The 57,050-nt window shown below is 56.6% G+C and carries 55 protein-coding genes (1 of these 55 only partly in view); 22 read left to right on the top strand and 33 right to left on the bottom strand.

All coding sequences use genetic code 11. The annotated features are described in order from the left end of the window. Positions 1-837 carry the 3' portion of an NtaA/DmoA family FMN-dependent monooxygenase gene (locus FCN45_RS09395; protein WP_137385754.1) on the top strand. Its footprint begins 507 nt before the window's first position, so 837 of the gene's 1,344 nt are visible here — the last part of the coding sequence; its start codon lies beyond the left edge, outside the window; its stop codon occupies positions 835-837. A 236-nt stretch (positions 838-1,073) separates the two neighbouring features. Then, complete coding sequence (locus FCN45_RS09390) at positions 1,074-2,039, top strand: GT-D fold domain-containing glycosyltransferase (protein ID WP_137386873.1); 966 nt, start codon at positions 1,074-1,076, stop codon at positions 2,037-2,039. A gap of 58 nt (positions 2,040-2,097) precedes the next feature. Here the strand turns inward: FCN45_RS09390 and FCN45_RS09385 are convergent, their stop codons facing one another. Next, entirely contained in the window at positions 2,098-3,396 is a 1,299-nt protein-coding gene (locus FCN45_RS09385) for a Fic family protein (RefSeq protein ID WP_137385753.1), read from the bottom strand. A 77-nt stretch (positions 3,397-3,473) separates the two neighbouring features. Continuing rightward, entirely contained in the window at positions 3,474-4,106 is a 633-nt protein-coding gene (locus tag FCN45_RS09380) for a DapH/DapD/GlmU-related protein (protein ID WP_137385752.1), read from the bottom strand. A gap of 132 nt (positions 4,107-4,238) precedes the next feature. On the opposite strand from FCN45_RS09380, the gene FCN45_RS09375 reads away from it, so the two are divergent. Beyond that, positions 4,239-5,141 (top strand): ParB/Srx family N-terminal domain-containing protein, encoded by a 903-nt coding sequence (locus FCN45_RS09375; RefSeq protein WP_137385751.1) that lies wholly within the window; start codon positions 4,239-4,241, stop codon positions 5,139-5,141. Between the two features lie 49 nt (positions 5,142-5,190). On the opposite strand, the gene FCN45_RS09370 is transcribed toward FCN45_RS09375, so the two are convergent. Beyond that, positions 5,191-6,554 (bottom strand): IS3 family transposase gene (locus tag FCN45_RS09370; protein WP_137385294.1). Its coding sequence is split into 2 segments (ribosomal slippage): positions 5,191-6,059 and positions 6,059-6,554, totalling 1,365 coding nucleotides; the frame shifts between segments, so codons are not numbered across the junction. 91 nt (positions 6,555-6,645) lie between these two features. Next, the gene (locus FCN45_RS09365; RefSeq protein ID WP_137385750.1) at positions 6,646-7,740 is read right to left on the bottom strand and encodes a tRNA-dihydrouridine synthase; all 1,095 of its coding nucleotides are present in this window, start codon (positions 7,738-7,740) and stop codon (positions 6,646-6,648) included. 103 nt (positions 7,741-7,843) lie between these two features. Between FCN45_RS09365 and FCN45_RS09360 the strand changes: the two genes are divergently transcribed. Continuing rightward, positions 7,844-8,719, top strand: a complete 876-nt coding sequence (locus FCN45_RS09360) for a LysR family transcriptional regulator (protein WP_137385749.1) — start codon at positions 7,844-7,846, stop codon at positions 8,717-8,719. Between the two features lie 14 nt (positions 8,720-8,733). Beyond that, positions 8,734-8,895: a hypothetical protein gene (locus FCN45_RS09355; protein ID WP_225608150.1), complete on the top strand. Its 162-nt coding sequence runs from the start codon at positions 8,734-8,736 to the stop codon at positions 8,893-8,895. A gap of 83 nt (positions 8,896-8,978) precedes the next feature. Here FCN45_RS09355 and FCN45_RS09350 read toward each other — a convergent pair whose 3' ends face one another. Together FCN45_RS09350 and FCN45_RS09345 are read right to left on the bottom strand one after the other, a co-directional pair. Further along, positions 8,979-11,372 (bottom strand): TIM-barrel domain-containing protein, encoded by a 2,394-nt coding sequence (locus tag FCN45_RS09350; protein WP_137385748.1) that lies wholly within the window; start codon positions 11,370-11,372, stop codon positions 8,979-8,981. Positions 11,373-11,386: 14 nt separating this feature from the next. Next, a complete protein-coding gene (locus FCN45_RS09345; RefSeq protein WP_110866104.1) occupies positions 11,387-12,688 on the bottom strand; it encodes an MFS transporter in 1,302 nt (433 codons plus the stop codon). 230 nt (positions 12,689-12,918) lie between these two features. Between FCN45_RS09345 and uxuA the strand changes: the two genes are divergently transcribed. From uxuA to uxuR, 3 genes are all read left to right on the top strand, one after another. Then, complete coding sequence (gene uxuA, locus FCN45_RS09340; protein ID WP_137385747.1) at positions 12,919-14,112, top strand: mannonate dehydratase; 1,194 nt, start codon at positions 12,919-12,921, stop codon at positions 14,110-14,112. Next, a complete protein-coding gene (uxaC, locus tag FCN45_RS09335; protein ID WP_137385746.1) occupies positions 14,112-15,527 on the top strand; it encodes a glucuronate isomerase in 1,416 nt (471 codons plus the stop codon). Before uxuA ends, uxaC begins: the two co-directional genes overlap by 1 nt. A gap of 121 nt (positions 15,528-15,648) precedes the next feature. Then, entirely contained in the window at positions 15,649-16,425 is a 777-nt protein-coding gene (uxuR, locus tag FCN45_RS09330) for a Uxu operon transcriptional regulator (RefSeq protein WP_137385745.1), read from the top strand. A gap of 158 nt (positions 16,426-16,583) precedes the next feature. On the opposite strand, the gene FCN45_RS09325 is transcribed toward uxuR, so the two are convergent. From FCN45_RS09325 to FCN45_RS09305, 4 genes are all read right to left on the bottom strand, one after another. Continuing rightward, positions 16,584-17,966, bottom strand: coding sequence for a Xaa-Pro peptidase family protein (locus FCN45_RS09325; RefSeq protein ID WP_137385744.1), 1,383 nt, complete (start codon positions 17,964-17,966; stop codon positions 16,584-16,586). A 590-nt stretch (positions 17,967-18,556) separates the two neighbouring features. Next, a complete protein-coding gene (locus FCN45_RS09315) occupies positions 18,557-19,849 on the bottom strand; it encodes a sorbosone dehydrogenase family protein (RefSeq protein ID WP_137385743.1) in 1,293 nt (430 codons plus the stop codon). Further along, a complete protein-coding gene (locus FCN45_RS09310) occupies positions 19,846-20,268 on the bottom strand; it encodes a DUF2231 domain-containing protein (protein WP_101764462.1) in 423 nt (140 codons plus the stop codon). The genes FCN45_RS09315 and FCN45_RS09310 overlap by 4 nt, the downstream gene beginning before the upstream one ends. Positions 20,269-20,398: 130 nt before the next feature. Then, positions 20,399-21,514 carry an ABC transporter substrate-binding protein gene (locus FCN45_RS09305; RefSeq protein ID WP_137385742.1) on the bottom strand — a complete coding sequence of 372 codons (1,116 nt, stop codon included), beginning with the start codon at positions 21,512-21,514 and terminating at the stop codon, positions 20,399-20,401. A gap of 324 nt (positions 21,515-21,838) precedes the next feature. Here FCN45_RS09305 and FCN45_RS09300 point away from each other — a divergent pair, with 324 nt between their 5' ends. The 6 genes from FCN45_RS09300 to FCN45_RS09275 all read left to right on the top strand — a co-directional run bounded on the left by FCN45_RS09300 (position 21,839) and on the right by FCN45_RS09275 (position 28,222). Then, positions 21,839-22,993 carry a mandelate racemase family protein gene (locus FCN45_RS09300; protein WP_137385741.1) on the top strand — a complete coding sequence of 385 codons (1,155 nt, stop codon included), beginning with the start codon at positions 21,839-21,841 and terminating at the stop codon, positions 22,991-22,993. A gap of 61 nt (positions 22,994-23,054) precedes the next feature. Next, positions 23,055-24,686, top strand: a complete 1,632-nt coding sequence (locus FCN45_RS09295; protein WP_137385740.1) for an ABC transporter substrate-binding protein — start codon at positions 23,055-23,057, stop codon at positions 24,684-24,686. After that, positions 24,683-25,708: an ABC transporter permease gene (locus FCN45_RS09290; protein WP_137385739.1), complete on the top strand. Its 1,026-nt coding sequence runs from the start codon at positions 24,683-24,685 to the stop codon at positions 25,706-25,708. The genes FCN45_RS09295 and FCN45_RS09290 overlap by 4 nt, the downstream gene beginning before the upstream one ends. Next, on the top strand, positions 25,705-26,610 hold the full coding sequence (locus tag FCN45_RS09285; protein WP_137385738.1) for an ABC transporter permease: 906 nt from the start codon (positions 25,705-25,707) through the stop codon (positions 26,608-26,610). The genes FCN45_RS09290 and FCN45_RS09285 overlap by 4 nt, the downstream gene beginning before the upstream one ends. Then, on the top strand, positions 26,582-27,448 hold the full coding sequence (locus FCN45_RS09280; RefSeq protein WP_008110055.1) for an ABC transporter ATP-binding protein: 867 nt from the start codon (positions 26,582-26,584) through the stop codon (positions 27,446-27,448). Before FCN45_RS09285 ends, FCN45_RS09280 begins: the two co-directional genes overlap by 29 nt. Positions 27,449-27,466: 18 nt before the next feature. Then, a complete protein-coding gene (locus tag FCN45_RS09275; protein WP_168197477.1) occupies positions 27,467-28,222 on the top strand; it encodes an ABC transporter ATP-binding protein in 756 nt (251 codons plus the stop codon). Positions 28,223-28,846: 624 nt separating this feature from the next. Here FCN45_RS09275 and FCN45_RS09265 read toward each other — a convergent pair. Beyond that, the gene (locus FCN45_RS09265) at positions 28,847-29,485 is read right to left on the bottom strand and encodes an RpiB/LacA/LacB family sugar-phosphate isomerase (RefSeq protein ID WP_008110061.1); all 639 of its coding nucleotides are present in this window, start codon (positions 29,483-29,485) and stop codon (positions 28,847-28,849) included. Between the two features lie 128 nt (positions 29,486-29,613). On the opposite strand from FCN45_RS09265, the gene FCN45_RS09260 reads away from it, so the two are divergent. Further along, entirely contained in the window at positions 29,614-29,943 is a 330-nt protein-coding gene (locus FCN45_RS09260) for a cupin domain-containing protein (RefSeq protein WP_137385737.1), read from the top strand. Between the two features lie 16 nt (positions 29,944-29,959). Here the strand turns inward: FCN45_RS09260 and FCN45_RS09255 are convergent, their stop codons facing one another. The 12 genes from FCN45_RS09255 to FCN45_RS09200 form a co-directional block, all read right to left on the bottom strand. Further along, entirely contained in the window at positions 29,960-30,457 is a 498-nt protein-coding gene (locus FCN45_RS09255; protein WP_137385736.1) for a protein disulfide oxidoreductase, read from the bottom strand. Beyond that, positions 30,454-31,176: a DsbA family protein gene (locus FCN45_RS09250; protein ID WP_137385735.1), complete on the bottom strand. Its 723-nt coding sequence runs from the start codon at positions 31,174-31,176 to the stop codon at positions 30,454-30,456. The genes FCN45_RS09255 and FCN45_RS09250 overlap by 4 nt, the downstream gene beginning before the upstream one ends. Next, a complete protein-coding gene (locus tag FCN45_RS09245; protein WP_137385734.1) occupies positions 31,176-33,176 on the bottom strand; it encodes a protein-disulfide reductase DsbD in 2,001 nt (666 codons plus the stop codon). The genes FCN45_RS09250 and FCN45_RS09245 overlap by 1 nt, the downstream gene beginning before the upstream one ends. A 49-nt stretch (positions 33,177-33,225) precedes the next feature. After that, the gene (locus FCN45_RS09240; RefSeq protein WP_137385733.1) at positions 33,226-33,582 is read right to left on the bottom strand and encodes a hypothetical protein; all 357 of its coding nucleotides are present in this window, start codon (positions 33,580-33,582) and stop codon (positions 33,226-33,228) included. A gap of 224 nt (positions 33,583-33,806) precedes the next feature. Continuing rightward, positions 33,807-34,601 carry an SDR family NAD(P)-dependent oxidoreductase gene (locus tag FCN45_RS09235; RefSeq protein WP_137385732.1) on the bottom strand — a complete coding sequence of 265 codons (795 nt, stop codon included), beginning with the start codon at positions 34,599-34,601 and terminating at the stop codon, positions 33,807-33,809. Between the two features lie 124 nt (positions 34,602-34,725). After that, on the bottom strand, positions 34,726-35,310 hold the full coding sequence (locus FCN45_RS09230; protein ID WP_110866091.1) for a glucokinase: 585 nt from the start codon (positions 35,308-35,310) through the stop codon (positions 34,726-34,728). Next, positions 35,307-35,744 (bottom strand): PTS sugar transporter subunit IIA, encoded by a 438-nt coding sequence (locus FCN45_RS09225; RefSeq protein ID WP_101764476.1) that lies wholly within the window; start codon positions 35,742-35,744, stop codon positions 35,307-35,309. The genes FCN45_RS09230 and FCN45_RS09225 overlap by 4 nt, the downstream gene beginning before the upstream one ends. 9 nt (positions 35,745-35,753) lie before the next feature. Next, positions 35,754-36,023, bottom strand: coding sequence for a hypothetical protein (locus FCN45_RS09220; RefSeq protein WP_137385731.1), 270 nt, complete (start codon positions 36,021-36,023; stop codon positions 35,754-35,756). A gap of 62 nt (positions 36,024-36,085) precedes the next feature. Beyond that, positions 36,086-36,928, bottom strand: coding sequence for a class II fructose-bisphosphate aldolase (locus FCN45_RS09215; RefSeq protein WP_101764478.1), 843 nt, complete (start codon positions 36,926-36,928; stop codon positions 36,086-36,088). Continuing rightward, positions 36,915-38,288 (bottom strand): PTS sugar transporter subunit IIC, encoded by a 1,374-nt coding sequence (locus tag FCN45_RS09210; RefSeq protein WP_008110085.1) that lies wholly within the window; start codon positions 38,286-38,288, stop codon positions 36,915-36,917. The genes FCN45_RS09215 and FCN45_RS09210 overlap by 14 nt, the downstream gene beginning before the upstream one ends. Beyond that, on the bottom strand, positions 38,281-38,595 hold the full coding sequence (locus FCN45_RS09205; protein WP_008110086.1) for a PTS sugar transporter subunit IIB: 315 nt from the start codon (positions 38,593-38,595) through the stop codon (positions 38,281-38,283). The genes FCN45_RS09210 and FCN45_RS09205 overlap by 8 nt, the downstream gene beginning before the upstream one ends. Positions 38,596-38,605: 10 nt before the next feature. Next, the gene (locus tag FCN45_RS09200) at positions 38,606-39,586 is read right to left on the bottom strand and encodes a 6-phosphofructokinase (RefSeq protein WP_101764479.1); all 981 of its coding nucleotides are present in this window, start codon (positions 39,584-39,586) and stop codon (positions 38,606-38,608) included. A gap of 433 nt (positions 39,587-40,019) precedes the next feature. On the opposite strand from FCN45_RS09200, the gene dld reads away from it, so the two are divergent. The 3 genes from dld to FCN45_RS09185 all read left to right on the top strand — a co-directional run bounded on the left by dld (position 40,020) and on the right by FCN45_RS09185 (position 42,560). Beyond that, positions 40,020-41,726, top strand: a complete 1,707-nt coding sequence (gene dld / locus FCN45_RS09195; RefSeq protein ID WP_137385730.1) for a D-lactate dehydrogenase — start codon at positions 40,020-40,022, stop codon at positions 41,724-41,726. A 182-nt stretch (positions 41,727-41,908) separates the two neighbouring features. Next, positions 41,909-42,259 (top strand): type II toxin-antitoxin system RelE/ParE family toxin, encoded by a 351-nt coding sequence (locus FCN45_RS09190; RefSeq protein ID WP_137385729.1) that lies wholly within the window; start codon positions 41,909-41,911, stop codon positions 42,257-42,259. Between the two features lies 1 nt (position 42,260). Then, positions 42,261-42,560 carry a helix-turn-helix domain-containing protein gene (locus FCN45_RS09185; RefSeq protein ID WP_137385728.1) on the top strand — a complete coding sequence of 100 codons (300 nt, stop codon included), beginning with the start codon at positions 42,261-42,263 and terminating at the stop codon, positions 42,558-42,560. Here FCN45_RS09185 and pqqF read toward each other — a convergent pair. The 8 genes from pqqF to FCN45_RS09145 all read right to left on the bottom strand — a co-directional run bounded on the left by pqqF (position 42,551) and on the right by FCN45_RS09145 (position 50,269). Further along, positions 42,551-44,869: a pyrroloquinoline quinone biosynthesis protein PqqF gene (gene pqqF / locus FCN45_RS09180; protein ID WP_137385727.1), complete on the bottom strand. Its 2,319-nt coding sequence runs from the start codon at positions 44,867-44,869 to the stop codon at positions 42,551-42,553. The two genes, FCN45_RS09185 and pqqF, sit on opposite strands and share 10 nt — an antisense overlap. Beyond that, a complete protein-coding gene (gene pqqE, locus FCN45_RS09175) occupies positions 44,869-46,008 on the bottom strand; it encodes a pyrroloquinoline quinone biosynthesis protein PqqE (RefSeq protein ID WP_137385726.1) in 1,140 nt (379 codons plus the stop codon). Before pqqE ends, pqqF begins: the two co-directional genes overlap by 1 nt. Continuing rightward, positions 45,995-46,273, bottom strand: a complete 279-nt coding sequence (gene pqqD, locus FCN45_RS09170) for a pyrroloquinoline quinone biosynthesis peptide chaperone PqqD (protein WP_061720121.1) — start codon at positions 46,271-46,273, stop codon at positions 45,995-45,997. Before pqqD ends, pqqE begins: the two co-directional genes overlap by 14 nt. Positions 46,274-46,277: 4 nt before the next feature. Further along, a complete protein-coding gene (gene pqqC, locus FCN45_RS09165) occupies positions 46,278-47,033 on the bottom strand; it encodes a pyrroloquinoline-quinone synthase PqqC (protein ID WP_137385725.1) in 756 nt (251 codons plus the stop codon). Beyond that, entirely contained in the window at positions 47,030-47,956 is a 927-nt protein-coding gene (gene pqqB / locus FCN45_RS09160; protein WP_137385724.1) for a pyrroloquinoline quinone biosynthesis protein PqqB, read from the bottom strand. The genes pqqC and pqqB overlap by 4 nt, the downstream gene beginning before the upstream one ends. A 55-nt stretch (positions 47,957-48,011) precedes the next feature. Continuing rightward, positions 48,012-48,083, bottom strand: coding sequence for a pyrroloquinoline quinone precursor peptide PqqA (pqqA, locus tag FCN45_RS09155; protein ID WP_002905689.1), 72 nt, complete (start codon positions 48,081-48,083; stop codon positions 48,012-48,014). 148 nt (positions 48,084-48,231) lie between these two features. Then, a complete protein-coding gene (locus FCN45_RS09150) occupies positions 48,232-49,257 on the bottom strand; it encodes a dipeptidase (protein WP_137385723.1) in 1,026 nt (341 codons plus the stop codon). 79 nt (positions 49,258-49,336) lie between these two features. Next, positions 49,337-50,269, bottom strand: coding sequence for an ABC transporter substrate-binding protein (locus tag FCN45_RS09145; protein ID WP_137385722.1), 933 nt, complete (start codon positions 50,267-50,269; stop codon positions 49,337-49,339). 322 nt (positions 50,270-50,591) lie between these two features. On the opposite strand from FCN45_RS09145, the gene leuA reads away from it, so the two are divergent. Then, positions 50,592-52,277 (top strand): 2-isopropylmalate synthase, encoded by a 1,686-nt coding sequence (gene leuA / locus FCN45_RS09140; protein WP_137385721.1) that lies wholly within the window; start codon positions 50,592-50,594, stop codon positions 52,275-52,277. Here leuA and FCN45_RS09135 read toward each other — a convergent pair. Then, positions 52,228-53,010, bottom strand: coding sequence for a helix-turn-helix transcriptional regulator (locus FCN45_RS09135; RefSeq protein WP_101764486.1), 783 nt, complete (start codon positions 53,008-53,010; stop codon positions 52,228-52,230). The genes leuA and FCN45_RS09135 overlap by 50 nt on opposite strands. Before the next feature lies 1 nt (position 53,011). Then, on the bottom strand, positions 53,012-53,965 hold the full coding sequence (locus tag FCN45_RS09130; protein WP_168197456.1) for an NAD(P)-dependent oxidoreductase: 954 nt from the start codon (positions 53,963-53,965) through the stop codon (positions 53,012-53,014). Positions 53,966-54,094: 129 nt separating this feature from the next. On the opposite strand from FCN45_RS09130, the gene pqqU reads away from it, so the two are divergent. The 3 genes from pqqU to FCN45_RS09115 all read left to right on the top strand — a co-directional run bounded on the left by pqqU (position 54,095) and on the right by FCN45_RS09115 (position 57,016). Beyond that, a complete protein-coding gene (gene pqqU, locus FCN45_RS09125; RefSeq protein ID WP_210421277.1) occupies positions 54,095-56,206 on the top strand; it encodes a TonB-dependent receptor PqqU in 2,112 nt (703 codons plus the stop codon). Positions 56,207-56,339: 133 nt separating this feature from the next. Then, on the top strand, positions 56,340-56,591 hold the full coding sequence (locus FCN45_RS09120) for a type II toxin-antitoxin system prevent-host-death family antitoxin (RefSeq protein WP_101764487.1): 252 nt from the start codon (positions 56,340-56,342) through the stop codon (positions 56,589-56,591). After that, complete coding sequence (locus FCN45_RS09115; protein ID WP_101764488.1) at positions 56,591-57,016, top strand: type II toxin-antitoxin system VapC family toxin; 426 nt, start codon at positions 56,591-56,593, stop codon at positions 57,014-57,016. The genes FCN45_RS09120 and FCN45_RS09115 overlap by 1 nt, the downstream gene beginning before the upstream one ends. Positions 57,017-57,050: the final 34 nt, after the last annotated feature.

Here is a 57,050-nt window from a genome sequence, read left to right as displayed (position 1 = left end):
GAGGACGCGCTGATTCTGGATAAAGCGCAGGCGCACTTTGCCGACCCGGCACGCTTCCATAGGCTTGATCATCAGGGTGAATCTTTCAACGTGCAGGGACCGCTTAATCTGCCGCGTCCGCCGCAAGGTCATCCGGTGGTGATCCAGGCTGGCGTATCGGAAGCCTTTATCGATCTGGCCGCGCAACAGGCGGAAGTGCTGTTTGTGGTGCAACCTAATCAGGAACGCGCGCAGCAGTTTTATCAAACCCTGAAACAGCGTGCGCTGCAGTATCAGCGTCAGCCCGATCAACTGCGCATTCTGCCCGGCATGGTGCCGATTGTCGGCAATACGCAGCGCGATGCCGAGGAGCGTGCGGCGTACCTGAAATCATTGATTACCGTGGAATCGGGCCTCAGCTTTGTTTCGGCCAGCATGAATATCGATCTGTCGCAGTACCCCATTGACGGGCCGGTGCCTGACCTGCGTGAAAAGATCACCGGCAGCAAAGGCCGTTTTCAATATGTGATCGCCAGCGCCATTGAGCAGAACCTGCCGCTGGGCGAGATGGCGAAACGCTACGCCGAGAGCTTGTCGTTCCCGGCACCGACCGGCACAGCGGATAGCATTGCGCAGCAGATGATTGACTGGTATCAGCATCAGGCCTGCGACGGTTTTGTCATTCTGCCCACCTACATTGACGAGAACGAAGATCGCTTCCTCGAACAGGTTGTCCCGCGCCTGCAGGCTGCGGGCGTCTTCCGCAGCGACTATCAACCGGGCACGCTGCGCGATCGTTTAGGCTTAGTAAAGCCGGAAAATCGCTTTAACCGTTCGTCATCAATTGAAATAACTTAATTAATCATTAATGCGCTGCTGCGATTATTCCTGGCAACAATTATCATAGCAGCGCGAATAAGTGCGGTTTTATTACAGTTTTATTTATTCCCTCTTCATTTAATCTTTTTTAAATTGATTAGCCATTGCGCCGCAATGACTTTTTGAGAGTTTCCTCAGCCTGTTATCCCGGATTAAGCGTGATATAAATCACGTAACTGCTCTGCGGCAAGGCCGCTAATAAAAAGAAGGTTATGATGATTAGCGCAGATTTCTTTTATCGTAAATTACGTTTTCCTTTTAAACTCACACACGCTGCTTTTAAGTTTCCGGTTGCCAATGCGCGAGCCCGGCAATATCGGGTGATGTCGCCTGAACAGACCATTGACCTGCTGCTTAGCAACCACAAGCTCTCCGTAAGCCGCTATGGCGACGGCGAACTGGAAATGACTTTGTTCAAGAATATCGGCTTTCAATCTTTTGATGAACGACTCTCTATTCGCCTTAAAGAGATATTACGGCGCGGAAGTCAGCCGAAGAATCCATGTTTATTATGTATGCCCGATGCCTTTCGCGGCACCGCGAATATGCGTTTTGGTTCGGCCCTATTCTGGTTTTTTCATAAAGCATTTTATTTTCGCCATTATGAAAGCTTATTAAAGAAAGATTACCGCTACGGCAACACCTCCGTTACGCGTCCCTATCACGATTATAAGGACAAGCAGCAGGCGGTTCGCGTGTTTAATAAGTTCAAGCAGCTGTTCAGCGATAAAAAGATATTAATTGTGGAAGGCAGCGGCACGCGTCTCGGCATCGGTAACGATCTGCTTGATGACGCGCGGGAGATTAAACGCATCACCACGCTCAATCGCAACGCCTTCTCGGTCTACAACGATCTCTACAGCTCGGTGCTGGCACACGCGCGCGATTACGATATGGTGCTGATGTCGCTCGGCCCCACCGCCACGGTGCTGGCTTACGATCTCAGCCAGCATGGCATTCGCTGCATTGATACCGGCCACATTGATATCGAGTACGAATGGATGCGCAGTGCCGCGCGTGACAAGGTGCAGGTGGCTGGCAAGAACGTCAATGAAGTGGGCGTGTTACTCAGCGACGATGCGCGCGACGCCGACGATCATTATCGCCAGCAGATTTTGCTGCATGTCGGGTTGCCGCAGGAAGCGGTGCTATCGGCGATGGTAATGCATCCGCCGATCTAATCCACATCGCAAGTAATCGCAAAAATAGGGCATTTTGAGATTGCTTGCGATAACGCTGTTACCCTTCGCGCTTTTTCAGCCACTCCTGCAGCTTGCGCAGTGAAACAGGTGCCTGATACACCGTTCCTTTCCCCTCCTTTAGTGGACGCAACAATCCCTGTTCGGTGAGGTTTTTCAGGCGCGCACGCGCGGTGTTATCCGCGATGCCGAGCCGCGATTTAATCCCGGCAGAGCTGAGTAACGAACCCGGCGCATTCAGCGCGATGGCCATGATATCCAGCTCACCTTTGGCTAAGGTCATATGCTCTTCCACCCACGTCACTAAACGTTCCCGCTCTTTATGCAGCGTGGCGATTTGCTCGGTGAAGGCAGTCACCGCGCGCATCACCACTTCGCACTGAAACTGCACGAAATAGGTCAGATCCATCTCATCAGTTTCGCTGTAAAGATAGGAAATGCCGTACTTTACCGCCGCGGCTTTCAACAGCTTGCTGATGGAGATGTAGCGGAACGCGCTGTAACCGTGACGAATCAGATGAAGATAGAACAGCCCGCGCGCGGTGCGCCCGTTGCCGTCATTGAAGGGATGAATGTAGCCGATAGCAAAGTGCAACACGCAGGCCACCAGCAAAGGATGCGTGCCCTGCTGCTCCAGCCAGGCAACTTCGGCGCATAACGCGTCCAGCAGGCTATTGAGCCGCTGATAATCCGGCGGCTGATGAATGATTTCGCCGTCGCGCCCGGCAACAAACACATCGTTATTGTCGCGCACGGCGCCAGGCCGATATTTTTCATCATTAATGCCGGCGCAGGCGATGTGATGAATTTCCAGAATATCGGCGCGCGTCAGCGGCGCGTCACCCAGCGTGGCAATGTGCTGCATCAAGCGCCAGTTGCCCATGATCATGCTTTCATCTTCGTTGCGCGGTGCACGCCCCACCGCCAGCAACTCCATCGCCACGCGCGAGGTGGTCGCCGCGCCTTCCAACTGGCTGGATGAAATCGCCTCTTCCATGATCAGCTGTGACATCAGGTAAGAAGCCGCGTCCTCATCCGTTGGTTCGCCGTTGCGCGCAAAGGTCATACGATCAACCATCGACATCGCCGCCGTGATTTTGGCCGTAAAATTACAGGTCACGGTTTGATCGGCGATCACAAAGTGCTGCGCGCTGCTGCGGCGCTTGAATTTCAGTGCGCTCCACACTTTCTCACGCGTCTGACTATCACTGACACGACGATATAACTCATCGAAATGCAGATAGCGCTCATCCCACTCGGCATGACTGGCAAGAAGCGAGTTAATCTCACTAATACTCAGCGAATCAATAAGTTGAGCGGGTGGGCGGCGCAGTTTCATCTCAAGCAATCTCAAAAACAGGGTATTTTGAGTTTACTTGAGATTCGCTGCGACGACAAATGGCGCTTGCAGCGGAGTTAGCTGCCGTGCCGCTGGCAAAATGCGCGGAGATCGGAGGACTGGAAATCGGCCAGATTCGCCATCAGCTTCTCCAGCGGCCAGTTCCACCAGGCAATCGCCTGCAGCTGCGCGGCAATATCCGCCGCGAAACGTGCACGGATCACTTTGGCTGGCACGCCACCGACAATGGTGTATGGCGGCACCTCTTTCGTCACCACCGCACCGGCCGCCAGCACCGCGCCGTCACCCACCGCCACGCCCGGCAGTACGATCACGCCATGCCCAATCCACACATCATTGCCAATAATCACGCGATCGGCGCGACGCTCGGCAAAGAAACCATTATCGCGCTCCGCCTGCGCATCGTAGTATTCCGGACAGTAGGTGAAACGGTGCTGCGAGGCGCGATCCATCGGATGATTGGGTGCGCCAATCCGTACATGATTGGCAATGGCGGTAAAGCGTCCGATTTGCGCATCGGCGACGCAGCAATGCTCTCCCAGATAGGAGAAGTCGCCCAGTTCGCTGTATTCGATATAGGTTTCGGCCAGCACTTCACATTGCGCGCCAATCTGGGTTTCGCGCATGCGTACGCTGGGATCGATAACAGTGTGATGCAGTTTTGTCGGTTGCACAGCAGCAAGTGCCATAATCAAAGCTCCGTGTGGTCAGATGTCTGGATGACCGGTTGCGACTGGGCAACCGCGAGCGACAACACTACAGCGGCAAAATGACACTAATGCTATTGTGCGTATCTGTTTCAGGCGATTCGAGGAAAAGGAATGAGAACACCGTGGTCAATACTGGCGCTGTTATGGTCAGCCGGACAGGCATCCGCCGCGCTGCCCGCCGACATCAAAGCCGGTGATATTGTGCAAGTCCAGTTAGCGCAACTCCATCCGACGCAGGCTGCGATTGGCTATCGTCAGCTGGATTACAAACAGCATCGTTATGAAGCCGAACCGAAAAAGCTGTTCGATGATTATTGCGAAAGCATGGGGCAGAAAGGCGTTGATAAATTTGACAGTAAATCACGTCTCTCGCAGCCCAGCAGCTTCAGCTGTAAAGCGCCGGTCGGCAGCGAACCGGGGCCGATTAAAACGGCGGTGATTGCGCCGGATAACGTGTTGTACCTCACCGATGGTCATCATACTTTCAGCAATTTCGCCGATATCGCCGGTCTTAACACGCCGGTGCAGGTGCGCATCACCGATGACTTCCGCAGCCTGAAAACCATGTCCGCCTTTTGGCAAAAAATGGAAACGGCACATCTGGTGTGGCTGGATACGCCAGCAGGCAAAATCAAACCGGATGCGCTGCCGAAAGAGTTGGGCCGCCAGCATATGCAGAATGATGAATATCGCTCGCTGGTCTATTTCGTGCGCGATATTGGCTTTGAGAAGGAGCAGAATCCGCCGCCGTTCCTCGAGTTCTACTGGGGCAAATGGCTGGAAACACAGCTGCCGCTGAAGAACTTTGACCTCAATAACCGCAACGGTTACGCCAAAGCGCTGGAAACCATCGCTGAGAAGATGACCAGCGTGCCGAAAGACACGGTGATTGCGCACAGCGATAGCGGCCCGCTGACGGCGGATCGGTTAGGCGCACGCAAGAAAGTGAATGAGAAGAAGCTGGAGAAGCTGGTCTCCGACAAGGGCAAACTGACGTGGGCTTTTGCGCAATAATCGCATGGTCGCCATTCATGAACTGAACCCCATAACCTGGACCGTTTAGTTAAAGCGCTGCGTAATGCTGAGTCCTGTACGCTACCGGACTCAGCCCACCCAACCCCATTTTTATCCGCTTAGTATTCCAGAAGTGGATATAGTCTCCGATATCCTTCTCCAGCTCCTCTACATCACGGTATTTCTTCAGGTAAAACATTTCCGACTTCAGATGACCGAAGAAGTTTTCCATCACCGCGTTGTCCAGGCAGTTTCCTCTGCGCGACATGCTCTGTGTTATCCCGTTTTCCGCCAGGCGCTGCCTATACTCCGGCATCTGATACTGCCAGCCCTGATCGCTGTGAAGAAGCGGACGCTGCTCGCCCGTCAGATGCCGTAAGGCACTGCTCAGCATATTGTTTATCATCGGCATCAGCGGCTTACGCGCCGTTTCCCAGCCCACGATTTCGCCGTTATACAGGTCCAGAACCGGGGACAGGTAGCATTTTTCACCCGCAACGCTGAACTCCGTTACGTCCGTTACCCACTTCTCGTTCGGTGCCTGTGCCCGGAAGTTGCGCTGCAGCACGTTGCCGGCTGTTCGCCCTTCGGGCCCCCGACAGGACCGGTATCTCTTCTTTCTTACCGGCGACTGCAGGCCCAGCGCCGACATCAGCTTCAGCACGGTTTTCCCGCTCAGCCCCCAGCCGTGCTGCCTGAGCAGGCAGCCCATGCGCCGGTAGCCGTAAAGACTGCGATGCTCCTCCGACAGCCTGACGATGAGCGCCTTCACCTCTGCGTACTTATCCGCCGCCTGCTGGCGGGCAAGCTGATAAAAAAATGTGCTTTTCGGCAGCCGCGATACGCTCAGCAGCACCGGCAGGCGATGCCGCGTGCGCAACCGCGTCACTGCAGCGGCTTTTTCTCCCGCTCCCGGCGCTTTTTTTCCAGGATAATCTCCTGCATAACCTTCAGATAGTCGTTTTCGGCGCGAAGGTATTCGAGCTCCTTAAGCAGCTCTTTCTCCGTCATTGATCCGGCAGGTTTTGGTGATTTTGCTTTGTCTGACATTCGTATACTCCGCGTGCTGTTTTCGGGCGGGAAAGCGTAGTGGCCTTTAAGGCTGTACTGACGGGCCCAGGATTCAACCGTTTTGTATGAGGTGAGATTAAAACGCGCCGCAACCGCGGCGTATGACTCACCGGGATGAGCCAGAACGTAATGCGCCACCTGAACTCTGAAGTCGGAAGAATAACGCCGGTGCCCGCGGGGAAGCAAAGCCTGCTCACCGTGATGCTGATAGCGTGCAACCCAGCGGCGCAGGTTAGTAGGGGCAATGCTGAAGTGCTTAGCCGTTCCATCAATACCGGCATGGCCGCTAAGAAAATAGTGAATGGCCGAGAGTTTGAATTCGACGGGATATTTTGTCGCCATAGACCTGCACCTTCAATGTCAGATTATGGTCCAACATTTGGGGTGCAGTTCATTCATGGCGACCCATTTACCCATCAGCGCCCTTTCAGCGTTAAACCAATTCGCAGTTTTTCACATCCGCCGATGGCGCCAGCAGATTTTTATCAAATTCGCGCAGTTCCACGCCATCACGAATACGCATCGGCCAGTCGGGATTGGCTAGCGCGCTTTTGCCTATCGACACATAATCCGCGCCCTGCTCCAGCGCCTGCGCCGCCGTGCTGGCATCACTTAACGCACCATTGGCGATAATCGGCAATTTCGGTGCCGCCTGACGCGCAATTTGCACCAATGACAGCGGCGAATCGGCAAACGCCGGTTGCAGCGCGTCATATTCAGTCAGATGCAGATAATCCACGCCGGCCTCAGCAATCGCGGCGAATACCAGGCGCGCGCCCGCTTCGCCTTCCCGCCATTTGTGATGAAAATCATTCACTTTGCCCTGTGAGAGGCGAATTCCCAGCGTAACATCCTTGCCTACGCGCTGGCGCACCGCGGCGATCACCGCCAGCGTCAGAGACAAACGTGCCACGATATCGCCGCCCCAGCGATCGTTGCGCTGATTGGTGTAATCGGTAAAGAACTGGTCAAGAAGATAGCCGTTAGCGCCATGAATTTCGATGCCATCAAAACCCGCTTCGCCAATTGCCCGCGCCGCAGTGTGCGCAAAGCTGTCGATCACCTGCTGGATCTGCTCTTCATTCATTTCGCGTGGCAGCGGATAGGCGCCATGACCGTGATAGAAACCGAGTTGTTCCCCGCGCGGCTGCACCGCCGAGGGCGCGAGCGTGTCCGGTCGATAGATGTTGCCCTGCGATATCGCCCCGGCATGCATCAACTGCGCAATGATTTTGCCGCCATGCTGATGCACCCGATCGGTGATCGCGCGCCAGCCGGCGCTCTGTTTAGCGTTAATCAGCCCCGCCTGAAACGCATAGGTTTGCGACCAGGCTTCATCGATATAGATGCCTTCGGTGATGATGGCGCTAAAGCCGCCGCGCACGAAGCGCTGATAGTAGTGCTGCATACGTTCGCCCGGTATGCCGTCAACGCTGGCGGAGATGCGCGTCATGGGCGCCACCATAATGCGATTCTTCAGCGCCAGCCGGTTCAGTGTGCCGCTCTGAAAAAGATGTTTATCACTCATATTGCTCTCTGGATGCGGATTATCTACAGAGCGCAGTATATTCGGTCGCCACAGGGACAAAAATGGCCGATGATGATACGTCTGTATAACGGAAATCGTTACAATGAACTCAAAAGATGTTGAGGTGTTCCTGATGGTCACCCAGACGCGCAGCTTGACTCAGGCCGCGCGGCGACTGAACACCACGCCGATGACGGTCTCACGCCGACTCGCCTCGCTGGAAGAAGATCTCGGCGTGCGCCTGCTGCATCGCACCACCCGCGCCATTGCGTTAACAGATGAAGGTGAAGAGTTTCTGCCTTACGCCAAAACCCTGACGGAAACCGAACAGAGCGCGCGCAATCTGTTCTCGCCGAATAAACAGGGCGCCACCGGCCAGCTGCGCATCACCGCACCTTCTGGTTTTGGCCGCCGCACCATTATTCCGTTGCTGCCCGCGCTGATGGCGGAGAATCCCGAACTGAAGATCGATTTCCAGCTCAGCGATAACGTCACCGATATTATTGGGCTGGGCTACGATGTCGCCATTCGCATCGCCCCGCTGCGGGATTCGCGCTTAGTCGCGCAGCGGCTGGCGGACAATCCGCGCGTGCTCTGTGCTTCTCCAGACTATCTGGCGCGCTTCGGCACGCCAAAACTGCTGGCCGATTTGCATCAGCATAACTGCCTGCGCTTATCCGGCGTGCCGCAATGGAGTTTTATAGTCGACGACCATATTTCCAGTGTCAGCGTTGAGGGCCGTTTTAGCGGCAGCAATGTGGAAGGCGTGCGTACCTTATGCGTAGCGGGCAGCGGCATCGCCCAGCTCTCTGCGTGGGATGTGCAGCAAGAGTTGGCGGCAGGTGAACTGACTGAGATTACTTTGCGAGATGCTCAACCGCAGCTGCTCGGCGTCTGGGCGCTGTTTCCCACCGCACGGCATCTGCCAACGCGCGTCACGGTTTTTCTAAACGCCCTAAAACAGGCGATGGCACGTTAATTCAGAAAATGTGAATGGCGAATCAGGGGCAAAATCTGGATGCGGAAGAGGTGGGATTAACCGCGAAGAAAATTAAAATCGACGCATTTCTTGAACTGATTCTGGCAGGAAAGATCAGCGACGCGACAACGGTTACCGCGTTTCTGTTGGCGCGGGCGAAAGGGTTAATCGATTGATTTTTTTGCTTTATTCATGGTGCGCATGAATGCGCACCTTACGAATACAACATCGATGTTGTGCCGCCATTCAGGGCGACCGATTACTCCGCAGCAATATCCGCTAACACCGCTTCTGCCTGCGCCTTATCCACCGCCACGCCATCAATAAACAGCTGACGCTGTTCGCTCGGCGGCAGCATAATCTTCAGCGTCTGCCAGGCTGGCTGGAAGCTACCTTTGCGCTGGAAGTTAAGGTGAATCGCCTCAGCATCGCTGCGCATTTTCCAGTTGAGCCACAGCGCATTGCCCTGCTGATAAGCCCAGCTTTCGCCATCATCCTCAAACAGCACACCGTGGCTAACCCCTTTGCCTTTCAGCGGGAACAGCTGCAAGGTGCGGCGATCGTCAGTTTTAGTGTCAACATGACGCAGGCGCTCGCTGAGCGGTAAGCCCGCTCCGGCACGCACCAGCATCGGCTGGGTTTCCAGCGGAGCCGCCAGCGTGATCCATTGACCGCCGCTGAACCATTGCTGGGTAGCGAAGTCATACCAGCCAGTTTGGTTGTCGGGCAGCCACAGACGACGCTCGCGCTGGCCGGGTTCGACCACGCTGGCCACCAGCAGATCGCGGCCCAGCATAAACTCATCGCACTCGGCGAACGTCTGCGCATCCTGTTCATGATCGAGGAAAGTCGGACGTAGCATCGGTTCATCGTCAGCATGCGCCTGCCACAGTAACGTATAGAGGTAAGGCAGCAGACGATAACGCAGTTCAATCGCGGCGCGGATCGCAGGCGTAGCCGCCGGATACATCCAGGGTTCATTGACGGTGTGATCGTCATTCCACGAGTGAATGGTGAAACGCGGATGCATCACGCCGTTTTGTACCCAGCGCACAAACAGTTCTGCATCTGGTTTATCGCCGGAGAAGCCACCGACGTCGTGTCCCACGTTGTACAAACCGGACAGGCTCATACCCAATCCCATGCGGATGTTGTAACGCAACGTGGTCCAGTTGGTGCGGTTATCGCCGCTCCAGGTTTGCACATAGCGCTGCATCCCGGCGCAACCCGAACGGGAAATCAGGAAAGGACGTTTTTCTGGCGCGAAGCGCTGTTGCGCTTCCATCGAGGCGCGCATCATCAGCAGCGGCATCACCGGGCGAATGTGTTTGATGGCAATTGGCGTGCCGAAACCGTGGCAACGCGCTTCGCCGTCCCACACTTCATATTCGTTATTATCGTTCCAGGTGGAATCGATGCCCTTTTCCAGCAGCTGTTTGGTGACGTTTTCCTGCCACCAGGCGACGGCTTGCGGATGGGTAAAATCGAGATGTGAACCTTCGTCATCCCAGAACACCGAACGTTCAGGCGCATCTTCTTCGGAGTCACGAATAAACAGCCCTTGTTCCGCCACTTCGTTATAACGCGGATGATCCTGCAACAGACACGGTTTGATATTGGCGGCGAGGCGCAAGCCGGCGTCGTGAAACGCCTGGCTCATCACCTCCGGCTGCGGCACTTTGTCGTAGTTCCAGTTGAACACGTAGCGCTTGTTGTTAATCGAGGTGTAGCCGGACGAGAGCTGGAATGAATCGCACGGAATATCGTGCTCTTCGCACAGGCGGATGAAGTTCATCAGCTGATGTTGTGCATCCGGCGCATCGGTGTAATGCATGGTTGAACCGCTGTAGCCGAGGCTCCATTTCGGGCCGAACAGCGTTTTACCTGTGAGACGCACGAAGGCTTTGGTGACATCCAGCACCTTGTCACCAACAAACAGGTAATAGTCGATATCACCACTTTCCGCCTGCCAGCGGCGATACGGTTGGTGATAGTTATCGAGTTCATTACCCAGATCAAACCAGCTGCTGCTGAGGTTATCGTAATAGAGACCAAAGCTAACATCGGTACGACGGGTGATGGTAAACGGCACATGCTTGTACAGCGGATCGGTGGAGGCCGCGCTGTAGCCCATCGCATCAAGGTTACGCATCTCATAGCGCTGGCCATTACGCTGCAAATCACCGGTTTTCTCGCCCAGACCATAATAGCGATCGTCGTTCATGCGGCACTGATAGTGCGCCACGCCATCGCCGTGCGCGTTGATTTGATAAGCGCTGGTTGGACGGTCGCAGGTCAGCAGCTGCCATGCGCCGTGGCTGTCGCAATATTGCCACTCCAGCGCCAGCGGTTGATGGACGATCACCCGCAGCTTATCGGTGGCCACCACCAGCGTGTCGCCCTCTTCTTCCAGCGTGAACGATGGCAAGGTGAATCCGGCCAGGCTGTCACGCTGACGCCCTTCCCACGGCACATCACTTTGTGGCGCGATGCTCCAGGTGCGATTGAGGCTGTATGCGCCATGACGTTTAATCGCCACGCGGAACATGCCCGTTTCCAGCACATACAGACACAGCGTGTGTTTGCCGTCGACGTTTAACGCCACGTGGTGTGCATCGGAACCGGCTAATGACCAATTTTTTAACGTTTTCATCGTTACCTACTTTTTCATGCGCGCTGGGCGCGACGTTCAGCAATAAAAGCAATCAGGAATACGGCGCCAATCAGGTCGAAGAAGCCCATGGCGACAAACAGCGGATTAAAGCCAATGGTGTCGGCGGTAACGCCGATCAGCAGTGAGAACAGGAAGCTGGAGATCCAGGCGAACGAGCCGCGCATGCCGTTGACGGTGGCCATCTGGCCTTTATCAAACTTCTCCACCACCAGCGCGCTCAGCATGCAGGAGATGATCTGATGGCCGAAACCACCAATCGAGATCAGCGCAATCGCTACATAAGGATCTTTAGTGACCGCCACCAGCGCCAGCGACAGCATCAGGAAAGCGCCGGTCACCGAACTCGCCACCACGGAATTAACCTGGGTAAAACCAAAGATTTTGGTGTAGAGCCGCGTCAGATAGCCGCTGGCCGCGCTGCCTAAATCGGCGGCGAGGAACGGCAGCCAGGCGAACATAGCAATCTGCTTGAGATCCATACCCAGCTCTTTCGCCAGATAGAGCGGCACCCAGAAGCTCAGCACGCCCCAGGCAGGTTCAGCCATAAAGGCGGGAATGGCGATGCCGTAAAAACGTTTGTTTTTCGACACGGTTTTCAGCGCGGTAAAGAACGGCAGTTTCACTGCTGGCGGTTCGTTATCCTGACGAATAAATTCCAGTTCCGAGGCCTGCAGATTGGGATGCTGCTCCGGATCGCGATAGAACAACCACCACAGCACCACCCAACCCAACGCCAGGCAGCCGGTGAACAGGAACGCGCCCTGCCAGCCAAAGGAAGCGTGCGCAAAGTAGATAATCGGCGGTGCCAGCATCGCGCCAAGCGAAAAGCCCACCCCCGCCCATCCGGCGGCGATAGGACGCTCTTTTTTCGGGAACCATTCGCCAATCACTTTGGCGTTAGCGGGCGTGGCTGCTGCTTCAGCGCCGCCCATGACAAAACGCAGGATAGCCAGATGCACCCAACTGGCCGCGCCAGCGTGGAACAAACAGGCGACGGCCCAAATGGTGGCGCAGATCAGGAAGCCGACTTTCAGGCCAATAACGTCGATCAGCCAGCCGCAAATGGGTTGAAAGAAGGTATACGCCAGCTGGAATGCGCCGACGATCCAGGAATATTGTTCGGTGGTGATGTTAAGACTGGTTTTGAGCTCCGGTGCCAGCAAGCCCAACGAGTTACGGGTGATGTAGTTGACCGTAACGCCTGCTAAGAACAGCACCAATACCCACCAGCGCAGATTGCGCAAGGTGCGTTTGGTGCCTGCGGCGGTTATCCCTGGGTTTAAACTGCGGTTCATCTGATTCTCCGTTAGTGAGTCATTTCTAACCATCCGCCAGGAGTGAACCACAGTTGCGAAAAGTGGTCGCCAGATTGATGTCGCAAATGTGATCTGGTTAACCAAAATCACTTACCAGGTTGACTTAACCCCGTAAAGAGCAGAGTTTTAATCCGGAATCGCGTAGTTATTGTCTGATGTAGCGCGCTAATAAAGAATATTGGTCAACCAATAGTGAGTGAGGTAACAACATGAAGCAGACCTGGCGCTGGTACGGCCCCAACGATCCTGTCTCTCTGGCCGATGCGCGCCAGGCGGGCGCAACCGGCATCGTCACCGCACTGCACCACATCCCTAACGGCGAAGTGTGGTCAGTCGACGAAATCATGCAGCGCAAGGCGCTGGTGGAAGCCGCCGGTTTGGTGTGGTCGGTGGTGGAGAGCGTGCCGATTCATGAAGAGATCAAAACCGGCAGCGGCCGCTGTCAGCACTGGATCAGCAATTATCAGCAGTCGCTACGCAACCTGGCGCAGTGCGGCATCAAAACCGTGTGCTACAACTTCATGCCGATCCTTGACTGGACGCGCACCGATCTCGAATATCTGCTGCCGGATGGCGCGAAAGCCCTGCGTTTTGATCAAATTGAGTTCGCGGTGTTTGAACTGCACATTCTGCAGCGTCCCGGCGCGGAGCAGGATTACAGTGCGCAAGAGATCGCCGAGGCTGCTGAACGCTTTGCAACGATGAGTGAAGAGCACCGTAACCGCCTGATGCGCAACATCATCGCCGGTTTGCCGGGTGCGGAGGAAGGCTACACGCTGGATCAATTTCGTGCCCAGCTGGCGCGTTATGAAGGTATCGGTAAGGCCGAGCTGCGTGAGAATTTTGCCACCTTCCTGCGCGCCATTGTCGCGGTTGCGGAAGAAGTGGGCGTACACATGGCGGTACATCCGGACGATCCGCCACGCCCAATTCTCGGCTTACCGCGCATCGTTTCCAACGCCGACGATCTGCAATGGATGATCGATACCGTCAGCAGCCCCGCCAACGGTTTCACCATGTGTACCGGCTCGTACGGCGTGCTGGCAGAGAATGATTTAGCCGGCATGGTCAAGCGCTTCGGCCCACGCATCTACTTCGCGCATTTGCGCTCCACCAAGCGGGAAGAGAACCCCAACAGCTTCCACGAAGCCGCGCATTTGGGTGGCGATGTCGATATGTTTGCGGTGATCAAGGCGATTGCCGAAGAGGAGCAGCGCCGCAAAGCCGCAGGACAGCCGGATTTGATTCCGATGCGTCCCGACCACGGCCACCAGATGCTGGATGACCTGAAGAAGAAAACCAATCCCGGCTACTCGGCGATTGGTCGCCTGAAAGGATTGGCGGAAATTCGCGGCGTCGAACTGGCGATCCACCGCGCCTATTTTGCTCAGGACGCCCACTAATGCGCTTTATGGATGAAGATTTTCTGCTGCAGAGCGACGTCGCACGGCGCTTATACCACGACTTCGCTGCGGATATGCCAATCTACGATTATCACTGTCACCTCAATCCGCAGGAGATTGCTGAAGATCGTCGCTTCGCCAACCTCGGCCAAATCTGGCTGGAAGGCGATCACTACAAATGGCGCGCGCTGCGCGCCGCGGGCGTCGATGAGTCGTTGATTACCGGCAAGAACACCAGCGACTACGACAAGTATCTCGCCTGGGCGCAAACGGTGCCAAAAACCCTCGGTAACCCGCTCTATCACTGGACGCACCTTGAACTGCGGCGCCCGTTTGGCATCACCGATACGCTGTTTGGCCCGGACACCGCGCCTGCGATCTGGCAGCGCTGTGCGGAACAGCTGGCGACGCCGGAATTTTCCGCGCGCGGCATCATGCGCCAGATGAAGGTGCGCATGGTCGGCACCACCGACGATCCGGTTGATTCACTGCACTATCACCGCCAAATCGCCGATGACCGCAGTTTTGATATTGACGTTGCGCCGAGCTGGCGTCCGGACAAGGTCTTTAAAATCGAGCTGGAGGGTTTTGTCGACTATCTTGCTCGCCTGGAAGCCGCCGCCGATGTCGCCATCGACAGCTTCGATGCGCTACGCCGCGCGCTGTTACGTCGCCTTGACCACTTCTCCGCCCACGGTTGTCGCGCCTCAGATCACGGTATCGAAACCCTGCGCTTTGCGCCGATGCCGGACGACCGCGTGCTCGATACGATTTTGGCGAAACGTCGCCGTGGCGATGCGCTGGATGAATTGGAAATCGCCCAGTTCAGCAGCGCAGTGTTGGTGTGGCTTGGCAGCGAATATGCGCGACGCGGCTGGGTAATGCAGCTGCACATCGGCGCGATCCGTAACAACAGCACGCGCATGTTCCGCCAGCTCGGGCCAGACAGCGGGTTTGATTCGATTGGCGATAACAATATTGCCTGGCCGCTGGCGCGCCTGCTGGATGCGATGGACCTCAACGATCAGCTGCCGAAAACCATTCTCTATTGCCTCAATCCGCGCGATAACGAAGTGCTGGCTACTATGGCGGGCAACTTCCAGGGCGCGGGTATTGCCGGCAAGGTGCAGTTCGGTTCAGGCTGGTGGTTTAACGATCAGCGCGACGGCATGCTGCGTCAGCTGGAGCAACTGTCGCAAATCGGCTTGCTCAGCCAGTTTGTCGGTATGCTGACCGATTCACGCAGCTTCCTCTCCTACACGCGCCACGAATACTTCCGCCGTATTCTGTGCAATCTGCTGGCGCAGTGGGTAAAAGACGGCATTGTGCCGCACGATGAGCCGATGCTCGGCAACATGCTGCGCGACATCTGCTTTAACAATGCCGAACGCTATTTCGCGCTGAAAGCCCAGTGATGGTGGCCTGGTCACTGCGCGCCGTGACCAGGCCGATTCTTATTCGCTATGCTATAGTGCGCGTCTCTGAGTGAGGCTGTATCAGAGATTGTGAATCCTTTAACACACAGAAAAGAGCACGATGAAAACTCAAACTTCAGCACAGCGCCCTTATCAGGAAGTCGGGGAAATGCTCCGCCAGATGATCACGCAGAAGCAGTATGCGGTGGGCGAACGGCTGCCGCCGGAGCGCGAACTCGCCGCGCTATTGAATGTGACGCGTACGCTGGTGCGTGAAGCGCTGATTATGCTGGAGCTGGAAGGATTAATTGAGGTGCGGCGTGGTGCGGGCATCTATGTGATTCACGATTCGCCGCAGCAACCTGTTTCGCTACACAAAGCCAGCAACGATGCCGGACCGTTCGAGATGTTGCAGGCGCGCCAGCTGCTGGAGAGCAATATTGCCGAGTTCGCCGCGCTGCAGGCGACGCGTGAAGACATCATGAAGATGCGCCAGGCGCTGGAGCTGGAAGAGAAAGAGCTGGCGTCGGGAGCGGTCAACCAAAGTGAAAACGGCGATCGCAATTTCCATCTGGCGATTGCCGAAGCCACCCACAACAGCATGCTGGTTGAGCTGTTTAAGCAATCCTGGCAGTGGCGTGAAGATAACGTGATGTGGAGCCAACTGCATCGCCATCTGGTCAATAACGATTACCGCAAACAGTGGCTCGACGATCACAAAAAAATCCTCGCGACGCTGATCAAAAAAGACGCGCGCGCCGCCAAGCTGGCGATGTGGCAACACCTTGAAAATGTGAAACAGCGGCTGCTGGAGTTCTCAGACGTTGATGATATTGATTTCGATGGTTATCTGTTTGAGTCATGGCCGCTGTACGCCACCCATAATCCCCCTAACTAATTTGCGTTAACGGCTTATCTTGTAAGGCTAATTACCGAGAGCACACATTGAAGCGGCGCAATTCATTGCGCGATAAATCGCGCCGCTACGGAAGGTGCGCTGATTCGGTACGGCGCTTGACTGATCGGCATTACGCCATTCAGGGCGACCTCACGACATCAACTCACCACGCTAAACGCCTGATCCTTTGCTAAAAAGAACGGCCTTAGATACGCCACGCTATTCGATAAAGGCAAGATATCATCGCTGAGCTGAATGCCGATGGTTTCCCGCAGATAACGGCGGCGGATTTCGATGCGCTGCCACAGCGCCGGATAATTAGAACGGATGTCGCTTTGCAGCGCCGCATCGGCCAGCACCACGCACTCTTCGGCGCTGGCACCGTTGTAGCCCGGCACCGACGGGATGATGTCAATTTGCAGCATCATGCCGCTCTTGAGCAATTCGGTGGACTGATGATAAACCGGCGACGACATCCACTCTTCGTCCGCCACCAGATGTCCCGGATTGAGGTGCCAGCCAAAACGGGCCTTCGGCAAAACCTGCTCGATAAGCTGGTACAGCGCACCACCGCTCATGCCGCAGCGAATGTTTTCCAGCCAGGCCACCACGGCTGAGAAATAGGGTTTGGCGATGCGCTCCAGATAATCTTGCTGGCCTGGCGGCAGCTCACTTTGATCGGCAATGACGAAGCCGCTGCGGCTGGAGAGTCCGCCTTTGAAGGCGGTGGTTAGCGAGAGCGGATCGCCGCGCTGCACTTTTTTGTCGGTGGGATAGAGGTTCGCTTTGTCGAAACGGTTGCCGGTGGCGGCGATAGTCACCACCGTGTTGCATTGCCCTTCGGCGTGCAGTAACGCGCCCAATTCTGTTTCACGCACGCCCACCTCGATGGCATTCAGCGCCTCCAGCATGCACTTTGACGCGAGGTTTGCGCCATATTCGTAATGGGCGATTTCATTGGCATTGCAGGTGGTGCGCGCGCCGTTATCGCCAATAAACAAGTGGATGGCATTTTCTAACATGCCGTCATTGCTGAGCGTGCGCTGAATGGCATCGACAATAAAGTACGGCAGATCAAACATCGCGCGCCCATTGCCGGCGGCGGGCGTAAACATCTTCCAGCCCACCAGCCCGACTTTATGGCCGTTCGCTAAGCCCGCATCTTTGAAGAGGCTTTCCAGCGGCACTTCATTGTCCATGGGCTGATTGGGAAGCGAGAAGTACGGCGTGTGCAGCAGCGCGGCCGCTGTGCGTGAAAAGCGCGCCATTTTCAGGTTTTCGTTGCCCAGCACCAGCGTGCAAGCTCCGGAGTGATTCAGCAGCAGCAATCCCTCTTCGAAACGCGGGATAAATCCGCTCAGATATTCGAAATTGCCGCCGTGTTCCTTGTCGGCATAGATCACTAGCCAGTCAAAACCCTCGCGCTGCATGCCCGCCAGCAGCGCGTTCTTGCGCTGCACAAGCGTATCATCGGTGAGAAAAACCGGTTCAACGTCGCTGAACGTCATCGGCGCGGTAATCGGCCCGAACGTGATTGCCATGATGCACTTCCTCGCATTACAGAATGAGATGAGGATAGTCGCGTTTTTAGCGCAGCGGATTTTGATCCTCGCGAAAAAAGGCGGAGGGGTGAGCTCCGCCTTGTCTCAAGTTCCAGTCAGTGTGCCTGACCGGTCAGTTGCAAAAGGGCAACGATGATTTGAAGAATGATGCGGACGATGTCCAGCAGCATTCGAACAAGTTCCATCACTTTCCTTCTCCTCTGAGAGGAGCGCGCCTTTCAGCTGCCGGGGCTTTGACTCCACCCGCCGACCGCCTAAGCACAATTGTGAGGAGTGCTGAGCGGCTCTCATTGTAAAAGCCACAGGCCAGCACCACCTGAAACCTGCCGGGATTTAACTATCCGCGCCCCTGGAGTCATCAGAAAAACAATGAGGCTTCGCTCGTCACTCAACACCTGTATAACCATACAGTATTATGGCAAAACTTGAAATATCTCGCCGCACATTTTATTATCGCTGTTGTGAGGAGTGCTGAGCACCCCGTTCGCGGCGCGGTTACCAGCCGTTTAGCGGACATAAAAAAAAGGATTTGGCTTAATGCCAAATCCTTTTTTATTACCTGCGATTAATTATCTGGCGGAACTGATACGCCAAATGGTATTTCCCGCATCATCGGCAATTAATACGCCGCCCTGCCGATCGGTGGCTAAACCAACCGGCAAGCCGCGCACCTGCTTCTGATCGTCGGTGAGGAAACCAGTCACCACCGGCTGTGGTTGTCCCACCGGTTTCCCATTCTCGAATTTCACCCACACCACCTGATAGCCGTTGAGCGGCGTACGGTTCCAGCTGCCGTGTTCGCTGATAAACGCCCCGCCGCGATACTGCGGCATATTATCCGCGCCGTAGAACAACAGACCGAGTGGTGCAACGTGCGAACTCAGGGCGTAATCCGGTTTAATCGCCTTCTCTACCAGATCCGGCCTCTGCGGCTGCGCACGCTCATCCACGTGCTGGCCATAATAGCTGTACGGCCAGCCGTAAAAGCCTTTGTCCTGCACCGACGTCATGTAATCCGGCACTAAATCAGAACCGATCTCGTCGCGTTCATTCACAATCGCCCACAGCTTGCCGCTCTGCGGCTCCCACTGCAATCCGGTGGGATTGCGCAGGCCGCTGGCATAAATCCGGCTGGCACCGCTGGCCGCATCCACTTCCAGCACCGCCGCACGGCGATACTCCTCGCCAATGCCGTTTTCCGTCACGTTACTGTTCGAACCTACGCCAACGTACAGCTTGCTGCCGTCGGGGCTGGCGAGCAGCGATTTGGTCCAGTGATGATTAATTGGCCCGCCCGGCAGCTCGGTCACTTCCACCGGCGGGGTGCGGATCTCGGTTTGCCCGGTTTCATACGGGAATTTCACCAGGCTATCGGCGTTCGCCACATACAGCGTGTTGCCCACCAGCTGCATACCAAACGGCGCCGTCAGGTTGTCGATAAAGCGATGTTGCTCCCATTTGCCGTTAACATTACGCAGCAAGGTAATGCGATTACCGCCCTCGCCGCCCTTGCCAGACGCTTTCTGCACAATGCCCATAATCAGCTGCTTCGGTGCGGTGGTCGGTTTCGGTGTGCCATTGGATTCCGCCACTAGCACATCATTGTTCGGCAGCACCAGCACCTGACGCGGATGCTGCAGATTGTCGGCGATCTTTTCGATCTTTAACCCATCCGCCACTTTCGGCATTTCATCGGCTTTCCACGGCGTGCCTTCCGGCACCTGCATCGGCGGCATAAAGAAGTTCTGCGCCTGCGGCAGTTCAGGATTCGCACCGATTTGCTTTTGAGGATCGATCAGCGCCCCGTCGTCACAGGCGCTGAGCAGCATCGCGATGGCTACCGCACTGAGTAAGTGTTTCATACGCGACCTCCTTGCGTGCGACGTTCGCGCAACACCAGCTGCACGTTAGCGATCAGCAGCAGCGCCACCACCAGCGTCGACAGCGTGATGCCTAGTGGCACCACCGCGTAAGCATCGCGACTGTGAATAAAGGCGTTCACCACCGCCAGCACGATCGCCAGCAGCGACAGCCAGAAATGGGTTTTCTCTGTCGGCCGCGCGCCACGGAATAAATAAACCAAACTGATTAAACGTGGCAGGATGGCCAGCACCAGACCGATAGTGATCAGCCAACTGGCGGATTTGGTCCACATGATGACGAAGGTTTGCAAATAGAGGATATCGAAAAACCAGGCGGCGACAAAAAAGCCCAGCGGCAACGGTTCCAGCAGCGTATACAACGTCACACCGAACACCGATCTTCCTGAGGTATGAAACATTACTCTCTCCCTTACCGTATTATTGTCAGATGGTGCACGCGCTTCGCTTTTATAAAACAACGTGCAGCCACCTGTGAAATATTAGTAAAGATAAACAGTAACGTTTAACACTTATCTAACACACTCTAACTTAAGACTTATTTGCCGGCAGGCTTACCCAATAACCCGGTTGATACGGCAAAGGCAGAAACTTTTCGTGGAACTCACGGAACGTGGCGTCCGGATCGAGATCGGCAAACAGTTCAGGATGCAGCCACTTCGCCAGCGCCTGAATCGCGACAAACTGATACGGGCTGTCGTAGAACTGATGCCAGATGGCATGCGCGTTACCGTTATGCGCTACCGGCAGTGTTTTAAAGGCATCACGCATCATTAGCAGGCGTAAACGCGCCGTCGCTTCTTTCACATCCGCACCGGGCCCCACGCCAACCCATTTACCCACGGTGTTGTAGTTTTTCCAGTTCGCGCCTGTCACCACCACCACATCGGGACGGCTGGCGATGATCTGCTCGGGATTGAGTGTGCCGAACGTGCCTGGAATCAACCCTTTGGCGATGTTGCTGCCGCCCGCCAGTTCTACCATCTGACCAAAGTTCTCGTTACCAAACGACATGCAGCACTCGTCGCTGTAGCCGCCAGCACGATCAATCATCACTTTCGGGCGCGTGCCGTTAAAGTTTTTCAGGCGATCGGTCACCTTTTCGATTTGCGCACGGCGGAACGCCACGATCTCTTCGGCGCGCTGTGGATTGTTAACCAGCTCGCCCATGATGCGGATGCTTTGCTCAGCATGTTCCATCGGCTTCTCGCGGAAGTCGATAAACACCACCGGCACGCCCACCGCTTGTAACTTCTCGATCAGCTTGCCTTCGTCGGTCGCGGCTTTGGATTCGAGGTTCATCAGCACCAAATCGGGCTTCAGCGTCAGCGCCTGTTCGACGTTAAAGGTGCCATCTTTGGCGCCACCAAAGGTCGGCAGCTTTTTGATCTGCGGATATTTCTTTTCATACGCCATATAGCCGTCGTAGTCGGCTTTATGGAAATCGTCACGCCAGCCCACCACGCGCTGGAACGGCGCAACGGTGTCAAACGCCGCCAGCAAATACATCTGACGCCCTTCGCCGAGAATGATGCGTTTAGACTCCTCCTTGACCTCGACCTGTCGTCCAGCCACATCGGTAATGGTTTTCGCCGCAGCGTGCCCCGCCACCGCCAGTAATCCCAGTGCTATCAGCCATGATTTCATTTAATACACCTAGAATGATAATGATTATTATTTAAATTTCGCGGCGTCACTATTACCTGGCAGACAGGAAATGAAAAGCCCTGGATACACATTTTTTTACATTCCCCGCGCTTTTTCCCGCTGTGCATTCGCTCACAAAACGCCCGTCATTCGTGAAAAACCTCACAGCACACCGGGCAAATGCCCAATTAATCGCCACGCTATCCCGCGCTTTGGCTAATGCGTAAACAAAATGTGAACGCTAAATTACAAAATGAAACGGCGTTTTATTTTTTATGTTAATGCCCAGTTTGGGCAAGCCACTGAGTTGAAGGAGGAGTTACCGTGAAGATCAGTGCCATTGATGTCACCCTGTTTAGCTACCCCACGCGACGCGTCTCTGACAGCGCCGGACATTCGCATCCCGGTGCAGAGACCGATGCGCAAATGGCGCTGCTAACCATCGCCAGCGAAGATGGCGATTGCGGCTACGCGTTTGCTCCCGCCGAAGTGATTCGTCCGCACGTGGTGAACGCCTTCTTCCGCAAAGTGCTGATTGGGCAAAATGCCTTTGACCGCGAGCGTCTGTGGCAGGATCTGGTGCACTGGCAGCGCGGTAGCGCCCATCAGCTCACCGAACGCGCGTTATCGGCGGTGGAACAGGCGCTGTGGGATTTGATTGGCCGCAAACTCAAGCAGCCGGTGCATAAGCTGCTTGGCGGTTATCGCGAGAAAATCCCCGCTTACGGCAGCACCATGTGCGGCGATGAGCTGGAAGGCGGTTTATCCACGCCCGATGAATACGCGCAGTTTGCCGAAAAACTGGTCGCGCGCGGTTATCAGGCCATCAAACTGCACACCTGGATGCCGCCGGTGTCGTTCGCGCCCAGCACCCAAATGGACATCAAAGCCTGCGCTGCGGTGCGCGAAGCGGTCGGCCCGGACATCGCCCTGATGCTCGACGGCTATCACTGGTACAGCCGCAGCGAGGCGCTCACCATTGGCAAAGCGCTGGAAAAACTCAATTTCGCCTGGTTCGAAGAGCCGATGGAAGAGGAAAGCATGGCGTCATACGCGTGGCTGGCGGAAAACCTCAGCATTGACGTGCTCGGCCCGGAAAGTCTCGGCGGCAAACACCACAGCCGCGCCGATTGGGTGCGCGCTGGTGCCTGCGACATTCTACGCGCTGGCGCTAACGGCGTCGGCGGCATCTCCGCCACCATGAAGGTCGCCAGCCTGGCCGAAGCCTTTGGTATGGATTGCGAAGTACACGGTAACGGTGCCGCCAGCATCGCGGTGGTCGGCGCTATCCGCAACTGCCGCTGGTACGAACGCGGTCTGCTGCATCCGTTCCTCGATTACGAACAGCCGCCGGCCTATCTTAACGCGCTGGTCGATCCCATGGACGCAGAGGGTTTTGTCCATCTGCCAACGCGTCCTGGACTTGGGGAGGACATCAATTTCGCGTGGATTGAGACGCACACGCTAAATCGCTGGTAAGCGCCCAACAAAAGCAGTACGGCATAAAAACGATAAACCTCTGACCTGCTGGACTTTGCTTATGAACCTGATGAACCCCTGCAGAGCGTGGTGCGCCGCGCTGTTGCTGCTCACCTGTAGCCCATCGTTGCTGGCGGCCACGCCAGACGACCAGCTGATTGTGGGCATGAACATGAATAACCTGCTCACGCTCGATCCCGCCGCCATGACCGGCAACGAAGTGGTCGGCATTGTCGTCAATCTCTATGACGGTTTAGTCGAGTTAGATCCGCAACAGCTCACCAACGTGCGCCCGGCGCTGGCGGAGCGCTGGGAGATCAGCCCCGACAATCGTCAACTCACCTTTCATCTGCGTGACAAAGTCACCTTCCACTCCGGCAATCCGTTGAGCAGCGCCGATGTAATCTGGTCGATGCGTCGCGTGCTGCACCTGAATCTGGCACAGGCCTCGGTATGGAAATCTTACGGTTTCAGCAAAGAGAACGTGGATCAGATGATCAGCGCGCCGGATGCGCACACGGTAGTGATTCGCCTGCCCAAGCCTAACGATCCCAAGCTGGTGCTCTATTCGCTGGCGGCGCTCGGCAGCATGGTGGTACTCGACAGCAAAACCGTGCAGGCGCAGGCGGTGAATAACGACTGGGGCAATCGCTGGCTCACCACCCACGAAGCGGGTTCCGGACCGTTCCGCCTGGATGTGTGGCAGGCCAAAGATGTGCTGCGCATCAGCCGCGATGCCCACTACTGGCGCGGTGCGCCGAAGCTGACGCGTGTGGTGTTCCGTCATCTGCAGGAGTCGCAAACCTTGCGTCTGATGATGGAGAAAGGCGATCTCGATATTGCCAGCAACATGGCGATCCCCGATGTAAAAGCGCTGCGCCACGATCCCGAACTCACCATCGACGCGGTACAAAAAGGCACGATTTATTACCTGGCGATGAGCATGAAGGACGATCACTTCGCCCATCCGCAGGTACGCGAAGCGCTACGTTATCTGGTGGATTATCAGGGGATTAACAAAACGCTGATGGCCGGTTACGGCACGCTGCATCAGCGGCCAATTCAAGCCGGCATGCCGGCAACGCTGCCCGATCCTGGCTACAAGCTGGATGTGCCGCGCGCCAAAGCCTTGCTGGCCGCCGCCGGTTATCCCAACGGGTTTGATACCACGCTGCGCGTGCTGGCCGATCAGCCGTTCCTCAATGTCGCGATTGCGATTCAGTCCACGCTGATGCAGGGCGGCATTCGCGCCAAAATCATTACCGGCACCGGTAACCAGATTTACGGTGCGATGCGCGATCGTCAGTTCAATCTGCTGGTCGGGCGCGGCGGCAGCGGCGTGGAGCCGCATCCGCACTCCAGCCTGCGCGCGCTGGTGTACAACCCCAATAACGCCGACAGCGCGCGCCTCACCAATTTTCAGGGCTGGCGCACCGGTTTTTATGACGCGCAGCTGAACAGCATGATCGATAAAGCGCTGCTGGAGCGCGATGTAAAACAGCAGCAGCAGGATTACTTCGCTATCCAGCAGCGCTACGACCAGCTGATTCCGGCGCTGATGCCGATCTCGCAAATGACCGATTCGGTGGTGGTGAATAATCGGGTGCAGGATTACGTGCCGCATCCATCGGCCACCACTTTCCTGCGTGACGTATGGAAAACGCCAGACAGCCTGGCGGGAGGTGCGCAATGAAGCTGACAAAAAGCCACTGGCGGCACCTGCGTAGCCGCACCGTTCAGGTGGCGATCACGCTGTTTGGCCTGCTGTTGCTGACCTTCTTTATTGGTCGCGTGATGCCGCTCGATCCGGTGCTAGCGATTGTCGGGCCGGATGCCGATCACAATACGTATCAGCAGGTTTATCACCAGCTCGGCTTCGATAAACCGCTGTGGGTGCAGTTTGGTATCTATCTGCAAGGCCTGCTGCACGGCAACCTAGGGCTGGCGCTACTGACCGGGCAGCCGGTGATCAACGATATCCTGCGCGTCTTCCCGGCCACGGTAGAACTGGCGACGCTGGCGATTGTGATTGGTACCGGCCTCGGCGTCCCGCTGGGCGTGTGGGCCGCCGCACGCCGCAACAGCGTGATTGACTATCTGGTGCGCATCATCAGCCTGGCGGGTTACTCCACGCCGATCTTCTGGGTGGGCATGGTCGGTCTGCTGCTGTTTTATGCCCATCTCGGCTGGGTCGGCGGCGCGGGCCGTGTTGATTTCAGTCTCGATGGCATTGTGCCGCGTCGCACCGGTTTTCTGCTGATCGATGCCTTGCTGGTGGGCGACTTCACGGTGTTCAGCAATGCACTCAATCATCTGATTCTGCCTGCATCCCTGCTCGGCTTTCACTCGCTGGCTTACATCAGCCGCATGACGCGCAGCTTTATGCTGGCGCAACTGTCACAGGAGTTCATTTTGACGGCGCGGGTGAAAGGACTCAGCGAATGGCAGGTGATTTGGCAGCACGCGTTCCGCAATATTCTGGTGCAGCTGCTCACGGTGGTGGCGCTGGCGTACGGCTCGCTGCTGGAAGGCGCGGTGCTGATTGAAACCGTGTTCTCATGGCCCGGTTTTGGGTCCTATCTCACCGGCAGTTTGATGCTCGGCGATATGAATGCGGTGATGGGCTGCGTGCTGGTGGTTGGCCTGATATTCGTGCTGCTCAATCTTCTCTCTGACCTGCTCTATCAGGTGTTCGATCCGAGGACCAAAGTATGACGATTTCTCTCGATACGCCATTAGCCAGCCAGACGCGCGAACGGCTGGCGCGCTGTCGCCGCACCGGCGCGCGCATCGGCCATTTTCTCGGGCAAATGGCGCGCAACCCGTTAACCGCGATTGGCGGCGGCATCATTTTGCTGCTGCTGGTGGTGGCGGTGTTCGCACCCTGGATCGCGCCCTACCATCCGCTGATTCAGGATCTCAACAACGCGCTGACGCCGCCCAACGCGCAGCACTGGTTTGGCACCGATGAATTTGGCCGCGACATTTTCAGCCGTCTGGTGTGGGGCGCGCGCATCACGCTGTATATCGTGCTGCTGGTGTCGATCACCGTGGGTCCGCTGGGCTTGCTGCTCGGCGTCACCGCCGGTTACTTCGGCGGCAAAGTGGATAGCGTGTTGATGCGCGTCACCGACATCTTCATCTCCTTTCCTAGCCTGGTGCTGGCGCTGGCGTTTGTCGCCGCGCTCGGTCCGGGGCTGGAGCATGTGGTGATCGCCATTACTCTCACCGCCTGGCCGCCGATTGCCCGCCTGGCGCGCGCTGAAGCACTGTCGCTGCGTCAGGCCGACTTTGTCTCCGCGGTGCGCTTACAGGGCGCCTCGTCACTGCGCATTTTGTGGAAACACATTGTGCCGCTGTGCCTGCCTTCGGTGATTATCCGCATCACCATGAATATGGCGGGCATCATTCTCACCGCTGCCGGACTCGGTTTTCTCGGTTTGGGCGCGCAGCCGCCGGATCCGGAATGGGGCGCGATGATCGCCAGCGGCCGCACATACATGCTGGAGTGTTGGTGGGTGGTGACGGTGCCAGGTCTGGCGATTCTGATCAACAGCTTAGCGTTCAACTTCTTAGGAGATGGCTTACGTGACATCCTCGATCCCCGCAGCGAATAGCGCTGCACCGTTGCTCGACGTGCAGGATTTACAGGTCAATTTCGTCAATGGCCGGCTGGTGACGCCCGCCGTGCGCGGCATCTCCTTCCAGTTGGGCAAGGAGAAACTGGCGATTGTGGGTGAATCCGGTTCCGGCAAATCCACCGTTGGCCGCGCGCTGTTACAGCTGCATCCGCGCAGCGCGCAGGTCACGGCACAGCGCATGCAATTTGGTGACGTGGACCTGCTGCGTGCCACGCCGGCACAGATGCGCGCCATTCGCGGCAAGCGCATCTCCATGATTATGCAGGATCCGAAATACTCGCTGAATCCAGTGGTGCGCGTGGGTGAGCAGATTGCTGAAGCCTGGCGCAGTCATCATCCCGGCCAGCGCGAGGTTGCGCGGCAGCGGGCAATGGAGATGCTCGAAGTAGTGCAGGTGCGCGATCCGGGCCGCATTTATCAATGTTATCCGCACGAAATTTCCGGTGGTCAGGGCCAGCGCGTGATGATCGCCATGATGCTGATTACCGATCCCGAGCTGCTGATTGCCGACGAACCCACTTCGGCGCTGGATGTTTCGGTGCGTTTGCAGGTGCTGGCGCTGCTGGATGATTTAGTGAAACAGCGCGGTCTGGGGCTGATTTTTATCAGTCACGACATCAATCTGGTGCGGCGTTTCTGTGACCGCGTGCTGGTGATGTATGCCGGGCGCGTGGTGGAGTCGCTGGCGGCCAGCGAACTCGATCAGGCGCAGCATCCCTATACGCAAGGCCTCCTCGCTGCACTGCCCGATATGGATCAGCGTCGAGCGCGTCTGCCGGTGCTGCAACGTCAGGCCAGCTGGCTGCAACCCTAAGGAGCAATGATGAACGAGATAATCCGCGTGAGTAATCTCAACCTCAGTTTTGGTGAGGAGGAGCGACGTAATCAGGTGCTGTTCGACGTCAATTTGTCGATTCATCAGGGTGAAATCTTTGGCCTGGTTGGCGAATCCGGATCGGGCAAAACCACGGTGCTGAAGTGCCTCGCCGGGCTGTTCACCCACTGGCACGGCGAGCTAGCGATTGAAGGCGTGCCGCTGGCACATCGTATCGCGCGCGAGCGCTGCCGCAGCGTGCAGATGGTGTTTCAGGATCCGTACGGATCGCTGCATCCACGCCACACCATCGGCGATATTCTCGAGGAGCCGCTGCAGATTCACGGCATCGGCCAGCGTCAGCAGCGCGTTATCGCCATGCTGGAGAAAGTTGGCCTCAATCGCGCGTGGCAAACCCGCTATCCGCACCAACTTTCTGGCGGTCAGCGCCAGCGCGTTGCCATCGCCCGCGCGCTGATCCTCGAACCGCGCGTATTGCTACTGGATGAACCGACCTCGGCGCTGGATGTCTCGGTGCAAGCCGAGATCCTCAATTTGCTTAGCGATCTGCAGCAGCAGGAGAAGCTGACCTACTTGATGGTGACGCACGATCTCGGCGTGGTGGCGCATCTGTGCCATCGCGTGGCGGTGATGCAACACGGCAAAGTACTGGAGACGCTGGATGTCGATGCGCTGGTGCACAATCGCGCGCAAGTAGCCTATACGCAGATGCTGGTGGATGCGAGCCGGCAGGATAACGGGGTTTTGGTGTAGGGTCGCCATTTATGGCGTAATCCTTACTGATAAGGACATTTTGCTTTGAATAGGTAGCGGGCTCTGACACATCTGCTGCGTCACGGGCCGTCCTCGCGCCGCTAGCGCCTCTGGCAAAGATGCCCTTTTCAACTACACGCACTGAAGTTTAAGCAGGCCGGGGCCGCTTTTGGGCCGGCAATCCGCAGCGCTGAACGAAGCGAGGAAGCCAGGAGAGCCCGCAGGACGCGGGCGAAAGGCGGAGTCGGGACAAGGATGTCCCGTCTACGCCGGTCCGTCAGGCAGACGAGCGAAGTGAAGGTACCGCGATAGCGGCGCGAGGACCGCAGGACCAAAAGTGGCACCGGCCTGCGTACTCGTCACTGGTTTAACTGACATGCATTACGTCGTCTGTGGTGACTTGAATGAACAATTGAGACGTCTGCAACGGTTGGTCGGTAGGATCAATACGCGTGACTGTTGAATCGAAGGGATAACAAAATCGAGTGCTTCACTGACTCCGAAGCTGCCTAACTCTTAGCGTTTTCTCCGACACATGCTCCGGTACTTTGATGCCATAGTGCAAATGGAGAAGGACATAAACAGCAAAGCCAGGTTTCCCTGGCTTTGCTTAACCGATATTGATTACTGCGTCAGTTCACGCACAAAACCCACGATCTCCTGATTCTGCCCATGTTCAAACAGGCAATGCTGCAGGCGCGGGCCGCTCACGGCGGTCTTCACCAGCTCGGGATCGATGGCGCGCAGTGAATCAAGGTAATTCTCTTTCAGCAGCGCCGCTTTCACTTCGTTTAGAATGCCCGCATTACGCACCTGCGGCTCTTTGCGCTCTGGCGGGTAGCCGTGCCCTTTTTCACCGGTAAAGGCTTTTTCGAAGATAAAGCGCAGGTTTAGTTCCGCGCCCCAGCCGAAACCTTTGGCGAACGGCAGCGACAGCGCATTGCCGTTGTTGATTTGCGCAAACAGGTAGGCATCCGCCGGATCGATGCAGTAGCCGCACACCACGCCGGGATGCAGGTTCAGCGACATCAACGCGCCCTGGCCGGTGCCGCAACCGGCTACCACGAAGTCCACCGCTTTGCTGTTAAGCAGTACGTTGGCCATGATGCCGAGGTGAATATAAGTAAGATGGTGATCCTGTTCGTCGCTCATACCGACGTTAAACACCTGATGCCCGAGCGGTTGCGCCACAGACTGAAGCTCTTTCAACACCGTTGCGTTCTTCGCAGCCTGGCTGTTTTCCATCATCAAAGCGATTTTCATGATCCATCCTCAGATTAAATTGAAACACCGTTTCATTTTAATCAAAGAACGTTAAAATGCAGCCTTTAAATGCCTTTTTGACTGTGAGTTAAGTCACATATTGACGATGCAACCTGCAAGGAGAAATCATGTTTATCTTTAAAAGCGCAACCCGACTGGACGATTTAGGCAACGGCGTAACGCGCCGAATACTGGCGCACGGCGGCACCATGATGGCGGTGGAAGTCACCTTTGAGCAGGGTGCCGTCGGTCCGCTGCATCACCATCCGCATGAGCAGCTCACCTATGTGCTGTCCGGACGTTTTGCCTTCACTATTGATGGCGTTACCAAAGAAGTGAGCGCCGGCGATACGCTGTATAAAGCGCCGAACATTGTGCACGGTTGTGTGTGTCTGGAAGCGGGCGTATTGCTGGATACCTTTACGCCGCAACGCGAGGATTTTCTGGCGGCACCTTAACGTGCCGCCAGAACGATTAGCGGGAAGCCCACCAAAGTCGCAGTTTCAGCCCCCAACCGCTGGTCCAGCCACTGCTGGTGCTGATGACTTTGCCCTGATGCAGCACGATAAAGGTCGGCGTGGCGTTGATATCCCAGCGCTGGCCGATCGCCCCGCTCTCATCATTGATCGCCACGCCTTGCAGCCCTTTTTTCTCCAGCCAGGTAGCCACGCGCGCGTCACTGCCGGAACGCAGCGCCACGCTCACCACCTTGTCACCTTCCTGACTCATCGCCGCTACGGTTGGCGTGGTGAGTTTGCACACGCCGCACCAGGTTGCCCAGACGTACACCAGCAGTGGCCGATGCTGACTGAGTTCCGCCAGATTCACCTCGCCTTGCAGCGAGGTCAGCGGTTGTTGCGCCAGGTCGGCAGGCAGCTGCGGTGCCCGCAGCCAATCCATGCCCCACAGCGCTGCCGCGACAATCAGCACCAGTAGCAGCGCCTCACGCAGCCAGCGCTTTAATCGACTCATTGCTTCGCCTGCAGCGCGCCTTTCAGTGCCGCTTCCAGCTGCTCATATGGCACCGCGCCGCTGATCATCTGGTCGCCCACCAGCGTGGCTGGCGTGCCCTGAACGCCGAGCTGCTGCGCCAGCGTCAAGTTGCTGTTGATGGTATCGAGGCTCACTTTGCTTGGCTCTTTCAGCTTGATGCCGGTTTTCTCCAGCGCCGCGTCGATGCTGGCGTTATCGTGATTGCCCTTTTTCGCCATCAAACGCTCATGCAGCTTCAGGAAGTTTTTCGGCTGTTGCTCCCACACGGTGAGCGCCAGACGCGCCGAGGTGAGAGAGGTTTCAGCACGGTACGGCAGCGGTTTGATCACCACCGCTACCTGCGGATAAGCCTTAATCAGTTTTTCGATATCGGCTTCAAACTTCTTGCAGAACACGCAGTTGTAATCGGTGAAATAGACCAGCGTCAGCGCCGGTTTTTCAGCGCCAATGCGCGGTGAACCGGCGTCGTTGAACAGCGCATCGTGGTTTTTCCTCACCATCTGCGCCACCACGTTTTGCTGCTGTTGCGCTGCTTCTTTATCAAAGGCATCGGCGGCTTCCGCCAGAATCGACGGATTCTGCACCAGGGTTTCACGGATCAGTTCTTTGATGCGCGCCTCCTGCTCAGGCGTAAAAGGCGCGGCCGCCAGTGCAGGCATGGCAAGGAACATCAGTGGCAGTAACAGGGATTTCTTCATTATTTTTTCGCCTCAGAGAGAGTAGAGATCACCGCTTCACGACTCAGCAGCGGTGACAAAATCTGGCCTTGCGGCAGTGCCGGGCCATAAATTTGGTTGAAAGGGATCGCCACGCGGTCGCGGCGGCGCAGGAATTCACCAATGGCCGGATCGGGCTGCGTCCAGTCGCCGCGCAGCAGCACCACGTCATCGGCTTTGAGCGCAGCACGCACATCGGGTTGATTTAACACGCGGGATTTATTCACTTTACAGGTGATGCACCAGTCGGCGGTGACATCGACAAACACCCGTTTATTCTGCTCGAGTGCCTGATGGATCGCCGCTTCGGTCAACGGCTGCCAGTGCAGCGTCTCCTCTTCCGGCGTGGCACGCGTCATCAGGAGCAGCGCTCCGGCCAGCGTCAGGGTGATAAACACCACGCCCGCCTGCTGCAGCGCGCGACGTTTCACCAGCCAGCCACACAGCACCACGAGTAACACGCCCGCCAGCACCAGCGCGAAGGTGCTGCCCCAATGCGGCACCAGCAACGTCACCAGCCAGAAGGTGGCGAGCAGCATCAACAGGCCGAGCACGCTGCGCAGATGCAGCATCCAGCGCCCCGGACGCGGCAGGCAGCGCGCCATGCCCGGTAACGCCGCCACCAGCAGCCATGGCAAACTCATGCCGACGCCGAGCGCGACAAACAGCAGCCATAGCTGCGGCAGCGGTGCCGTCAGCGCATAAGCCACCGCCGTACCGAGAAACGGCGCGCTGCACGGCGTGGCCAGCAAGGTGGCAAACGCGCCCTGGCCGAAGTGGCCGAGCAAGCCGTCGCCGCCCTGCGTCGCCAGTTTGGTATTCAAACCCGACGGCAAGCGGAAATGCAGCAGATCAAACAGGCTGGCGCTAAACAGGAACATCACCAGCACCATCACCAGCAGGAAGCCGCTGCTCTGGAACTGAATGCCCCAGCCCAGCGCCTGACCGCTGAGTCGCAGTCCCGTCATCAGCAGCGCCAATAGCAGGAAGGAGAAAATGATCCCGGCGCTGGAGGCGAGAAACTGCTGGCGCGTCTGACGCTGCGTTTGCCCTTGCTGCTGCACCAGGCTGCTGAGCTTGATCGCCAGCACCGGCAACACACACGGCATCAGGTTGAGGATCAAGCCGCCGAGCAGCGCCAGCAGCAACACCGACCATAAGGTTTGCGCCGCATCGCCGGACACCAGCGTTTCCGCGCCGATATTTATCGTGCTTTGCTGCGCAATGCCAGCATCCGCAACCACCAGCGACAGCGTTTTGCCGCGCAGATCCGGTGCCGCTTCGCCCCATTCATCGGTGACCGCTACGCGCGCGCTGAGCGTGTCGCCATTCACACGGATCGACGGTGCCGCCAGCATGCTGCCCGGCGGATAATCGAAGAACAGTTCAGGCTGTTGCCAGCCGCCCTGACGCTGTGCGCGGATCTGCAATTCGCCATTTACAAAGCTGGCGTGGAGTTGATCGGTTAAGCCGCTAGCCGCCGGGATGCGCCCCATCGCCTCGGCGAAATCGCGGGCAAAATCGGCGTCTGCGGGCTGGGTCAGATCGAGGCTGATCGGGAAGTCGGTGAGGATGCAAACATCGCTACAGGTTGAGAGCGTCAGCGTTCCCACAAGTTGCTGGCTCGACAGTTTCGCCAGCTCGATCGGCAGCGTGATATCGCCTTTATAGCCTTGCGTGGTCAAGCCGCTGACGTCAAAACGCTCGGGCGCGGGCCAGAACCATTGCGCCTTGACCTCCGGCGTTTGCCAGCGGATTTCCGGCGCAACGCCGCCTTCGCCAGGCGTGCGCCAGTAGGTTTTCCAGCCGGGTTGCAGGCGAATATCCAGCAGCAGTTGCTGATTATCGTTGTGGCTGGCGCTGCGCAAGCGCACTTCGGCGTGGCTGTTTTGCGCATTGCGCAGCCAGCCGGTGTCTGCCGCCTGCGCAGTGATCGCGCAGCTCGCCAGCAGGAGCAGCAGGCTCCTGATCAATACAGTCATGTGAATTCTCCAGTGAATAACAGGGTTTACGCGATGTAACGCGCAGGTGTTATTCCCGGAAGACGCAAAAGGTCAGATGCCGCCGTCGCAGAGGCGGAAACAGCGGTGCGCGGCGATAGCCGACGCAAGTGGTGGTTTGTGTGAAGGTGGCGATCAGTGCCAGCAGCAACAGCAGGAAAGGCAATGCGGTATCAAGGATTGGCGCGGCGGCACTCAGCGATTTTGCGCTCAGCGCACAGGGTTTTTCGCTGCCGCTGGCATCATCACTGCTGTGGGTGTGCGCGGACGCGCTGACCTGCGCTAAAGGTGCGGAAGGCAAATTGAAGCTGCGCTGGACGAGACAAAACGCCAGCACCAGACAAACCAGTGCCAGAATCCATTTTGCGCGTGATAGCGATATCGTCATGCCGCAGCCTCAGAGAAAAGTGCGGGCATTTTAAGCATCTGCAGCAGAAACACCAAGCTTTGCTGTGTAAACTTTTGTCTTTGTGGTGCTCAACACAGATCCGGCATCGTAGCGGCGCGATTTATCGCGCATCTCAACGAAGGCATATTATCCATCTAAACACGACGCAATATATGGCGCCGCTACGATGATTGCGTCCATCAATATTTTATCGTTATACGGCGTTAAACAATATCATCCACCACGCCACCATCGACGCGCAGCGCGGCACCGGACGTCGCAGACGCCTGTTTCGAGCAAACATACACCACCATATTCGCCACCTCTTCCACCGTGGCGGCGCGTTGGATCACCGAACCTGGCCGCTGCGCCATCACAAACTCTTTCGCCAGCTCTTCCAGCGGCTTACCGGTGCGCTTCACCTCATCTTCCATCATCGCGGCAAAGCCATCAGAGAGCGTTGGGCCGGGCAACACGCTGTTTACCGTCACGCCGCTGCCCGCCACCACTTTTGCCAGACCGCGCGCCAGCGATAGCTGCGCCGTTTTACTCACGCCGTAATGCAGCATATCGGCGGGAATGTTCAAGGCTGATTCCGAGGAGATAAACACCACGCGGCCCCAACCACGCTGCACCATCTCCGGCAATAAAGCCCGCGACAGGCGCACGCCGGACATCACGTTGGTTTGCCAATAGGCGTCCCATGTGTCGTCATCCACTTCATAAAAATCCTGCGGACCGTAAATCCCGGCGTTATTCACCAGAATATCGATTGGCGGCAAGCCGTTAAGCAGTTGCTTTACGCCCTGGGCACTGCCGAGATCGGCGATAAAGGTGTGAATTTTGGCGCCCGCCACTAATCCGTTGAGCTTCTCGCGCGCACGACTCACCGAGGCTTCACTGCGCCCGTTCAGCACCACTTCCGCGCCGCTGGCTGCCAGACCTTGTGCAATGGCAAAACCGATACCGCCAGTTGATGCGGTAACTAAGGCTGTTTTTCCGTGTAAATCGATATTCATCGTGCTTTCCTCTGTGAGCGTAATCACAAAGCCTGGTTCAGGCAGGAGAAGATGCATTGACGAATCATGCGATGGTGCTGTCGGCCACAGGGCTGATGTGCGTTCAGCCTGCTGCCGACATTATTTAGCCCGAGGCCGATAAAGCCGGTTGAGCGCTGATCGGCAGCCGCAGTTGACGCTGTAACCAGGCGCAGGCTGCCGCCTGATCCGGATTGCGTGCGTTAAGCTGCAACACCGGACCCAGCGCCATCGGTTGGGCGGTTTCTGCTAACTGGCGCAGTTCTGGCAGATACTCCGCGCCCGGATGTCCCGGCATGCGATCGGTTAAACGAGCCTGATAACGCGCTACCGCCTCATCCGGCGTGATCGCCAGCCACAGCTCCAGCACCCGCGTCACGCCCGCCTGCTGCAATCCCTGCTGCAGCACCTCTTTCGGCTGGAAGCCAAACCAGGCATCGATGACATAGATACAACGCGTCGGCGCTTGCGCCACCACTTGCCAGATCGCCTGATACGCCGCACAACCTAACTGGCGATTGCGCAGGCGATCAACCGGCGCAAAGCTGGCCATAAACGGCTCTTTCAGGCTATCCAGCGTCAGCACCGGAAAGCCGAAATGCTCGGCCAGCGCGCGCGTTAGCGTGCTTTTGCCGGAAGCCGGAATGCCGTTCACCAGCACGACAATTTTCTCTTCAGTGTCGGTTGTCATAGGATTTCTATCACCTCCGCGGCACTGCTGGCCTTTCGCAGTCGCACCAGCGTCTCCTCATCCTCCAGCAGCGTAACAATCGCGCGGATGCCCTCTTCAATGTGGGCGTTACTGTCACGCGCACCGAACATAATCACGATGTCGGCTTTGTCACTGCCGTCGAATGAGATCGGCTCATCCAGCACAATCATGCTGAAACAATCTTTCAGCACGCCGGCCTCCGGCCGCGCATGGGGAATGGCGATGCCCTCCTCAAACACGTAATAGGCGCCATGCTCCAGCGTGTTAGCGATCACCGCTTCCGGGTAACTGGCTTTGATGTAACCGCCGTTCACCAGCGGCAGCGCCGCCAGCGCGATCACTTCGCGCCAATCCCTGGCGCTGATCCCCACCTGAATCGCACTTGCCTCCTGCAGCAGCTGTTTAATACTCATACTGCCTCCTTAAAACGATTTGCGAATGGTGTTACGCAGTTCATCAATTTTGACAAACAACGGATCAATTTCCTGACGATAGTGTCGACTTTTGGCAAAGATATTTAATGCACGATTATATTCCAGCATTAATTGTTTTTGCGTGTCTGTCGCCTGCGGGTTATTGGCCAACTGTTGTTCCAGTTCGCTTATTTTCCCGCTGATGGTTTCAGCCTGAAGATCTATTTCCTGTGAATCCTGGCTCTTATTATCAGAGCCCTTTTTCAAGAATCCAAACATAGCATCTCCTGCCCCGAATGGCGCCGGGCACCTCAGGTTATTACGTCATGAGTAAGTCGGAATTAGCGGAACAGTTGAATCTTTTCTACCAGCACATTGGTCACGGCATCGTTGGCCGGCACAAGGAAATTACGCACGCTGTCGTTGACCTTGCCCTTTTCAAACGTCTGCTTGCAGTTCGCAACCCACTGCACATTCATCTCGGTGCCAACGTTGACTTTCTCAATCCCGCTGCGCACCGCAAGACGCATATCTTCATCGCTGACGCCGGTACCACCGTGCAGCACCAGCGGCGTTTTAGTGGCATCGGTAATTTCCGCCAGGCGCTGATGCTGAATATGGGCTTTACCGGTGTACAAGCCGTGCACCGTGCCGATGGAGATCGCCAGCATATCGACGCCGGTTTCATCGACAAAGCGTTTGGCTTCATCGACGGTGGTAAACGCCGCATCGTTCATTTCCACCTCTTTGCCATCTTCCGACCCGCCAATCGCGCCCAATTCCGCCTCAACCGAAACCGCCAGCGGGCGCGCCATATCAATAACACGGCGCGTATTGGCGATGTTCTCTTCAATCGGTAAATGTGAACCGTCATACATAATTGAACTGAAGCCCGCATCCAGCGCGGTTTGGATTGCGTCTAAATCCGAACAGTGATCGAGGTGCAAACAGGTCGGCACGTTACGGCTTTCCGACAATGAGCGAATCGCATCCACCAATAATTTATGTCCGAGATATTTGGCGGTTCCGGTTGAGATCTGAATCATTAATGGGCTATTCGTTTTCTCCGCTGCTTTAAAAAAGGCGGGCAACATTTCCAGGCAGTGCAAATTAAAGGAACCGAGCGCTTTAAATTCACGTTCTTTAGCCACCTGTAACAGATCGGTAAAGTTATAAAGTTTCATGGAGCTTTTCCTCATGGGATTTAGACTTGGTGGATTTTCCGTTAACAAACCAGGCGATGAGAGTAATAAAGGCAATAAACAGCGCGACGAACAGCCAGTTATTCTGGAATGCATGGCCGAGCACCAGGCCGGTACTGATGACATCCGAATCACTGAAGGTGACGCCAGTAAAACCGTAGCTTTCCAGCATCGGCACCAGAATCGCCGGCAGGAAGGTAATGAACAGACCGTGCACGAAACCGCCGATCATTGCGCCGCGACGCCCACCGAGCGCATTACCGAACACGCCTGCGGTGCCACCGGCAAAGAAGTTAGTCAGCAATCCTGGCAGAATCATCGCCAGACCAAACATCGGGAACACCAGCATGCCAACCACCGAACCCAGCGTGGTGGCGAGGAAGCCGACGATCACCGCGTTCGGGGCGTACGGGAACATCACCGGGCAGTCGAGCGCCGGTTTTGCATCCGGCACCAGACGCATGGCGATACCACGGAAAGCCGGCACCAGTTCGTTCAGCAACAGACGCACGCCGCTATACAGCACGAACACACCGCACACGAACTGAATCGACTGCATAAAGGCGTACATCAGGTAGTTCATGCCGTTGCTGTACTGGCCGATAAATTCCGGACCGGCGGCGACCGCAGGGATCAGATACATCGGCACCATCACCACCGCCATCGACAGATAGGTGTCCTGCAGGAATTTAAAGTTATCGGGCAGTTTGAGATCTTCGGTGGAGCGCGACCCTTTGCCCACCACCTTTGCCACCGCCGCCGTCAGCAGATAGCCAATGGTGCAGAAGTGCCCGAGCGCCACGTCGTCAGAATCGGTGATGCGGCGCACCACCGGTTGGGCCAACGCAGGCATCACCACCGCCATAATGCCGCCAAAAATGCCGCCGGTAAGGATCAGAGGTAAACCTGTCAGCCCCGCTTTATAGCCAATCACCGCACCGATGGTCGCCATCCACAGCAGCGCCTGACCAGTAAGGAAGATGTATTTGAACGGTGTCAGACGCGCAATGATGATGTTGACGATAAAGATCACCAACAGCGTCAGCGCCACTTCTGAACCCAGCTCGCGGTTTGCTAACCCGGCAATGGCGGCAACGTCGGTGATATAACCCTGCATGCCAAAGCCGTGGGTGAAAATGGTGTTCAGGAAGGTCAGCGTACCGACAATAATGTTGATACCGGCCATCATAATTAAGAAACCGAGCAGGGTTTTAAAGGTGCCTTCCACCACCTTGCCCGCCGATTTTTTTTGCAGTAGCAGACCAATCAGGGCAATAAAGGCGATCAGTATCGATGCCTGCCCCAATAAGTCTTTTACCAGGAAGTCGATGACACTATTCATGATTAGCAACCTTTAAGTTACGTTCTTTCATAAACGCCACGATTTTCTCTTCAATTTCTGCTTTGTCGGTCAGCTTATTGAGAATAATCACCCGCTTGATCTGTTCCGGGCTGGCATCGGCATTTAACACATCAGCAAAGGCTTTCTGAGTTAAAATCATGTCGGATTTAAAGGCGTTGGCTTCAGAAATGGTGGTGTGATCAATATCAGCATCAATTTCGAGTTTCTTTAATACTGACTTGGCGCTCATTTCAATCGCAAAGCTTGAACCCAAACCACATCCACAGACACATAATATTTTCAGCATGGCTATTTCCTCACAGAATTTGCAGTTGTTTAGCGAGTTTATAATGATGCCCTTCCGTATCGACCAGGCGTTTTTTCATGCTTATTAAATCAATCGGAATCGGTCGATTACTGCCATTAATAATCACCGCTTTATTGCGCATTCCCGACTGAATACAACGCGCGACTTCACTGGCCATAATGGTGCCCTGATAAATCTCTTCACAAGTAGGATCGCCATTACGCAGGCCATAACCGATAATCGTTTTACGAATACGCACACCAATTAACGGTTCAATTTGTTTAATTAAGGTATCGATAGCGCCCTGAAAGCCCGGCGAATATTCACGGGTATAGCCTTCCGAGCACAAAATTATCACGCTGTTCTGCGCCGCCAGCCGCTGCGTGATGCGTTCCGCCAGCTCCTGCGGTGCAATCTGGCATTCCGGTATCAGCGCGAAATCGGCATTGGATTTGATCGCTGACTGCAAGGTTAATTCACCGCAATAACCACCCAGCAGCTCCACCATAAATACACGACCGGTTAAGGCGCGGCCGGTATTACGTAACTTCGCCACCTCTTTTAACACCTGCTCACAGGCGGTGGAGAAACCGATGCTGTAATCACTGCCAAAGACATCGTTATCGATGGTCATGCCGACGCCAAAACAGTTGACACCAAATTCGCTCAGCGTATGCAGGAATTGTAATGAGCCGTCTCCGCCCGCCATAATTAATACATCGATGCGCAGCGATTTAAGGTGTTTGGCGATCATCTCATATTCCGGGCGAATTAATTTCCTGCTGGTTCGTCCCGATTGCATCACCGGAATAGCGGCGATGGCGTAATCCACTAAATCACGTTGGGATATTTCCTGATGATTGTTTTCCAGCAAACCTGGAATACCACCATTAAATAACACCATTTCCGCTTGAGTTAAGCGCGATATTTGATACACAAAGTTATTAATCCCGGTGACATCGCCACCGCTGATCACCATGCCAATTCTCATTGTCATCATCCTTTATGCTGTGCGTCTGGAATTCATTCTTCCGATTAATCGCATTGTTATTTGCAACGAATGTCACACTTTTGCGATGAATTTCCCGAGTGAGATAATTGACAGCATCCAACAAAGGCTTATTTTTGTGATATAAATCACATGGCATTTTTCACCTTAAAACCTTAATAACAAATAAAATCATAGGTTTATATTTATTTTGCGTAGTAAAATCAGCAGACCAAATAAACGCCCTCTCCGCGATTTTTATTTCGATCTATTTTGTGATTTCCCGCGCATTTTTATTGGTTCCTGCCGGTTATTCCGTAAAGTAAAAAGGGATAATGATTCCGTGCGTTATTTACGCGTCAGGGCCAGTGAATGATTGACTCAGTGCAGCTGCGCTTGTCCAATACCGTGGCAGATAAAGAATAAAGAAGAGAAAATGAGCATGCAGAAGGATATGTTGCGTAAGTTGGCCGCGGTGGTGGGTGACAAACAGTTATTAACCCATGCGGATGATAAAGCCTGGTACATAAAGGGGTTCCGTGTCGGACGCGGTGACGCGCTGGCGGTGGCGGTGGCGTTACCGCAAACCTTGTTGCAGCTGTGGCAAACACTGCAGGTGTGCGTGGCGCACGATGTGATTGTGTTGATGCAGGCGTCAAATACCGGCGTCACCGGCGGCTCAACGCCCGACGGCAATGATTACGACCGCGATATCGTGATCATCAGCACCCGCCAGCTCAAAGGCGTGCAGGTGATCGATCAGGCGCGCCAGGTGATCGCCTTCCCCGGCACCACCTTGACCGAACTGGAGCACACCTTACAGCCACTCGGGCGTGAACCGCACTCGGTTATTGGATCATCCTGCATTGGCGCGTCGGTGGTCGGCGGGATCTGTAATAATTCCGGCGGCTCGCTGATTCGGCGCGGCCCCGCGTTTACCGAAAAATCCCTGTTCGCCCGTATTCATGAGGATGGTCGCCTGGAGATGGTTAATCACCTCGGCATCGAGTTGGGCGACACGCCAGAAGTGATGCTGGCAAATCTCACGCAGCAGCAGTATCAAACCGGCGAGCAAGCCGATTGGCAGGGTAAAATCTGGGCTGATGACTACGCCGACCGCTTACGAGATGTAACCGCGGATTCCCCAGCACGCTTCAATGGCGATCTGCGCTACCTGCACGACAGCTCGGGCAGCGCCGGTAAAGTGGTGGTGTTCGCTGTACGCTTGCCCACCTTCGAAGCCAGCGCCGGCAGCGACACCTTCTACATCGGCACTAACGATGAGAACGTGCTGGTGGCGCTGCGCCGTTTCCTGCTAACCGAAATGAGCGAACTGCCGCTGCAGGCGGAATATATCCATCGCAATGCCTTCGATTTAACCGTGCGCTACGCCAAGCATATGTATCTGGCGATTCGCAAACTGGGCCCGCAGGCCATTCCGCAGATGATGGCCAATAAAGCCAAATGGGATGTGCGCGTCAGCCACCTGAAATTCCTGCCGCGCAATTTTGTTGATCGGGTGCTGCAATTCTTCAACCAATTGACGCCGAGCTTTATCGCGCCGCGCATCATGGATTACCGCAGCGAGTATCAACATCATCTGATGATCAAAGTAGAGTCGCCGCAAACCGCCGAGTTGCAGAGTTTACTGCAGCAATTCTTTGCTGAGCAGCAAGGCGGCTTTTTCCGCTGCGATGCGCGTGAAGCGGCAGATGCGTTTTTGGTGCGTTTCGGCGTGGGCGGCTGCACCATTTCCTACTGCGACGCGCTGGGTTACAACCCCAACGAGCGGCTGGTAGCCTTCGATGTGGCGCTGCGCCGTAATGACGATGCATGGCGTTTGACGCTGCCCGATCATCTGGCGGCGCAGGTACAGGTTGATTCGTGCTGCGGGCACTTCTTCTGCTTCGTCAATCATCAGGATTACGTGCTGAAACCCGGCTACGACGCAAAAGTGTTTAAGGAAGAGGTGAAACGGTATCTGGAACAGCGCGGCGCGAAATATCCCGCCGAGCACAATGTCGGGCACCTTTATCAGGCGTCGTGTGAGCATGTCGCGCACTGGAAACAGCTTGATCCCACCAACAGCTGTAATCCAGGGATTGGTAAAACCAGTAAGAAGAAGTTTTGGCGGGAGATGTAGCAGCGGCAACCAGGTCGCCCTAAATGGCGGTCCTACGAGATTTATGGCGAATTAATTCGCGTACGCTTCGGTTGAAATCGTATTTGTGAGCGAATTTGACTTCACACAATCAATGTCCGGATTGATTTCATAGCCCAAAAGCTATAACTTATCCCATAGCAAATAAGCTATGGGATGGCATTATGTGGGAAATATTAACAACGGATGTTTTTGATCAGTGGTTTGTGGCGCAAAGTGAAGCACTACGTGAAGACGTGTTAGCGGCGATGACGATTTTAGAAGAGATGGGACCACAACTTGGCCGCCCCTATGTCGATACATTAAAGGGTGGCGAATTCCCTAATCTGAAAGAGCTGCGCGTTCAGCACGCCGGTAAGCCCATCAGAGCCTTTTTCGCTTTTGATCCGGTGCGACGCGCTATCGTGTTATGCGCTGGAAATAAGACCGGTTTTAACCAAAAACAATTTTACCGAACGATGATTCGCCTCGCTGAAGTGGAATACTGCAAGCATTTGGCGCGGATGGAGGGATAAGATGGCTACTCTGAAAGAATTAATGCAAAAACAATCACCTGAAAGCCAGCAGCGCATCGCTGTGAAAGTCGAAATATTGCGCCAGGAGATTGCTTTAAGCCAGTTACGCGAAGAGCTCAACCTTTCGCAAACCGAACTGGCACGCACTATCGGCGTCTCGCAGCCCACGCTGGCAAAGATGGAAAATCCAGGCAACGATCCGCGCCTGTCCACATTGAAACGTTACGTCGCGGCATTGGGTGGCGAACTTCGTATCGACGTGACACTGCCCAACGGCAAAACCATCGCCTTTCAGCTTTGATTGACCAAAATCAACCAGCGATGCCGTTCGCGCAGCAGAAGCTGATGCAGTTGCTCGAGTTGCTGCAGCGTTAGTGCCTGAATAGCCGCGCGATTGAGAGTGGCCAGGCCGTGCTGCTGGCGCAGGGTTTCGAGTGCGGCATCGCCATTGTCTTTGCTTGCGCATTGCGTCATTAAGCTCGCCTGCCATGCCGCCAGCTTTTGCGGCGAAATTGCCGCGATCTCGGCTGCCATCTCACGCATAAAGCGTTTGCAATGACCCAGCAGCGCGCGCCAGGAGATATCCGGTGATTGCAGCGCCAGCATCAAGCCATCCACATCCGCCACCCGCTGATAGCGCGCCGACACCACATAGCCAATTTGCTGATCCACGCGCAACCGCTGGAAGAAGCGCGTTTCCAGCATCAGCGCCAGCACGCCTAAAGCGGCCAGGCTGGCATCGTCGGCCTGCGGTAACGGCATAAACAGCAGCAGCGCCTGATCGCGCCCGTCGCAGGCGATGGGCACGATGCCGTGTTGCAGTCGTGCCGGCGGCGTGTCGCGCGCCAGATCCGGCGTAAAATCGCTGAGCAGATGCGCCACGCGCTGGCTTAATGCGGTATTGGTGCCGCACCATGCCGCCAGCCATTGTGGCGCGGGTAATGGCTTGATCAAGCGAGTGGGCAAAGCGGCAAGCAATTGATGAATCACAATCGAAGGGGTATTCGCTGCGGGTTGCGCCAGCACCTGCGTGTTCAGCGCCTGTATTGCCTGATGCACGCTAAACAACGCGCGATCGGCGGATGCGGGCAGATTGAGCAGCAGCTGCCAGCTTGCATGCGTCTGTTGCCAGCTGCCGTTGCCACCCGCGTGGCGCAATTCCGCCAGCAACGGGCGTAACTGGCGCTGCCGCGACTGCGCGTCTTCGTCACTCAAGGTGTGATAAAACGCCGGACGCAGCAGCAGCGTTTCAACCTGTTTTACCGGTGCAATCAGCGGCAACGACTGCGCCACGGGCGGGAGACGAGGGAGCGGAACAGCGGCTGAAGCAGGATAGAAGTGAAACGCTGCGGGTTCGGTCGCAGCCAACGACGGCGGCAGCCACTCGGCCAGCTGCAAGGTGAAGCCCTGCGTGTGATGCGGTGCGCCGTCAATCTGTTGCTGCGTGAGCAGACGCGTGCGCGGACAATCTGGCAACGCTGCGGCAAAATCGGGGAAGTTGTCTGGCAGCGCGCAGCCCGGCGCGAAGCCCAACGCCCGGCCGCGCAACTGTTCCAGCGGCGACAAGGCCGCAAAATCCTGCTGCGCGAGCTGTGCGTAGTGCTGCAGCTGAAGCGCCGTACATTCAGCTAACGCAGCCAGATGCTGCCAAACGCGTTGCTCAATCTGTTGCGCCTGCGCCGGGGAAATGCGCCTGGCGCTAAAGCGCAGCGCCAGTAACGCTTGTTGCTCATCTTGCCATAACCAATGCGCATCAAAGGTTTCGCATAACGCCTCAGCGCGCAACTGCGCCAGCAAGCTGCCGGGCGCGTCGTCCTGCCAGAATGCTGTTAATAAGGTGACATTGTCACGCACGGTCTGCTCATCGCCCGCCACCAACATCGTCAGCCAGAAATTTTCTTCACCGGCTAATTGCAGTAAACGATCCCCGGGCAGCAGCGAAGGTTTAACAGCCACAGCGCGTTCTCCGCCCGCCAGCAAACTGTCACCATAGCGCATCGCTAGCTGTGTTAGTTCATCAAGCGATTGCGGCCCTTGCAGCCAAAGTTCCATATTTTCAGCGCGATAGAAACGGCGATGAAAATCGCGTAGTGCGGATTGTAACTCCGTGACGTTGTCACCAAATGCTAACCTACTGCCGACGCGGAAGCGCTGGAAACGTCCCGGCAACTTATCCAGCACGGCAGCTTCACTCAGCGTGTCGGCATGGTTTTGCAGCAGTTGATACTCAGCCTCAATTACCGCCGCTTCCTGCTGAATGGCCTGCGCCGTCAGCAACGGTGCCGCTAACATGTCACACAGCCGCTGCACGCCCGCTGACAACGCTGCGGCTGGGAGCTGAAAGAAATAGGCGCTGCGGCTCAACTGCGTGGTGGCGTTCACCTGGCCGCCCTGCTGCTGCAGCCACGGCATCAGGCGATCGTCGCCGTGAAAAGCTTCGCTGCCGCAAAACAGCAGATGTTCCAGCAGATGTGCCAAACCCGGCCAGCGATCCGCTTCATCCAGACTGCCGGCCTGCACGCGCATCAGCGCCGCCGCCTCACGCGCGTCGGGCTGATGATAAAGATGGCAGCGCAGGCCGTTGGCGAGCGTGAGCTGGCGCGCGTGCATCAGGTGACGCGCTGCTTAAAGATCAGTTCGGAGTTACTGCGATTGCGGAACTGCAGCTGCTGGATTTTGATGTCGCTGCAGTTGGCTTCGCGCCGTGCTTCGAGGATCTTGCCGTGATGCGGCGATTTGCTGCACACCGGATCGGTGTTATCGGCATCGCCGGTCAGCATAAAGGCCTGACAGCGACAGCCGCCAAAGTCTTTCTCTTTCTCATCGCAGGAGCGACAGGGTTCCGGCATCCAGTCAAAGCCGCGATAGCGGTTAAAACCAAACGAGTTGTACCAGATATCGTCCAGCGTGCGCTCCAGCACCGACGGGAACGCAACCGGCAGCTGACGCGCGCTGTGGCACGGCAACGCGGTGCCGTCAGGCGTGACGCTGAGGAAGATCGATCCCCATCCGCCCATGCAGGGTTTCGGCCGCTCTTCGTAGTAATCCGGCGTCACGAACAGCAGATTGGTGAGATTGCCGCTGGCGCCCATGCGCTGACGATAATCGGCCACCACCGCTTCGGCGTTGGCGATCTGCTCGCGCGTCGGCAGCAATCCTTCACGATTGAGCTGCGCCCAGCCATAGAATTGGCAAGTCGCCAGCTCGACATCGTCGGCTTCCAGTTCGATACAGAAATCGATGATTTTGTCGATCTGGTCGATGTTATGGCGATGCAGCACGAAATTCAGCACCATCGGATAGCCGTGCGCTTTCACCGCTTTCGCCATCTCCAGCTTCTGCTGGAAGGCCTTTTTTGACCCGGCCAGCGCCGCGTTCAGCGTTTCATCGCTGGCCTGGAAGCTGATCTGGATATGATCGAGTCCGGCGTCGGCAAAGGCATCGAGTTTTTTCGCCGTCAGGCCGATGCCGGAAGTGATCAGGTTGGTGTAGAAACCGAGATCGCGCGCGGCGCGGATCAGCTCCGGCAGGTCTTTACGGGTTAGTGGTTCGCCGCCGGAAAAACCGAGCTGCACGCTGCCCATGGCGCGCGCCTGACGAAACACCTCAATCCACTGTTCGGTGGTCAGCTCTTTCTCCTGCTGGGAAAAATCCAGCGGATTGGAGCAATACGGACACTGCAGCGGGCAGCGATAGGTCAGTTCTGCCAGCAGCCACAGCGGTGGCGTCACGCTTTTACTCGGGTTCACGACACTGTATCCATTTTTGTTCGATGGCGGATTGCAGGAACTCTTTGACGTCGTCGCCGACGCCGCCCGCGTCCGGAAAACGCGCATCCAGCGTGGCAACGATCGCCGCCACATCCTGTTTGCCATCCACCAGTTCGAGGATCGCCACGGCGGTCTCGTTCAGTTTGGCCATGCCTTCCGGATAGAGCACCACATGGCTATCCTGCGCCGCTTCCCACTGCATACGGTAGCCGCGACGGAAAGCCGGAATCACATTATCTTTCATGTTGTTATACCAGTCTTGTGCTGTGCCAGGACACCTGATCGGTGACCGTATGATAAGGCGGACGTTGCAGCGCATACGCCATGGTCATGGCATCGAGCATGGTCCAGAGAATATCGAGTTTAAACTGCAGGATCTCCAGCATGCGGTTCTGCTGCTCGGCGCGGGTAAACACCTCAAGCGCCAGCGCCAGCCCATGCTCCACATCGCGGTTCGCCTGGCTCAAACGGCTACGGAAGTAGAAATAGCCTTCCTCTTTGATCCACGGATAGTGCTGCGGCCAGCTGTCGAGGCGCGACTGATGAATCTGCGGCGCAAACAGCTCGGTGAGCGAGCTACAGGCCGCTTCCTGCCAGTTAGCACGGCGCGCGAAGTTCACGTAGGCGTCAACCGCAAAACGCACGCCCGGCAGCACCAGCTTCTCTGACAGCAACACGTCACGATCCAGCCCCACCGCCTCACCCAACTGCAGCCAGGCTTCAATCCCGCCTTCGTGACCGTTGCTGCCGTCGTGATCGAGGATGCGCTGTACCCATTTACGCCGCGTCGCCGCATCCGGGCAATTCGCCATGATCGCCGCATCTTTCAGCGGAATATTGGTTTGATAGTAGAAGCGGTTCGCCACCCAACCCTGAATCTGCTCGCGCGTCGCCTCGCCATTGTGCATGGCAATGTGATACGGGTGATGTATGTGGTAGAACGCGCCTTTATCGCGCAGCGCCTGCTCAAACGCGGCGGGCGATAATGCTTCGGTGATGATCACGATGCAAACTCCTGCAGATGAATCGCCATGCCATCCCAACTCACTTCAATGCCCTGCTGCGTCAAATAGGCGCGCTGCGGCGATTGCTCATTAAGGATCGGATTGGTGTTGTTAATGTGAATCAAAATCTTGCGTTTGGCCGGCAGCGCAGCCAGCAACGCCATTAAACCTTGTTCTTCGGCCAGCGCTAAGTGGCCCATCGCTTTGCCGGTATTTTTGCCAACGCCGGTGGCGAGCAGCTCGTCGTCCTGCCACACCGTGCCATCAATCAACAGGCAATCGGCTTTTTTCAGCCACGGCATGATCACCGCATCCGGCTCGCCGAGCCCCGGCGCGTAGAGCAGCGTTTGGCCGTTGGCGGTGTTTTCAATGAACAGCGCCACGTTGTGGCCCGGCAGCGGGCGATCGCGATACGGCGAATACGGCGGCGCGTTGCTGAGAATCGGAATCGCGGTGAACTGCAAACTGTGGCAGACATCGACGCGGAACGGCTCCAGCGGCGTTAACGCATGATGCTGCAAGCCGCCATTCCAGTGCTGCAACATGGTGAAAATCGGGAAACCGCTGGTAAGATCGCCATGCACTTCCGGCGTGCACCACACCTGATGCGGACAGCCTTCGCGCAGGCTCAACAAGCCGGTGGTGTGATCGATTTGGCTGTCGGTGAGAATGATGCTGCCAATCGCCGTGCCGCGCAGCACACCCTTTTTGATCAGTTCTGGCGTGTGGGCAATTTGCTGGCTGATGTCCGGCGAGGCGTTGCACAGCACCCAATCTTCACCGTTGTCGCTGACAATGATCGAAGATTGGGTGCGCGCCTGCGCCTGAATGCTGCCGTTACGCAGGCCGCTGCAATTGGCGCAGTTACAGTTCCACTGCGGGAAGCCGCCGCCCGCCGCTGAACCGAGGACTTTAATAAACATGAACGTTGACCAGAGAGAGAAAACAAAATGCCCGCACGAACGGCGGGCAGAAGTCTTAGCGGTTGGAGATGTACAGAGTCACTTCCAGGCCCAGACGCAGGTCAATAAACGCAGGTTTTTTCCACATAATGGTCTTCCTCATAAAGCAAAAACGCAGAGAAATCTCTGCTGAAGAGGATTGCGGCTGTGACTTAGATCACATCGCAATCCGTACGCGCGCAGATGTTGCGCCAATGTAGCGAGCAGATCAACCCTGATTCGGTAAGGGAATGGTGCTAATCCTGCCAAATTTGTTGCAACACGCGCTGCCAGTTGCCCCATGCGAGCTGCTCAAGTGCTGTTTGATCGTAGTCGAACGAACGCAACAACGCATAAAGATGCGGTAATCCGCTCACATCTTTCAGCGCCTCAGGCACGCTGATGCCATCAAAATCGGAGCCCAGCGCCACATGATCGCGGCCCATTATCGCGATCAGGTGCTCAACATGTTTAACAATTTCGATCAATGCGGTGTCGCTGTCGCGTTTTCCGTCGCTGCGCAGAAAAGCGTTGCCAAAATTCACGCCCACCACGCCGCCGCTGTCGCGAATGGCGCGCAGCTGATCGTCGGTGAGATTACGCGGCTGCGCGCAGAGCGCGTGCGCATTGGAGTGCGTCGCCACCAGTGGCGCGGTTGACAGGCGTGCGGTGTCCCAGAAGGCTTTCTCGTTCATGTGCGACATATCGATCAGCATGCGATGGCGATTGGCAGCGGCGATCAGCTGCTCACCTTGTTCGGTCAAACCTGGCCCGCTGTCCGGTGAGTTGGGGAATGATCCGCTGACACCTTCGCCAAAGCGATTGGGCAGATTCCAGAACGGCCCGATGCTGCGCACGCCCGCCTGGTAAAACGCATCAAGCGCTTCACCCTCGCCATCAAACCCGTCTGCGCCTTCAATATGCGCCACCAGCGCCAGCACACCGTCCGCGCGACAGGCGGCAATATCGGCGGTGTTAAGGCATAACCGCGCCCGCCCATCAGATTGCGCCGCCAGCGTTTTCAGGATGTCGAGTTGCTGCCACAGAATCGCCAGCGGTTCGAGATTTTCCTCCGCTCGCTGCGGCGCGACCTCTTTGACATAGCGCGCTGGCGGCACGAACATCGCGAACAGCCCACCGGCAAAACCGCCCTGCTGCATGCGTGGAAAATCCAGATGGCCCTTTTCGATGCCGTGAAAAAAGGCCTGCGCCGGATCCTCGCGATGATGCAGCCACAGATTGAGAAGCAGGTCGTTATGACCGTCGAAGGTTTTTAGCAACATGAGGGGGTTCTTTGACGAAACAACATGGCGCCATGCTACGCGCGCGCTGCTGTTTCGCCAAATGCGGGCGCACAAAGGGTTAGTTCTGCGCAACCTTTAAGCCGTGATAAAAAGTCGGTTTCACATCAAGATGCTGCTGGATCAAACCGTATTTCTGGTAGAAATCGGCGGTCTCCTGCTGCTGGGCGATGGTGGCATCATCAATGCTTTGCCAGTGCGATTTGCGGCGTGAGAAGGATTTCGCCGCCGCCTCTTTCGGGAAACCGATGATTTTTGCCAGCGTGGTCGAGTACTCATCGACATGGCTGTTGGCCCAGCGATCGGCGGCGGCTAAGCGATTGACGTAATCCTGCAGCGCCGCGCGTTTGGCTTCATCGTTTAGCGCGGCGTCGGTGGCCGCGAGGAAGCTGTTGCCGCTGGACAGGCCAACGCCGTTCACCAGCACGCGTCCGGTGTGGGTCACTTCTGCCAGCGCGGTATAAGGATCCCACGTTGACCAGGCATCCACCGAACCGTTTGCCAGCGCGATGCGCGCATCCGCAGGCGTTAAGAAGCGCCAGTTAACCTCTTTATCGCTGACGCCCGCTTGCTCCAGCGCTTTGAGCGCCTCAAAGTGACCAATCGATCCGCGTCCGGTAGCGATGCTTTTGCCCTTTAACTCAGCAACGGTTTTGATGGGTGAATCCGGGCTGACCAGCACCGCCAATCCTTCGGGCACCGATTTGCTCACCGCCACCGCTTTCACCTGCGAACCGGCCGCCAGCGAGAACAGCAGCGGCGCATCGCCGATAATACCGGCATCCACCGCACCGGCATTCAGCGCTTCCGCCAGCGGTGCCGCCGCCGGGAACTCGGCCCATTCGATTTTATAATTGAGGTTGTTCAACTGCTGCGCCGCTTCCATTTCGGCGTGCATATTTCCCTTTTGATCGGCAATGCGCAGCGTCACGGTTTCTGCCGCCGCCGCGCCGCTGGCTGTCACGATTAATAGTGCCAAAGCTGCTCTTTTCATTGTGTTTTATCTCATCGCGCAAAACCCCAGCCTAACCCGGGCGCGCCAAATGACCGATGCCGATTTCGCATGAGATATGCCGCGTGGCGCATAAAGACTATGCATGCAATCACCGCAATTATCGTAGCGGCGCAATTTATTGCGCAATGTCGTGAGGAGCGCGGTGTCGCCTGAAAAATGCGCGATTAATCGCGCCGCTACAGAGTGTGCGCGCAAGAGTCTGAACCCGGTTGTCACTTTTGCGCGAGTGGTTGTCAGCAATGCGCGAGCCGCGCCGCGCGATGCTGGGCGAGACTGAACGCCACATTACAAGGAGATCGTTATGCTCACGCAACCCGCTGCAAAATACCGCCCGTTTCCGGTTATCGACTTACCCGATCGTCAGTGGCCCTCGCGCCAGCTGACGCAGGCACCGCGCTGGCTCTCTACCGACTTACGCGACGGCAATCAGGCGCTGGCGACACCAATGGACAGCGCGCGCAAGCTGGAGTTCTGGCAACTGCTGCTGCGCTGTGGCTTTAAGGAGATTGAGGTGGCGTTTCCGGCGGCATCGCAGACCGATTTTGATTTTGTCCGTTTGCTGATTGAGCAGAAGCACATTCCAGACGATGTGGCGATTCAGGTGTTGACCCAGGCGCGCAGCGATCTGATTGATCGCACCTTCGACGCGCTGCGTGGCGCACCGAACGCCATTATTCATCTCTACAACGCCACCGCGCCGCTGTTCCGCGAGCGCGTGTTCCGCCAGAGCAAAGCCGAAATTATCGAACTGGCCTGCGCCGGTGCGCGTCAAATTCGTGCCCGCTGCGAAGCGCAAAAGGATACCGCGTGGACCTTCGAGTATTCGCCAGAAACCTTCTGCTTTACCGAACCGGAGTTTGCGCTGGAGATTTGCGAAGCGGTGGCGGCGATTTGGCAGCCGGGCCCGGTGCGTCCAATGATCATCAACCTGCCCGCGACCGTCGAAGTGAACACGCCGAACGTCTATGCCGATCAGATTGAGGTTTTCTGTCGCCACTTCAGCCAGCGATCGCAGGTTGCGATCAGCGTGCATCCGCATAACGATCGCGGTACCGGCATCGCCTGCGCCGAGCTGGCGCTGCTGGCGGGTGCCGATCGCGTGGAAGGCTGCTTGTTTGGCAACGGCGAGCGCACCGGCAACGTCGATATCGTTACGCTGGCGCTCAATCTCTACACTCAGGGCATCGCGCCGCAGCTCGATTTCAGCGATATCCAGCAGGTGCTGGAAGTGGTGACGCGCTGCAACCAGCTGCCAGTGCATCCGCGTCATCCGTATGCCGGTGAACTGGTGTTTACCGCCTTCTCCGGTTCGCATCAGGATGCGATACGCAAAGGCTTTGCCGCCCGTGCTGAGCGTGAAGAAGCAATCTGGCAGATGCCGTATCTGCCGCTCGATCCGCTGGATATCGGCTGCAGCTACGAAGCGGTGATCCGCGTTAACAGTCAATCGGGTAAAGGCGGCGCCGCCTGGCTGCTGGAGCAGAATCACGGTCTGCAGCTGCCGCGCGGCTTGCAGCAGGATTTCAGCCGTCTGGTGCAACAGCAAACCGACCAGCACGGTCAGGAGATGACCCATCACGCGCTGTGGCAGTTGTTTTGTCAGCATTACGGCTTAACGCAGCCCGTGCGTTGTTTGCTGGAAGCGGAAAGTCACAGCGACGATAAAGGCGAAACGCGCCTCAAGGCGCGGCTGCAACAGGGCGCGCAGCAGTTGATGCTGGAAGGTAAAGGCAACGGCTTGCTCTCAGCCGCCGTTGCCGCGCTGCGTCAGCGCTATGACGTAATCATCACCATTGAGGATTATCACGAACACACGCTGGGCAAACGCAGCGACAGTCGTTCGGTGACCTATATCAGCTGCATTAATGCACGCGGTGAACGCGCGTGGGGCGTGGGCATTGATAATGATGTGGCGCGCGCTTCACTGCAGGCGCTGCTCAACGCAGCGCACGCTTTTCTGCCGCAGGAAAGTAGTTCGCTGGCGTGACGCCGAGCACGCGGCGAAACATCGCGCTGAAGGCACTCGGGCTGTCATAACCGAGATCGAGCGCCACCGTCAGCACGCTATCGCCCTGCGCTAAGCGGGTTAACGCCACGCTCAGTCGCGCGCGGCGTACCCAGTCGCTGAATTGTAACCCGGTTTCGCGACTGAAATGGCGCGCCAGCGTGCGTTCGGCCACGCAAAGTTGCGTGGCGGCGCGAGCCAGCGTCCAGTTTTCGCCGGGCGCTTGCTGGATCTGCTGGCACAAACTCAGCAGCCGCTCGCTCTCCGGCAGCGGCAGACCAAACGGCAGCACATCCATCACGCGGATCTCATCGAGGATCAGCTCGTAAATCCGCTCGGCGCGGCTGCCGGGAACGTACTGTTCCGGCAGCGCCAGCGCGCTGACAATCAACTCACGCAGCAGCGGCGAAATCTGCACCACCTGACAACTGGCGGGCAGATCGGCGCGCGCCAGCGGATCCACAAACAGCGTGCGTGCGGCCACCGCGCCAACAATGTGCAGCGCGTGACGCGTCCCCGCCGGCAGCCAGACGCCGCGACTCGGCGGCACAATCCAGCTGCCGTGCTGCGTTTCCACTTTCACCACGCCGCTCAGCGTGTGGATCAGCTGGGCGCAAGCGTGGTGATGCCACGGCTCCGCGTCGCCATGCGCATAATCGTGCGCATAGGGCACCAGCGGACGATAGGCGAAGTCGAAGTTGAGCCGCGCACTCATGTTAGCGTTTCAGATATTGATAAACTGCCGCCAGATCCTGCTCGCCGTAACCGGCATCTACCGCTTGCTGCCAGACATCGACGATGTTTTCCAGCGCCGGCAGTTTGCTATCGCCCGCCGCATCCAGCGCCAGTTTGGCGTCTTTCAGCGCCCACACCAGATGCATCTGCGGCGTGAAATCACCGCTGGCAATCATGCCAAGTTTCATTTTGGCGTACGGCGCCGCCAGCGGACCGCCATCCAGCACTTTCCACAGATCGTCGGTGCTGAAACCAAACTCTTCCGCCAGACGCGTACTTTCCGCCAGGCTCTGCATCAGACCAATCAGCCAGCTATTCACCACCAGCTTCATGCGCGAACTGGCGCCCGCCTCGCCCAGCCATTGCGTGCCTTTACCGATCGCGGCGAACACCTGCTCGGCGGCCTGCGCGTTGCTCTGATCGCCGCTGGCCATCACCAGGATTTGCGCATTCTCTGCTGGCGCTTTGGTGCCGGAAACCGGTGCATCGATAAACACCACGTCCGGACGCGTGCTTTTGAATTGCGCGATCAGTTGATCGGTGGCGGCCACGCCGATGGTGCCCATCTGGCAAATTGTCGCACCCTGCTTGAGCGCGGAGCTGGCGTCGTTCAGCGCCTGACGCGTGGTATCGCCGTCGGCCAGCATGGCGATCACCACATCCGCGCCACTCACCGCTTGTGCAGCGCTGTCGGCCAGCGTGATGCCTGCATCCAGCAGATCTTCGCCTTTGGCACGCGTGCGGTTCCAGCCGCGCACCGTGAAGCCTTTTTTCAACAGGTTAGCGGCAAACGCATGCCCCATCGCGCCCAATCCCAGTACCGCGACCACAGGTTGTTGACTCATCATTCCCTCTCTTTTGTGCCTTAAGACAAAACCGCCAGACTGACAGAATTTCCCTGTCGCAGCCAGGCCAGAGATGCGATGAAAAAACATTTTCAACGCCGCAATGATGAATAATCCGTCATACTATTTACGCTTTTCAAACAAATGATAAAACGATTAACATACGCGCCATTAATGTTCCATTCGGTACATTCCACGCCCTTTTTACGGTCTTTCATAATGAAAATAGCTTTACTGCGACAGGCTTCGCTGCTGATGCTGCCTGCGATGTTACCGGTCTCGGCGCTGGCGGCAAACGCGGCCAGCAACACCATGGTGGTGAGCGCGGCGCCGTCCGCTTCGGGCCTTTCTGAACTCGACACGCCAGCGGCGGTTAGCGTGGTGTCCGGCGACGATATGCGCCATGCGGCACCGCGCGTCAATTTGTCAGAGAACCTCAGCAGCGTGCCGGGTTTACAGATACAAAATCGTCAAAATTATGCCCAGGACCTGCAGATTTCGGTGCGCGGTTTTGGTTCGCGTTCCACCTTTGGCCTGCGCGGCATTCGTATGTACGTCGACGGGATCCCCGCCACCATGCCCGACGGCCAGGGACAAACTTCCAACATCGATATCGGCTCCATCGATCACATCGATGTGCTGCGCGGCCCCTTCTCGGCGCTGTACGGCAACTCGTCGGGCGGTGTGATTAACGTTGAAACCAAAACCGGACAGCAACCCACCACGCTGGAAGCCAGCAGCTGGTACGGCAGTTACGGCAGCTGGCGCAACAGCGTTAAAGCCAGCGGTGCAACCGGCGACGGTACGCAAGCCGGCGACGTCAACTACACGGTTTCCGCCTCGCGTTTTACCACGCACGGCTTCCGCGATCACAGCTCGGCGCAAAAAAACCTCGGCAACGCCAAACTCGGCGTGCGCATCGACGATGTCAGCACCCTGACGCTGTTGTTCAACAGCGCGCACGTTGAAGCGCAGGACCCGGGCGGTTTGACCGCTGAGCAGTGGAAAAATAATCCCCGCCAGGTCGCCAGCAACGTGAGCTTGTACGACGCGCGTAAAACCGTCGATCAGACGCAAGCAGGCCTACACTATCAGCGCCAGATGAGTGAGAACGATGACCTGAGCGTGATGATGTACGCGGGTGAACGTGAAACCACGCAGTATCAATCCATTCCTAAAGCCACCCAGCTGCGCGCAGGTTATCCCGGCGGCGTGATCGCTTTGTCGCGTCATTATCAGGGCATTGATACCCGCTGGACGCACCGCGACGCGCTGTTCACCATTCCGGTAACCTTCACTGGCGGGCTCGACTATGAAACCATGACTGAGAAGCGTAAAGGTTATCAAAACTTTAACGGCGACGAGTTGGGCGTACAGGGCGAGATGCGTCGTAATGAACGCAACCTGATGTGGAACCTCGATCCTTATCTGCAAACCGCGTGGCAGCTAACCGATAAACTGTCACTGGATGCCGGCGTGCGTTTCAGCACGGTGAATTTCGACTCCAATGACTATTACGTCACCGACAGCGATCCCGATGACAGCGGCAATCGTCGCTATCACCGCTGGTTGCCTGCCGCTGCGCTGAATTACGCCATTGATAACAGCTGGAACGCCTACGTTTCTGCTGGTCGCGGCTTCGAAACGCCGACGCTGAATGAGTTGTCCTATCGCGCCGCCGATCAGGCCGGGCTGAATCTCAACCTGCAACCTGCCACCAGCGAAACGGTTGAACTGGGCAGTAAAAAACGCATCGGCAACGGACTGTTAACGGCGGCGATTTTCCAGACTGACACCAAAAACGAGATCGTTTCTGACAGCAGCTTTGAAGGCCGCACCAGCTACAAAAACGCCGGTGAAACCCGCCGTCGTGGATTGGAGCTGGGCCTCGACCAGCAATTCGGCGAGAGCTGGCGCTTCAAAGCCGCATGGACCTTGCTGGATGCCCGCTACCGCTCTAACGCCTGCGGCACCGAAAGCTGCGACGGCAACCGCATTCCCGGCATTGCCCGTAACATGGCTTACGCCGGACTGGCTTACGCGCCCGACCAAGGCTGGTATGCCGGAACCGATGTGCGCTACCTGAGCGATATCGCGGCGGATGATGAGAATGACGTGAAAGCGCCGTCTTATACCGTGGTCGGCGTGAACAGCGGTTATAAATGGCTGGTGCAGAACTGGACGTTGGATCTATTTGGCCGCGTCGATAACCTGTTTGACCGCAACTACATCGGTTCGGTGATCGTGAATGAAAGCAACGGTCGCTATTACGAACCGGCGCCGGGTCGCAATTACAGCGTGGGCCTGACGGTGAGTTATGCGTTTCAGTAAATAAACGCGTTGGATAGATGATATTAAAGCCCTGCAAGCCGCTTGCGGGGCTTTTTATTGGTTGAATATTGTCCAGCACGGCATATTGCTTTATAGTTATGTAGCAACATCTCTACATATCATGGAGGTCGTGATGACAGTGACGAGAATCAGCAGTCGAGCTTTTAATCAGGAGGTATCCCGTGCCAAGAAAGCCGCCGAGGAAGGCCCGGTTTATATTACTGACCGTGGCAATCCTGCACATGTTTTACTGACATTTGAAGCGTATAAAAAACTCACGGGTTCAAACCGAAGCATCGTAGATTCACTCGCAATGCCGGACGGCGTAGATATCGATTTTGAACCAGAACGTGCGACCATAATCAACAGGGATGTGGAGTTCTAATGCGCTATTTGCTGGATACCAATGTTATTTCAGAATTACGTAAGGCAGGGACGCCTAAAGCCAATCCTCAGGTGATTGCCTGGGCTAAAAGCATTGATGCTGAAGAGATGTTTATTTCAGCATTAACGCTGATGGAAATTGAAAAAGGTATCCTTAAGTTCGCCCGTAAAGACCCTCAGCAAGCTCATCATTTACAGCGCTGGTATCAAGAGCAGGTTCTGACAGAATTTGCCTGGCGCACACTTTCAATTGATAGCAGCGTGGCCCGTCTTTGCGCTCAGCTGCATATTCCTGATGAACGCCCACATACCGACGCGCTGATCGCGGCGACAGCGATTCATCACGAGCTGATTCTGGTCACGCGTAACGTACGGGATTTTGATACCACTGGCGTGATGTTGCTGAATCCATGGCAGGAACGGTAGGCTCGCCATTCATGGCGACCTGAAAGCCAGGTGC

The organism is Pantoea sp. SO10 (assembly GCF_005281435.1).
GTDB lineage: Bacteria > Pseudomonadota > Gammaproteobacteria > Enterobacterales > Enterobacteriaceae > Pantoea > Pantoea leporis.
Note: the sequence above shows the minus strand (reverse complement) of the source record. Positions and strands in the feature narration are given on the sequence as shown.

Excerpts from the sequence above, each read along its gene's own strand:
- FCN45_RS09345 (WP_110866104.1), bottom strand. The coding sequence starts at position 12,688 with ATGAACCGCAGTTTAAACCCAGGGATAACCGCCGCAGGCACCAAACGC.
- FCN45_RS09130 (WP_168197456.1), bottom strand. The coding sequence starts at position 53,965 with ATGTTTTTTCATCGCATCTCTGGCCTGGCTGCGACAGGGAAATTCTGT.
- FCN45_RS09250 (WP_137385735.1), bottom strand. The coding sequence starts at position 31,176 with ATGAAGAAATCCCTGTTACTGCCACTGATGTTCCTTGCCATGCCTGCA.
- pqqD (WP_061720121.1), bottom strand. The coding sequence starts at position 46,273 with ATGAAAGATAATGTGATTCCGGCTTTCCGTCGCGGCTACCGTATGCAG.
- FCN45_RS09220 (WP_137385731.1), bottom strand. The coding sequence starts at position 36,023 with ATGTTTGGATTCTTGAAAAAGGGCTCTGATAATAAGAGCCAGGATTCA.
- FCN45_RS09365 (WP_137385750.1), bottom strand. The coding sequence starts at position 7,740 with ATGAGTGATAAACATCTTTTTCAGAGCGGCACACTGAACCGGCTGGCG.
- FCN45_RS09325 (WP_137385744.1), bottom strand. The coding sequence starts at position 17,966 with ATGGCAATCACGTTCGGGCCGATTACCGCGCCGATGACGTTCAGCGAC.
- FCN45_RS09150 (WP_137385723.1), bottom strand. The coding sequence starts at position 49,257 with ATGTTGCTAAAAACCTTCGACGGTCATAACGACCTGCTTCTCAATCTG.
- FCN45_RS09115 (WP_101764488.1), top strand. The coding sequence starts at position 56,591 with ATGCGCTATTTGCTGGATACCAATGTTATTTCAGAATTACGTAAGGCA.
- FCN45_RS09240 (WP_137385733.1), bottom strand. The coding sequence starts at position 33,582 with ATGACGATATCGCTATCACGCGCAAAATGGATTCTGGCACTGGTTTGT.
- FCN45_RS09375 (WP_137385751.1), top strand. The coding sequence starts at position 4,239 with ATGAGAACACCGTGGTCAATACTGGCGCTGTTATGGTCAGCCGGACAG.
- FCN45_RS09290 (WP_137385739.1), top strand. The coding sequence starts at position 24,683 with ATGAAGCTGACAAAAAGCCACTGGCGGCACCTGCGTAGCCGCACCGTT.
- FCN45_RS09260 (WP_137385737.1), top strand. The coding sequence starts at position 29,614 with ATGTTTATCTTTAAAAGCGCAACCCGACTGGACGATTTAGGCAACGGC.
- FCN45_RS09355 (WP_225608150.1), top strand. The coding sequence starts at position 8,734 with ATGGCGAATCAGGGGCAAAATCTGGATGCGGAAGAGGTGGGATTAACC.
- pqqU (WP_210421277.1), top strand. The coding sequence starts at position 54,095 with ATGAAAATAGCTTTACTGCGACAGGCTTCGCTGCTGATGCTGCCTGCG.
- FCN45_RS09385 (WP_137385753.1), bottom strand. The coding sequence starts at position 3,396 with ATGAAACTGCGCCGCCCACCCGCTCAACTTATTGATTCGCTGAGTATT.
- FCN45_RS09305 (WP_137385742.1), bottom strand. The coding sequence starts at position 21,514 with ATGAAATCATGGCTGATAGCACTGGGATTACTGGCGGTGGCGGGGCAC.
- FCN45_RS09230 (WP_110866091.1), bottom strand. The coding sequence starts at position 35,310 with ATGACAACCGACACTGAAGAGAAAATTGTCGTGCTGGTGAACGGCATT.
- FCN45_RS09245 (WP_137385734.1), bottom strand. The coding sequence starts at position 33,176 with ATGACTGTATTGATCAGGAGCCTGCTGCTCCTGCTGGCGAGCTGCGCG.
- FCN45_RS09120 (WP_101764487.1), top strand. The coding sequence starts at position 56,340 with ATGACAGTGACGAGAATCAGCAGTCGAGCTTTTAATCAGGAGGTATCC.
- FCN45_RS09135 (WP_101764486.1), bottom strand. The coding sequence starts at position 53,010 with ATGAGTGCGCGGCTCAACTTCGACTTCGCCTATCGTCCGCTGGTGCCC.
- FCN45_RS09360 (WP_137385749.1), top strand. The coding sequence starts at position 7,844 with ATGAACTCAAAAGATGTTGAGGTGTTCCTGATGGTCACCCAGACGCGC.
- dld (WP_137385730.1), top strand. The coding sequence starts at position 40,020 with ATGAGCATGCAGAAGGATATGTTGCGTAAGTTGGCCGCGGTGGTGGGT.
- FCN45_RS09145 (WP_137385722.1), bottom strand. The coding sequence starts at position 50,269 with ATGAAAAGAGCAGCTTTGGCACTATTAATCGTGACAGCCAGCGGCGCG.
- FCN45_RS09225 (WP_101764476.1), bottom strand. The coding sequence starts at position 35,744 with ATGAGTATTAAACAGCTGCTGCAGGAGGCAAGTGCGATTCAGGTGGGG.
- uxaC (WP_137385746.1), top strand. The coding sequence starts at position 14,112 with ATGCGCTTTATGGATGAAGATTTTCTGCTGCAGAGCGACGTCGCACGG.
- FCN45_RS09215 (WP_101764478.1), bottom strand. The coding sequence starts at position 36,928 with ATGAAACTTTATAACTTTACCGATCTGTTACAGGTGGCTAAAGAACGT.
- FCN45_RS09255 (WP_137385736.1), bottom strand. The coding sequence starts at position 30,457 with ATGAGTCGATTAAAGCGCTGGCTGCGTGAGGCGCTGCTACTGGTGCTG.
- FCN45_RS09265 (WP_008110061.1), bottom strand. The coding sequence starts at position 29,485 with ATGAAAATCGCTTTGATGATGGAAAACAGCCAGGCTGCGAAGAACGCA.
- uxuR (WP_137385745.1), top strand. The coding sequence starts at position 15,649 with ATGAAAACTCAAACTTCAGCACAGCGCCCTTATCAGGAAGTCGGGGAA.
- FCN45_RS09190 (WP_137385729.1), top strand. The coding sequence starts at position 41,909 with ATGTGGGAAATATTAACAACGGATGTTTTTGATCAGTGGTTTGTGGCG.
- FCN45_RS09310 (WP_101764462.1), bottom strand. The coding sequence starts at position 20,268 with ATGTTTCATACCTCAGGAAGATCGGTGTTCGGTGTGACGTTGTATACG.
- FCN45_RS09285 (WP_137385738.1), top strand. The coding sequence starts at position 25,705 with ATGACGATTTCTCTCGATACGCCATTAGCCAGCCAGACGCGCGAACGG.
- FCN45_RS09390 (WP_137386873.1), top strand. The coding sequence starts at position 1,074 with ATGATTAGCGCAGATTTCTTTTATCGTAAATTACGTTTTCCTTTTAAA.
- FCN45_RS09200 (WP_101764479.1), bottom strand. The coding sequence starts at position 39,586 with ATGAGAATTGGCATGGTGATCAGCGGTGGCGATGTCACCGGGATTAAT.
- FCN45_RS09210 (WP_008110085.1), bottom strand. The coding sequence starts at position 38,288 with ATGAATAGTGTCATCGACTTCCTGGTAAAAGACTTATTGGGGCAGGCA.
- pqqB (WP_137385724.1), bottom strand. The coding sequence starts at position 47,956 with ATGTTTATTAAAGTCCTCGGTTCAGCGGCGGGCGGCGGCTTCCCGCAG.
- FCN45_RS09315 (WP_137385743.1), bottom strand. The coding sequence starts at position 19,849 with ATGAAACACTTACTCAGTGCGGTAGCCATCGCGATGCTGCTCAGCGCC.
- FCN45_RS09235 (WP_137385732.1), bottom strand. The coding sequence starts at position 34,601 with ATGAATATCGATTTACACGGAAAAACAGCCTTAGTTACCGCATCAACT.
- FCN45_RS09380 (WP_137385752.1), bottom strand. The coding sequence starts at position 4,106 with ATGGCACTTGCTGCTGTGCAACCGACAAAACTGCATCACACTGTTATC.
- uxuA (WP_137385747.1), top strand. The coding sequence starts at position 12,919 with ATGAAGCAGACCTGGCGCTGGTACGGCCCCAACGATCCTGTCTCTCTG.
- FCN45_RS09205 (WP_008110086.1), bottom strand. The coding sequence starts at position 38,595 with ATGCTGAAAATATTATGTGTCTGTGGATGTGGTTTGGGTTCAAGCTTT.
- FCN45_RS09350 (WP_137385748.1), bottom strand. The coding sequence starts at position 11,372 with ATGAAAACGTTAAAAAATTGGTCATTAGCCGGTTCCGATGCACACCAC.
- FCN45_RS09295 (WP_137385740.1), top strand. The coding sequence starts at position 23,055 with ATGAACCTGATGAACCCCTGCAGAGCGTGGTGCGCCGCGCTGTTGCTG.
- pqqF (WP_137385727.1), bottom strand. The coding sequence starts at position 44,869 with ATGCACGCGCGCCAGCTCACGCTCGCCAACGGCCTGCGCTGCCATCTT.
- leuA (WP_137385721.1), top strand. The coding sequence starts at position 50,592 with ATGCTCACGCAACCCGCTGCAAAATACCGCCCGTTTCCGGTTATCGAC.
- FCN45_RS09185 (WP_137385728.1), top strand. The coding sequence starts at position 42,261 with ATGGCTACTCTGAAAGAATTAATGCAAAAACAATCACCTGAAAGCCAG.